Annotated in this window: 51 protein-coding genes (1 of these 51 running past the window's edge); 19 read left to right on the plus strand and 32 right to left on the minus strand. The window is 59.3% G+C overall.

What is annotated here, in order from left to right; all coding sequences use genetic code 11:
* The 6 genes from PMI03_RS07450 to PMI03_RS07475 all read left to right on the plus strand — a co-directional run.
* The coding region (locus tag PMI03_RS07450; RefSeq protein WP_007691521.1) for an ATP-binding cassette domain-containing protein at positions 1-837 on the plus strand (837 nt) is incomplete at its 5' end.
* Positions 838-877: 40 nt separating this feature from the next.
* Positions 878-2,230, plus strand: a complete 1,353-nt coding sequence (locus PMI03_RS07455; protein ID WP_007691523.1) for an aspartate aminotransferase family protein — start codon at positions 878-880, stop codon at positions 2,228-2,230.
* 16 nt (positions 2,231-2,246) lie between these two features.
* Positions 2,247-3,674, plus strand: a complete 1,428-nt coding sequence (locus PMI03_RS07460; protein ID WP_007691526.1) for an amidase — start codon at positions 2,247-2,249, stop codon at positions 3,672-3,674.
* Between the two features lie 114 nt (positions 3,675-3,788).
* On the plus strand, positions 3,789-4,865 hold the full coding sequence (locus PMI03_RS07465; RefSeq protein ID WP_007691527.1) for a phosphotransferase: 1,077 nt from the start codon (positions 3,789-3,791) through the stop codon (positions 4,863-4,865).
* Positions 4,862-6,211 carry an aspartate aminotransferase family protein gene (locus tag PMI03_RS07470; RefSeq protein ID WP_007691529.1) on the plus strand — a complete coding sequence of 450 codons (1,350 nt, stop codon included), beginning with the start codon at positions 4,862-4,864 and terminating at the stop codon, positions 6,209-6,211. Before PMI03_RS07465 ends, PMI03_RS07470 begins: the two co-directional genes overlap by 4 nt.
* 58 nt (positions 6,212-6,269) lie before the next feature.
* Positions 6,270-7,016, plus strand: coding sequence for a GntR family transcriptional regulator (locus tag PMI03_RS07475; RefSeq protein WP_007691532.1), 747 nt, complete (start codon positions 6,270-6,272; stop codon positions 7,014-7,016).
* Between the two features lie 39 nt (positions 7,017-7,055).
* On the opposite strand, the gene PMI03_RS07480 is transcribed toward PMI03_RS07475, so the two are convergent.
* From PMI03_RS07480 to PMI03_RS07490, 3 genes are all read right to left on the minus strand, one after another.
* Complete coding sequence (locus tag PMI03_RS07480) at positions 7,056-7,976, minus strand: ABC transporter permease (RefSeq protein ID WP_007691534.1); 921 nt, start codon at positions 7,974-7,976, stop codon at positions 7,056-7,058.
* A complete protein-coding gene (locus tag PMI03_RS07485; protein ID WP_007691539.1) occupies positions 7,969-8,979 on the minus strand; it encodes an ABC transporter permease in 1,011 nt (336 codons plus the stop codon). Before PMI03_RS07485 ends, PMI03_RS07480 begins: the two co-directional genes overlap by 8 nt.
* 74 nt (positions 8,980-9,053) lie before the next feature.
* Positions 9,054-10,760, minus strand: a complete 1,707-nt coding sequence (locus tag PMI03_RS07490) for a peptide ABC transporter substrate-binding protein (RefSeq protein WP_007691542.1) — start codon at positions 10,758-10,760, stop codon at positions 9,054-9,056.
* 647 nt (positions 10,761-11,407) lie between these two features.
* Here PMI03_RS07490 and PMI03_RS07495 point away from each other — a divergent pair.
* Positions 11,408-12,571, plus strand: a complete 1,164-nt coding sequence (locus PMI03_RS07495; protein ID WP_007691544.1) for a M20 aminoacylase family protein — start codon at positions 11,408-11,410, stop codon at positions 12,569-12,571.
* A gap of 45 nt (positions 12,572-12,616) precedes the next feature.
* Here PMI03_RS07495 and PMI03_RS07500 read toward each other — a convergent pair whose 3' ends face one another.
* The 10 genes from PMI03_RS07500 to PMI03_RS07545 form a co-directional block, all read right to left on the minus strand.
* Positions 12,617-12,988 (minus strand): VOC family protein, encoded by a 372-nt coding sequence (locus tag PMI03_RS07500; protein WP_007691546.1) that lies wholly within the window; start codon positions 12,986-12,988, stop codon positions 12,617-12,619.
* Positions 12,989-13,001: 13 nt separating this feature from the next.
* Positions 13,002-13,757, minus strand: coding sequence for an SDR family NAD(P)-dependent oxidoreductase (locus PMI03_RS07505; protein WP_007691548.1), 756 nt, complete (start codon positions 13,755-13,757; stop codon positions 13,002-13,004).
* A 30-nt stretch (positions 13,758-13,787) separates the two neighbouring features.
* Positions 13,788-14,306: a flavin reductase family protein gene (locus PMI03_RS07510; RefSeq protein WP_007691551.1), complete on the minus strand. Its 519-nt coding sequence runs from the start codon at positions 14,304-14,306 to the stop codon at positions 13,788-13,790.
* A gap of 2 nt (positions 14,307-14,308) precedes the next feature.
* Positions 14,309-15,025: an ABC transporter ATP-binding protein gene (locus PMI03_RS07515; protein ID WP_007691553.1), complete on the minus strand. Its 717-nt coding sequence runs from the start codon at positions 15,023-15,025 to the stop codon at positions 14,309-14,311.
* Entirely contained in the window at positions 15,022-15,837 is an 816-nt protein-coding gene (locus PMI03_RS07520) for an ABC transporter ATP-binding protein (protein WP_007691556.1), read from the minus strand. Before PMI03_RS07520 ends, PMI03_RS07515 begins: the two co-directional genes overlap by 4 nt.
* Positions 15,830-17,500, minus strand: coding sequence for a branched-chain amino acid ABC transporter permease (locus PMI03_RS07525; RefSeq protein ID WP_007691558.1), 1,671 nt, complete (start codon positions 17,498-17,500; stop codon positions 15,830-15,832). Before PMI03_RS07525 ends, PMI03_RS07520 begins: the two co-directional genes overlap by 8 nt.
* 3 nt (positions 17,501-17,503) lie before the next feature.
* Positions 17,504-18,601, minus strand: coding sequence for a branched-chain amino acid ABC transporter permease (locus PMI03_RS07530; RefSeq protein ID WP_007691559.1), 1,098 nt, complete (start codon positions 18,599-18,601; stop codon positions 17,504-17,506).
* Positions 18,598-19,839, minus strand: coding sequence for a branched-chain amino acid ABC transporter substrate-binding protein (locus tag PMI03_RS07535; RefSeq protein ID WP_007691561.1), 1,242 nt, complete (start codon positions 19,837-19,839; stop codon positions 18,598-18,600). Before PMI03_RS07535 ends, PMI03_RS07530 begins: the two co-directional genes overlap by 4 nt.
* Before the next feature lie 117 nt (positions 19,840-19,956).
* Positions 19,957-21,018 (minus strand): LLM class flavin-dependent oxidoreductase, encoded by a 1,062-nt coding sequence (locus PMI03_RS07540; protein ID WP_007691563.1) that lies wholly within the window; start codon positions 21,016-21,018, stop codon positions 19,957-19,959.
* 32 nt (positions 21,019-21,050) lie between these two features.
* Positions 21,051-21,782, minus strand: coding sequence for an SDR family NAD(P)-dependent oxidoreductase (locus PMI03_RS07545; protein ID WP_007691565.1), 732 nt, complete (start codon positions 21,780-21,782; stop codon positions 21,051-21,053).
* A gap of 276 nt (positions 21,783-22,058) precedes the next feature.
* Here PMI03_RS07545 and PMI03_RS07550 point away from each other — a divergent pair, with 276 nt between their 5' ends.
* Both PMI03_RS07550 and gcvA read left to right on the plus strand, forming a co-directional pair.
* Positions 22,059-23,132: an LLM class flavin-dependent oxidoreductase gene (locus tag PMI03_RS07550; protein WP_039973686.1), complete on the plus strand. Its 1,074-nt coding sequence runs from the start codon at positions 22,059-22,061 to the stop codon at positions 23,130-23,132.
* Complete coding sequence (gcvA, locus tag PMI03_RS07555; RefSeq protein ID WP_007691570.1) at positions 23,129-24,133, plus strand: transcriptional regulator GcvA; 1,005 nt, start codon at positions 23,129-23,131, stop codon at positions 24,131-24,133. Before PMI03_RS07550 ends, gcvA begins: the two co-directional genes overlap by 4 nt.
* Positions 24,134-24,155: 22 nt before the next feature.
* On the opposite strand, the gene PMI03_RS07560 is transcribed toward gcvA, so the two are convergent.
* The 4 genes from PMI03_RS07560 to PMI03_RS07575 all read right to left on the minus strand — a co-directional run bounded on the left by PMI03_RS07560 (position 24,156) and on the right by PMI03_RS07575 (position 27,832).
* Positions 24,156-24,737 (minus strand): TadE/TadG family type IV pilus assembly protein, encoded by a 582-nt coding sequence (locus PMI03_RS07560; protein WP_007691573.1) that lies wholly within the window; start codon positions 24,735-24,737, stop codon positions 24,156-24,158.
* Positions 24,737-25,267: a TadE/TadG family type IV pilus assembly protein gene (locus PMI03_RS07565; RefSeq protein WP_007691575.1), complete on the minus strand. Its 531-nt coding sequence runs from the start codon at positions 25,265-25,267 to the stop codon at positions 24,737-24,739. Before PMI03_RS07565 ends, PMI03_RS07560 begins: the two co-directional genes overlap by 1 nt.
* Positions 25,264-26,571 carry a TadE/TadG family type IV pilus assembly protein gene (locus PMI03_RS07570; RefSeq protein ID WP_174053636.1) on the minus strand — a complete coding sequence of 436 codons (1,308 nt, stop codon included), beginning with the start codon at positions 26,569-26,571 and terminating at the stop codon, positions 25,264-25,266. Before PMI03_RS07570 ends, PMI03_RS07565 begins: the two co-directional genes overlap by 4 nt.
* 283 nt (positions 26,572-26,854) lie before the next feature.
* Positions 26,855-27,832 (minus strand): hydrogen peroxide-inducible genes activator, encoded by a 978-nt coding sequence (locus tag PMI03_RS07575; protein ID WP_007691580.1) that lies wholly within the window; start codon positions 27,830-27,832, stop codon positions 26,855-26,857.
* 237 nt (positions 27,833-28,069) lie between these two features.
* Here PMI03_RS07575 and katG point away from each other — a divergent pair, with 237 nt between their 5' ends.
* The gene (gene katG / locus PMI03_RS07580) at positions 28,070-30,268 is read left to right on the plus strand and encodes a catalase/peroxidase HPI (RefSeq protein ID WP_007691582.1); all 2,199 of its coding nucleotides are present in this window, start codon (positions 28,070-28,072) and stop codon (positions 30,266-30,268) included.
* 67 nt (positions 30,269-30,335) lie between these two features.
* Here katG and PMI03_RS07585 read toward each other — a convergent pair whose 3' ends face one another.
* A complete protein-coding gene (locus PMI03_RS07585) occupies positions 30,336-31,412 on the minus strand; it encodes an alpha/beta hydrolase (RefSeq protein WP_374190986.1) in 1,077 nt (358 codons plus the stop codon).
* A gap of 370 nt (positions 31,413-31,782) precedes the next feature.
* Between PMI03_RS07585 and PMI03_RS07590 the strand changes: the two genes are divergently transcribed.
* Entirely contained in the window at positions 31,783-32,937 is a 1,155-nt protein-coding gene (locus PMI03_RS07590) for a glycosyltransferase (RefSeq protein WP_007691584.1), read from the plus strand.
* A 49-nt stretch (positions 32,938-32,986) separates the two neighbouring features.
* Here the strand turns inward: PMI03_RS07590 and PMI03_RS07595 are convergent, their stop codons facing one another.
* The 3 genes from PMI03_RS07595 to PMI03_RS07605 all read right to left on the minus strand — a co-directional run bounded on the left by PMI03_RS07595 (position 32,987) and on the right by PMI03_RS07605 (position 36,566).
* A complete protein-coding gene (locus PMI03_RS07595) occupies positions 32,987-33,919 on the minus strand; it encodes a family 16 glycosylhydrolase (protein ID WP_007691586.1) in 933 nt (310 codons plus the stop codon).
* A gap of 48 nt (positions 33,920-33,967) precedes the next feature.
* Positions 33,968-35,050 carry a glycosyltransferase family 4 protein gene (locus tag PMI03_RS07600; RefSeq protein WP_007691588.1) on the minus strand — a complete coding sequence of 361 codons (1,083 nt, stop codon included), beginning with the start codon at positions 35,048-35,050 and terminating at the stop codon, positions 33,968-33,970.
* Positions 35,051-35,225: 175 nt separating this feature from the next.
* Positions 35,226-36,566, minus strand: a complete 1,341-nt coding sequence (locus PMI03_RS07605; RefSeq protein ID WP_007691593.1) for an NAD(P)-binding protein — start codon at positions 36,564-36,566, stop codon at positions 35,226-35,228.
* Positions 36,567-36,877: 311 nt separating this feature from the next.
* On the opposite strand from PMI03_RS07605, the gene PMI03_RS07610 reads away from it, so the two are divergent.
* A complete protein-coding gene (locus tag PMI03_RS07610) occupies positions 36,878-38,845 on the plus strand; it encodes a hypothetical protein (protein WP_007691595.1) in 1,968 nt (655 codons plus the stop codon).
* 151 nt (positions 38,846-38,996) lie between these two features.
* Entirely contained in the window at positions 38,997-40,439 is a 1,443-nt protein-coding gene (locus PMI03_RS07615) for a lipopolysaccharide biosynthesis protein (RefSeq protein WP_007691598.1), read from the plus strand.
* Positions 40,440-40,473: 34 nt separating this feature from the next.
* Here PMI03_RS07615 and PMI03_RS07620 read toward each other — a convergent pair whose 3' ends face one another.
* The 6 genes from PMI03_RS07620 to PMI03_RS07645 form a co-directional block, all read right to left on the minus strand.
* On the minus strand, positions 40,474-41,475 hold the full coding sequence (locus PMI03_RS07620; RefSeq protein ID WP_007691600.1) for a glycosyltransferase: 1,002 nt from the start codon (positions 41,473-41,475) through the stop codon (positions 40,474-40,476).
* Between the two features lie 5 nt (positions 41,476-41,480).
* Complete coding sequence (locus PMI03_RS07625) at positions 41,481-43,217, minus strand: exopolysaccharide biosynthesis protein (protein WP_007691602.1); 1,737 nt, start codon at positions 43,215-43,217, stop codon at positions 41,481-41,483.
* Positions 43,214-45,253: a glycosyltransferase gene (locus PMI03_RS07630; RefSeq protein WP_007691603.1), complete on the minus strand. Its 2,040-nt coding sequence runs from the start codon at positions 45,251-45,253 to the stop codon at positions 43,214-43,216. The genes PMI03_RS07625 and PMI03_RS07630 overlap by 4 nt, the downstream gene beginning before the upstream one ends.
* Positions 45,250-46,650, minus strand: a complete 1,401-nt coding sequence (locus PMI03_RS07635; RefSeq protein ID WP_007691612.1) for a hypothetical protein — start codon at positions 46,648-46,650, stop codon at positions 45,250-45,252. Before PMI03_RS07635 ends, PMI03_RS07630 begins: the two co-directional genes overlap by 4 nt.
* A gap of 116 nt (positions 46,651-46,766) precedes the next feature.
* Complete coding sequence (locus PMI03_RS07640; protein WP_007691614.1) at positions 46,767-47,459, minus strand: bifunctional 2-polyprenyl-6-hydroxyphenol methylase/3-demethylubiquinol 3-O-methyltransferase UbiG; 693 nt, start codon at positions 47,457-47,459, stop codon at positions 46,767-46,769.
* Positions 47,460-47,626: 167 nt separating this feature from the next.
* Entirely contained in the window at positions 47,627-48,352 is a 726-nt protein-coding gene (locus PMI03_RS07645; RefSeq protein WP_007691616.1) for a sugar transferase, read from the minus strand.
* 290 nt (positions 48,353-48,642) lie between these two features.
* Here PMI03_RS07645 and PMI03_RS07650 point away from each other — a divergent pair, with 290 nt between their 5' ends.
* The 4 genes from PMI03_RS07650 (at position 48,643) to PMI03_RS07665 (ending at position 53,023) form a co-directional block, all read left to right on the plus strand.
* Positions 48,643-49,749, plus strand: coding sequence for an IS630 family transposase (locus PMI03_RS07650; RefSeq protein ID WP_007691619.1), 1,107 nt, complete (start codon positions 48,643-48,645; stop codon positions 49,747-49,749).
* 88 nt (positions 49,750-49,837) lie between these two features.
* Positions 49,838-50,947 (plus strand): glycosyltransferase, encoded by a 1,110-nt coding sequence (locus PMI03_RS07655; RefSeq protein ID WP_007691621.1) that lies wholly within the window; start codon positions 49,838-49,840, stop codon positions 50,945-50,947.
* Positions 50,948-50,983: 36 nt separating this feature from the next.
* Entirely contained in the window at positions 50,984-52,354 is a 1,371-nt protein-coding gene (locus PMI03_RS07660) for a polysaccharide biosynthesis/export family protein (RefSeq protein ID WP_007691624.1), read from the plus strand.
* A 288-nt stretch (positions 52,355-52,642) separates the two neighbouring features.
* Positions 52,643-53,023: a hypothetical protein gene (locus PMI03_RS07665; RefSeq protein ID WP_007691626.1), complete on the plus strand. Its 381-nt coding sequence runs from the start codon at positions 52,643-52,645 to the stop codon at positions 53,021-53,023.
* Positions 53,024-53,288: 265 nt separating this feature from the next.
* On the opposite strand, the gene PMI03_RS07670 is transcribed toward PMI03_RS07665, so the two are convergent.
* Positions 53,289-53,660, minus strand: coding sequence for a hypothetical protein (locus tag PMI03_RS07670; RefSeq protein ID WP_007691628.1), 372 nt, complete (start codon positions 53,658-53,660; stop codon positions 53,289-53,291).
* A gap of 322 nt (positions 53,661-53,982) precedes the next feature.
* Between PMI03_RS07670 and PMI03_RS07675 the strand changes: the two genes are divergently transcribed.
* Positions 53,983-54,321, plus strand: a complete 339-nt coding sequence (locus PMI03_RS07675) for a hypothetical protein (RefSeq protein ID WP_007691630.1) — start codon at positions 53,983-53,985, stop codon at positions 54,319-54,321.
* A gap of 47 nt (positions 54,322-54,368) precedes the next feature.
* Here PMI03_RS07675 and PMI03_RS07680 read toward each other — a convergent pair whose 3' ends face one another.
* Together PMI03_RS07680 and PMI03_RS07685 are read right to left on the minus strand one after the other, a co-directional pair.
* Complete coding sequence (locus PMI03_RS07680) at positions 54,369-54,563, minus strand: hypothetical protein (protein WP_007691632.1); 195 nt, start codon at positions 54,561-54,563, stop codon at positions 54,369-54,371.
* Between the two features lie 105 nt (positions 54,564-54,668).
* A complete protein-coding gene (locus tag PMI03_RS07685; RefSeq protein ID WP_007691635.1) occupies positions 54,669-55,208 on the minus strand; it encodes a hypothetical protein in 540 nt (179 codons plus the stop codon).
* 430 nt (positions 55,209-55,638) lie between these two features.
* Here PMI03_RS07685 and PMI03_RS07690 point away from each other — a divergent pair, with 430 nt between their 5' ends.
* Entirely contained in the window at positions 55,639-56,061 is a 423-nt protein-coding gene (locus tag PMI03_RS07690; protein ID WP_015917754.1) for a helix-turn-helix domain-containing protein, read from the plus strand.
* 83 nt (positions 56,062-56,144) lie between these two features.
* On the opposite strand, the gene PMI03_RS07695 is transcribed toward PMI03_RS07690, so the two are convergent.
* Positions 56,145-57,542 carry a HAMP domain-containing sensor histidine kinase gene (locus tag PMI03_RS07695; protein ID WP_007691639.1) on the minus strand — a complete coding sequence of 466 codons (1,398 nt, stop codon included), beginning with the start codon at positions 57,540-57,542 and terminating at the stop codon, positions 56,145-56,147.
* Positions 57,539-57,671 carry the end of a response regulator transcription factor gene (locus tag PMI03_RS07700; protein WP_007691641.1) on the minus strand. The gene runs 539 nt beyond the window's last position, so only the last 133 of its 672 coding nucleotides appear in the window; its start codon lies off the right edge, out of view — the gene reads right to left on this strand; it ends in the stop codon at positions 57,539-57,541. Before PMI03_RS07700 ends, PMI03_RS07695 begins: the two co-directional genes overlap by 4 nt.

Raw genomic sequence — 57,671 nt, forward strand, 5'->3', positions numbered from 1 at the left:
GGCGGCAGCGCCTCGCAGCCGCAACGCGAAACGGTGCTGTCGGTCGAAAATCTCACCAAGACCTATCGCATGGGTGGCGGGCTGTTTTCGAAACAGAAATCCGTCGATGCGGTCAAGGGCGTAACCTTCACGCTGGGACGGGGAGAGACGCTCGGCATTGTCGGGGAAAGCGGCTCCGGCAAGTCATCGGTCGGGCGCTGTCTCGTACGGCTTCAGGACCCGGACAGCGGCCGCGTTCTGCTCGGCGGCAAAGACATGGCGCATCTGAAGGGCGCGGAGCTTCGCGCCATGCGCCGGCGCATGCAGATGATCTTCCAGGATCCGTTCTCGTCACTCAATCCGCGCGAAAAAGTCGGGCGCATCATTGCCGATGGTCCGATCGCCTATGGCGAAAACGAGAAGAAGGCGTTGTCGCGCGCTGCCGAACTGATGGAGTTGGTCGGCCTCGATCCGAAGAGCGCCAACCGCTTTCCGCATGAGTTCTCGGGCGGTCAGCGTCAGCGTATCGGCATCGCGCGGGCCTTAGCGCTGGAGCCGGAGATCATCATCGCCGACGAGGCGGTGTCTGCGCTCGACGTCTCCATCCAGGCGCAGGTGCTGGAGCTGCTGGGTAAGCTCAAGAAGGAGCTCGACCTGTCGCTGGTCTTCATCACCCACGACTTGCGCGTCGCCGCGCAAATCTGCGACCGTGTGATGGTGATGCAGAAGGGTCAGGTGGTCGAGCTTGGCACCGGCGCGGACATCTTCACCGCACCAAAACACGCCTACACCCAGAGCCTGATCGAGGCGATCCCCGGCCGAGACCGGGAATCGCAGATGATGTCAAAACGTGCTTGAATTTGAACGGACAGCTGAAACGTCCAAGGAGCCACTGCACATGCGTATCATGTCCAATTCCATCGAAGGCCGGGACATCGCCTATCAGATGCATCCCAACGTAAACCTGCGCAAATATGAAAAAACCGGCGGTCTGGTGATCGAATCCGGTGACGGCATCTATGTCACCGATAATAACGGCAAACGCTACATCGAGGGTATGGCAGGGCTGTGGTCGGTGGCGCTCGGCTTCGGCGAGAAGCGCCTGGCAGACGTCGCCAAGGCCCAGATGGAGAAGCTGCCCTACTACCATACCTTCTCCTACAAGACGCATGGTCCCTCGATCGATCTTGCTGAACTGCTCATCAAGATCGCGCCGGTGCCGATGTCGAAGGTTCACTTCACCTCCTCCGGCTCCGAGGCCAATGATCTCGCCTGCAAGATGGTCTGGTATCGCTCCAACGCGCTTGGCAACAAGGACAAGAAGAAGATCATCGGCCGCATCAAGGGCTATCACGGCGTCACGATCGCTGCTGCCTCGATCACCGGCCTGCCGCGCAACCACGAAAGCTTCGACCTGCCGCTCGACCGGATGGTCCATACATCCTGCCCCTCCTATGTGCACTTCGGTAAGGACGGCGAGAGCGGAGCCGATTTCACAGCGCGGATCCTGAACGATCTGGAAGAATTGATCCTCAAGGAAGGCCCCGAGACCATCGCCGCCTTCTGGGGCGAACCCGTTATGGGTGCCGGCGGCGTTCTGGTTCCTCCGGCCGGCTATTGGGAAGGTGTTCAGGCGATCCTGAAGAAATACGATATCCTGTTGGTCGCCGACGAGGTGATCTGCGGCTTCGGCCGCACCGGCAAGATGTTTGCCTGTGAGACCTACAATATCAAGCCGGACGTGCTGATAGTCTCGAAACAGATCTCCTCCTCCTATATGCCGCTTTCGGCGATCATCATGAACGACGCCTTCTATCAGCCGATCGCCGACGAATCCGAGCGCATCGGCGTGTTCGGCCATGGCTTCACGGCTTCGGGGCATCCGGTTGCGACGGCGGTCGGTCTTGAAAACTTGAAGATCATTCAGGAGCGCGATCTCGTCGGCAATGCCGCGCGGCTTGAGGAGAAATTTCTCGGCCGGCTTGCGGAGCTTGCAAAACACCCATTGGCGCATTCGTCGCGTGGCGTCGGGCTGATCGGCGCGCTGGAGATCAAACCATGGGGCGACGCCAAGCCTGGCGATGCGGCCGCGGCCGTTTCGGCGGCCCTTGAGGAAGAGGGTGTGATCTCACGCAACATCGGCGAAGCGCTTTGCTTCTGCCCGCCACTGATCATTACCGCTGAGCAGATCGACGATATGTTCAATGCCGTCGGCCGCGCGCTCGACACGGTCGAAAAGACAAGAGCCTGATGGAGATTTGATAGTCATGGATACAGCGGTCAAAACAGATCTCGGCGAAATGAGCGCAGCGGAACTCTCCGCACTTTTCGCATCCGGACGGGCTTCCCCAGTGGAAGCAGCCAAGGCTTCGCTCGAACGTATCGAGCGCTTCAATCCGTCGGTCAATGCCTTTGCCTATGTCGTGCCGGAGATGGCTCTGGCGGCCGCCAGGGAATCGGAAGCTCGTTGGCAGAAAGGCGCGCCTCTCAGCCCCATTGATGGCGCTCCGACCACCATCAAGGAGCTGACACCCGTCAAGGGCATTCCATGGCGGCGCGGCTCGGCGCTCGGCTCGAAGGAACCTTCCGACAAGGAATTCCTGATCATGAAGCGCCTGCGCGGCGCCGGCGTCACCATTCTCGGCACCACCACCTCGCCGGAATTCGGCTGGAAGGGCGTCACCCACGGCCCGGCATTCGGCAATACGCTCAATCCATGGCGCACCGATCGTGCCTCTGGTGGATCATCGGGCGGTGCGGCAGTTGCAGCCGCGCTCAATATGGGCGTGCTGCATGAGGGCTCCGACGGTGCCGGATCGATCCGCATTCCCGCATCTTTCTGCGGCGTCTTCGGCATCAAGCCGACCTATGGCTGGATACCGTCCGATACGCCCTCGCCGCTGTTCGAGCTTGCCCATCGCGGCCCGCTGACGCGCACCGTCGAGGACGCCGCGCTGTTTCTCAACGCCAGCACCGGTCCGACAGCCGATGCCATGTATGGCTACTGCCCCACGCCCGTTCCGGACTGGCAGCAGGCCATAAAAGGCGCCGACCTCAAAGGGCTGAAGATCGGCTACAGCCGCAATCTTGGCTATGCCCAAGTCCAGCCGGATGTCGCCGCTGCGATCGAGCGGGCGGCATCCCGCCTGGCCGAGATGGGCGCCATTGTCGAGGAGATCGACCCCGGCTTCTCCAACCCGCAGAACGCGCTGCTGGCCCTCTGGTATGCGGCGGAAGCGCGGACGGTGGATCTTGCCAATCCGACCGAGGAACAGAAGAAGTTGATGGACCCCGGCCTTCTGCGCATTCACGCCATGGGCAGCGCCTTGACCGCGATCGACTATGTGATCGCGGAACAGGTGCGTGCTGATCTCAAAGTGAGAATGGCGCAATTCCACGAGACATATGACGCGCTGATGCTGCCCACCATGCCGACGACGGCGATCGAGGCCGGTGTCGATTTTCCTGGCGGCATCGAAGGCAAGGATTGGTCGGACTGGTCGCCCTTCACCTATCCCTTCAACATGACGGGACAGCCGGCCGTTTCGGTTCCCTGCGGCTTCGACGCGGGCGATCTGCCAATCGGGCTGCAGTTCGTCGGCCCGCGCTACCGTGACGATATCGTGCTGAAACTCGCCGCCGCCTATCAGGCGGCCTTTCCCGAAAAATTCCCTTCGGCACCCCGCGCGCTGTAGTGGTATTTCAGCAGACAAACTTCCCCTTCATGATCGTGGAGAGGAAGGCCGGTCAGGCGCGGATGTGGGGCATCCGCGCCTGACCCAGAACGCACAAGAAAACAGAGGAAACCCATGTTAAGCAGCTCCACCCGCGATGCCGGTATCGGTGCAGAACTGAAAACGGGCGCGGCGGCCGTGCCCGCCGATCAAGCCGAAGCCATCGCCCGTGACAAATACGGGCTGGACGGCCGTGTCGAATGGTTGTGGGGCGAAAAGGATTCAAACTATCGGCTGACGCTGGCGGACGGGCAGGAATATCTCTTCAAGGTTCTCAATCCCGCCGAAGATCCAGGCATGACCTCGATGCACAGCCAGGCGCTGCTGCATGTCGAGGCTGTCGATCCCGGTATCCCCGTGCAGCGCATCATCCGCACGCTGGATGGCGAGGCGGACTTCCGCATGACTGACGCGGACGGTGGCACACGCGGCGTGCGGATGGTGACCTTCCTGCCGGGCATCGCCCAGAAGGCTGCACCGCATTCTCCAAGACAGCGCCGCAATGTCGGTGGGCTGCTGGCGCGCATGCAGATAGCGCTTGCCAGCTTCACCCACCCGGCGGCCGGTCACCGCATCACATGGGATATGCAGCACGCCATCGGCATGCGCGATTTGCTGCCGGTCTTCTCCGATCCAGTGCAACGCCGCCGGCTGGAAGCGGCAATGGACAATTTCGAAAAACAGATCATGCCCGTTATGGCCTCGCTCCCCGCGCAGGTGGTGCATAATGATTTCAACATGGAAAACATCCTCGTCGATTCCAAAACACCCGAGATGGTCAGCGGCATCATCGATTTCGGCGACATGGTGCATGCGCCCAGGGTGTTCGACGTCGCTGTGGGGGCCGCCTACCAGATGGGCGACGCTGCGGATCCAATCGAGGCAATCTGCGATTTCCTCGTGGAATATTCGACACTTATCAGCCTGACCGAGCAGGAGATTGCGGTGCTCTATCCCGCCATCCTCACCCGCATGGTCATGCGCCTTGCCATTCCACAGTGGCGGGCCGGGCTTTTCCCCGAAAACCGGGATTTCTATGTCCGCAACACCCCGACGGTCTGGGCACAGCTCGCCCGCCTCGACGCCATTCCGACCGAAACCATCGTCGCGCGGCTTACCGCAGCCTGCCAGCAAGGAAACAGACAGCTATGACGTCCCCCGAAACCGCGAAGACCGCGCCCGTGATGATCAACGGTTTCGACGCATCGAAACTGGCCACCCTGCCCAAACGCGAACGCCGGATGGTGGAACGCCGCCAGGCATTGCTCGGGCCGTCCTACCGGCTGTTCTACGACAATCCGCTGCATGTGGTGCGCGCCGAGGGCGTGTGGCTCTATGACGCCGATGGCGAGGCGCATCTCGATGTCTACAACAACGTGCCCTCCGTCGGACATTGCCATCCACGCGTCGTGGAGGCGATCGCCAGGCAGGCGGCTGTCCTCAACACCCACACGCGGTATCTGGACGACACCATTCTCGACTATTCCGAGCGCTTGCTGGCCACCTTCCCGGATGAAATCGAGCGGGTAATGTACACCTGCACCGGCAGCGAGGCGGTCGATCTGGCCCTGCGCATTGCCCGCTACTATACCGGCGGAACGGGTATCATCATCACCGAGAACGCCTATCACGGCGTCACCGCCGCCGCCGTCGAGATTTCACCGTCGCTAGGCTCGGGCGTTCCCCTCGGTCCGCACGTCATCACGGTTCTCGCGCCGGATGCCTATCGCGCCGAAGGCCGGGATGTTGCGGACGCGCTTGCCGAGGACGTAAGCAAGGCAATCGCCTTCATGCGCCGCCACGGCATCCGCCCCGCCGCCTTCATCGCCGACAGTATTTTCTCGACGGACGGCATCCTGCCCGATCCGGCAGGCTTCCTGCAGAAGACGCTGGATGTGGTCCATGAGGCCGGTGCGCTTTATATCGCCGATGAGGTCCAGCCCGGCTTTGGCCGCACCGGCTCCCATATGTGGGGCTTCATGCGCCACGGGATCGTGCCGGACATTGTCGTGATGGGCAAGCCGATGGGCAATGGCATGCCGATTGCCGCCGCCGTGATGAAGGCTGAGATCCAGGAGCGGTTCGGCAAGGATGTTCGCTATTTCAACACCTTCGGCGCCAATCATGTCTCGATCGCCGCGGCCAGCGCCGTGCTGGACATCATCCGCGACGAGAAGCTGATGGAGAACGCCGCCACGACCGGCGAACATATGCTTGCCGGCATGCGGACGCTGCAAGGGAAGTTCGCCTGCATCGGCGATGTCCGAGGTGCGGGTCTGTTCCTCGGGCTGGAATTCGTCAAGGACCGCGACAGCCGCACGCCGGACGGCGCGCTGGCGCTTGCGGTCGTCAACGGACTTCGCGATCGCCGCGTACTGATCAGTGCTGCCGGAATCCATGGAAACGTCCTGAAAATCCGGCCGCCCTTGCCATTTTCGCGCAAACACGCCGATATCTTTCTGGAAACGCTGGAGAGCGTGCTTACAGACATTGTATGAAAGACCATACCGGGTTCCAGCCGGAGGATAAAATGCCAGGGAGAGGAGATCATTCCGGGTGAATGCGCGCATCAAGCGGCCTGAGTTACGGCCTGACGGCAACGGTCAGCCGAAAGCACAATGGGCCTACAACGTCATACGTGACGCCATCATCACCATGGCGCTCGAGCCTGGAACCATGCTGAGCGAAAAGGAGACCTGTGCGAAGCTCGGTATCTCCCGAACCCCCATGCGCGAGGCTGTGCTGCGGCTTGCTCAGGAGGGCCTCGTCAATGTCGTTCCGAGCGGCGGCACCTTCATCAGCAAGATCTCCGTTCGCGGCGTCATCGAAGGGCAGATCGTTCGCTCCAGCCTGGAGCTGCGAATGGTCCGCCTCGCCGCCAGGACCTATGATCCGGTCTTCGACAAGGATTTCGATCTCCTGATGTTTCTGCAGGGGGATGCTGCCAAGCGGCAGGACTACGACGAGGCCTTTTCCGTCGATAATGCCTTTCATCAGTTGGTCAGCAGGGCTGCGGGCTTTCCCAATGTCTGGCATACGATCCGCAACGCCACCGGCCAGCTCGACCGCGTCCGTCGCCGCGCCTATCCGAAGTCGGGTTATTTCGACGAGGTCGTGGAAGAGCACCGCGCTATCTACGAGGCCATCCGCGCACATAACGAGGACGAGGCATACAGGCTATTGCGTCAGCATCTCGACGATATCGAACAGGTCCTGGCTTTCGTCGTGGCGGAAGATCCGGGCATCGTCGTACAGGAAGAAAACGCCGGCATTCTCGACGCCCTGCTGACACCGAGGGGGTAGAGGCTGCTTCCACACAGCCTCTACAAGGTCTTCACCTCATCAGCTTTTCAGCATGCGCGGATCGAGCGCATCGCGGACTGCATCGCCGAGATAGTTGACGCTGAGGACCGTCAGCGAAATGGCAAGACCAGGCCACAGCACGCGGGACGGCGTGAGCTGCAGGAAGCTTGCACCATCAAAAAGCAGGCGTCCCCATGTCGGAAAGTCCGACGGGAAACCAAGCCCCAGAAAGCTCAGGGACGATTCGGTGATGACTGCCTCAGCAACGCCGAGTGTCGCCGACACCATGATGGAGCTCATGACGTTCGGCAGGATATGCTTCAGGATAATCCGGTATTCCCGCATGCCGCTGCTTTTGGCAGCCATGATGAATTCCTGCTTTTTCATGGTCAGGACGTCACCTCGTACGATGCGGGCGGTATGCATCCATTTCGTGACGCCAATCACGAAGACAATCAGGATGAAAATTCCGGTTTCCGGTCCGAAATAGGCACGGAGGGTGTCGCGGAACAGCATGATGATGACCAGCAGCAGAGGCAGGAGCGGCAACGCCAAAAACAGGTCCGTCAGGCGCATGAGCGGTCCGTCGAGGCGTCGAAAATAACCTGAGAGGACGCCGACCAAGGTTCCGAGCAGAAGCGCCAGCAGCATGGCGGTGATGCCGACCGCCAGCGAGATGCGCCCGCCCGCCATCACCTGCGCCAGCATGTCATGGCCGAGATTATCGGTGCCGAAGGGGTGAAGGAGGGAGGGTCCCTGGTTCTTGGCACGGATGTCGATCTTGTTCGGATCGACGCTGTGGATGAGCGGGCCGACATAGACGACCAGCAGAATGAATATGAAAACGATCAGGCCCGCAAAGCCACCCTTATGAGCCCGGAATTGCCGCCATGTGGCAGCCATGATCGAGCGTGGCGGCGCGGTCAAAGCCGTCGTCGGGATTGCTGTTATGTCAGTCATAACGGATCCTCGGGTCAAGAATGCCGTAGAGCACGTCGGCAATCAGATTGAAGAGAACGATCAGCACGGCGAAGATGAAGGTCAGGGTCTGAACCATCGGGATATCCCCGCCCTGCACGGCCACGATCAAAAGCTGGCCAAGGCCGTTCACCCGAAAGACCTGCTCGGTGATGATGGCGCCGGAGAAAATCGTCGGCACCCCAAGCGCGATGACGGTCACGACCGGTATCAGGCTGTTGCGCAGCACATGGACCAGAAGCACGGTCTTTTCCTTGACGCCTTTAGCGCGCGCGGTGCGGACATAGTCCTGATGCAGATTATCAAGCATGGAGGCGCGCACGAAGCGGCTGATATGCGAGACATTGTAGAGCGTCAGCACCATGACCGGCAAGAACATCTGCTTGACCTGTGCCACGAAGCTGGACCAGTCCGTCACGCGCAGATTGGTGTCGTAGACCGACGGGAACCAGTGCAGATAGGAGCTGAAGACGACGATCAGCAGCACGCCGGTGAAGAAGGTCGGTACGGAATAACCGACCATGGAGATGAAGGTGCCTATCTGGTCGAAGATTGAATACTGCTTGTAGGCGGAGAGAACGCCGATCGGGATCGCCAGCAACACGCCAAACAGGTAGGACAGGCCCACCACCCACAGCGTTTGCGGCATGCGCTGGACGACAAGATCGACCACCGGGCTGCGTGTTGCCCATGAGAGCACCCGCAATCTGTGGCCATCGCCGAACTGCCAGCCGGTGATCTGTTCGAGAATATTCAGCGGCTCGTTGATGAAGAATTGATGCAGCCATCTGAGATAACGGATCAGGAAGGGCTGATCGAGACCAAGCGCTGCGCGGATCTGTTCGCGGACCTCCGGCGGGATCGTCAATGGCAGGTCGCCGGTCGGATTATTGGGCGCGAGGTCGAGAAGAGCAAAAATGACAAAGCTGATAACAAGCAATGTCGGCACGGCAAAGAACAGCCGTCGCAGGGTAAAGTTAAACATCGGAAAGTCTCCAGACCTTCAGGCGACGCAAAACGCCGGCTCCGTCTGAAAACGGAGCCGGCGATCGCTGCATCTTACTTCTTGCGGGACCAGTCAGCGACGTTCCAAAGTTCGGAATCCCAGCCGTTGATCTTGACGCCATCCAGGGTCACGGAGCGCGCCGAGACCTGGCCGCGGTAGATGAGCGGGATATGAGCCCCCTCTTCCGTCAGCATGTCATTGGCTTTCTTGGCGATTTCCGCGCGCTTGGCGAGATCGGCCGTCTTCGACAATTCAGTGACGAGCTTGTCATATTCCGGATTGCAGTAACGCGGCATGTTCTGCCCCTGCCAACCATTCTCGGGAGCCGGGATCTTGTTGCACAGCCATTCCGCCAGATATTTTTCCGGGTCCGTGCCATCGAAGTTGTTGGTGTACATTTCCACGTCGGCATAGAATTTCTGGAACGTATCCGGGCTCGCCGGATCGCCGCCGAAGAAGACGGAGGCGCTGACATTGCGCAGTTCCGCAGCGACGCCGATCTGTGCCCACATGTCCTTGACGAGCGCCTGTGTGGCCTGACGCACCGAGTTGGTCGACGTCTGGTAGAGGAAGGAGAGCTTCACACCGTTCTTGGCGCGGATGCCGTCCGAACCCTTGACCCAGCCGGCCTCGTCCAGAAGCTTGTTGGCACCATCGACATCCGGCTTCAGGCACCAGTCGTTCGCCGTCGAGGCATAGACCTCGGGGCCGGGCACGATATTGCAGGTCGGCTTGCCGGCGGCGCCGTAACCGGTCTCGTTAATAACGTCGCGATCGATCGCCATCGACAATGCACGGCGAACGGCCGGGTCCGACAATGACGGATGCGGGCCGGCTTCCTTGGTCGAGCGCTTTTCGCCGAGCGACGGGTCGACGGCATAATGGTTGATGTTGATACGCTCGACCTGTGATCCGAAGGCCGTCACAAGCTCGCCCTTGCCGGCAGCCACCATGGTTGCGAGGATTTCCGGCTCGACCTGCATGTTCCAGGCATAGTCATATTCGCCGGTTTCAAGCACTGCGCGGGCCGCGGATACCGCATCGCCGCCGCCTTTGAGCGTTACCGTGGCGAAGGCAGGCTTGGCCGGATCACGGTAATTCTTGTTGGCCGTGAAGGTTATGACGTCGTTCGGCTTGAACTCCTTGACGACAAAGGGGCCGGTGCCGATCGGCCCGAAATTGGCGGATGTGCAGCCGGGTGCTGCGGCACCGACGCAATCCTTGAACTGCGCCTTCTGGATGATAGGCGACTGGCCGCCGACGAAAGCGCCATAGGGATAATATTTCGGCTCGGTGAAGGTCATCTTGACCGTGTGCGGATCCACAGCTTCCACCGACTTGATGCCTTCATACTGCGCCTTCTGCGCGCAACCGCCATCCGGCGCCGTGCAATATTTCCATGTGAACACCACGTCGTCGGCCGTGAAGTCGGTGCCATCAGACCATTTGAGGCCTGGCTTCAACTTCCAGACCATGCTCGTCATATCCGCCGAGATGCCGCCGTTTTCCAATGTGGGGATCTCCGTCACCAGTGTCGGAACGAGCTTGCCCGTTTCGTCGTAGCGGGCCAGCGGTTCGATGACCATGGACGAGCTGTAGACTTCCTTGGTGCCGCCAGAGAGATATGGATTGAGCGTCGAAACAGCCTGCCAGAACAGGATCTTCAGCTCACCATCGCTGCCGCGTTCCGCATGGGCGGCGGAGCCTGCCATGGCGAATGCCGCAACCACGCTGGCAAGAAGGATATTGCGTCTCTTCATCTTGATTTCCCCTATGTGATTTTTGTGTGTTGAATGATCGAGGCGGCATATCCGATATGCCGCCTCGCAAAGGCTCAGTTCCGAATGCGCCCATTCGCCGAAAGATGGCTCGTCGGGGCGCGAATTCGCGCAATCGAGAGCATGGCATCGGCCCGCCACTGGCCGACATCGCGCCGCTCACTGATTTCACTTGTCATGATGGAATGAGACGGAGAGGCTTTGGGCGACAGAGGCTGTCGGCAGCGCCGGAAGGCGACCTGGGCGATCGGTTTGGCGACCTGGGCGATCGGTTTGGCGACCCTACAGGGCTTTGCACCCCTTGGTCGTCCCGACCGATTCAGGCACAAGCCATCCGCGACCACCAGCGGATCTTCGCAAATCGACAGAATAATAACCTCCTGAAATTGCTCAGTTCTTTTCAATCAGAACTCAACCATTTATGCGTGCAGGAATTCTCTCCAGCCGCCGCCCGCTATTATTGTTCCCGTTTGTCGGCACTCGCGTCAAAGGCGATGCTCAAATTTTGAGCCATCTAAGCACAGGCCTATTTTTCGTTCAAGAATGAAAGTTGAAGCTTGCAAAATCAGATTTGCGAAGCGCAATATACCGCCATATCCCCCTAGACCCGGACGAGCGAGGACGAGAGAATGCCGATATTGAACCGTGCCGCCGAGATGCAGGAAGAAGTCGCCGGCTGGCGCCGCCATTTGCATGAGACGCCGGAGTTGCTCTACGATGTCTATGAGACATCGAGCTTCGTCGCGGAGAAGTTGAAAGCATTCGGCTGCGACGTCGTGGAAACCGGCCTCGGCAAGACCGGCGTGGTCGGCATCATCAAGGGCAGGCATGGTGACGGGCCGACGATCGGCTTCCGCGCCGACATGGACGCGCTGCCGATCACCGAAACCAGCGGCAAACCATGGGCGTCGAAAGTGCCCGGCAAGGCGCATTCCTGCGGCCATGACGGTCACACAGCCATGCTTCTGGGGGCTGCCCAATATCTAGCGGAGACCCGCAATTTCAAAGGCTCGGTCGCTGTGATCTTCCAGCCGGCCGAAGAAGGCGGCGCTGGTGCCCTGGCCATGCTCGATGACGGCATGATGGACAAGTTCAGCATCAGTGAAGTCTACGGCATGCACAATTCGCCCGGCATCCCGGTCGGCAGTTTTGCAATCCGCAAGGGGTCGCTTATGGCTGCTGCCGACAGTTTCGAAATCACGATCAACGGCAATGGCAGCCATGCCGCCGCGCCGCATCTCTCGATCGATCCGGTGCTGGCATCCGCCCATGTGGTGATTGCCCTGCAGTCGATTGTCTCGCGCGGAATGGATCCGCTGAAATCGCTGGTCATCTCGGTGACCACGACGCATGGCGGCACGGCCCATAACGTCATTCCGAGTTTTGTCACCCTGACGGGAACGGTGCGCACGCTTCTTCCCGAAACGCGCGACTTCGCCGAAAAGCGCCTCAAGGAAGTGGCGCAGGCAACCGCGATGGCGCATGGCGCGACGGCGGACGTCAACTACCATCGCGGCTATCCGGTCACCGTCAATCACGACAACGAAACGGAATTCGCAATCGGCGTCGCGGGCTCGGTTGCGGGCACCTCCGCCGTCGAGGCCAACACCGCGCCGCGCATGGGAGCGGAGGACTTCTCGTACATGCTGGAATCGCGCCCCGGCGCCTTCATCTTCATCGGCAATGGCGACACCGCCGGCCTTCACCATCCGGCTTACGATTTCAACGACGACGTGCTGCCCTATGGCATCAGCTATTGGGTGACGATGGCCGAAAAAGCCCTCGCGGCATGATGCTGTAGCACCAGCGACGAACACGCATCGGAAAGGCGAGCGCTATCAGACTTGCGGCGCTTTCTCGAACAGTTGAACGAGATGGCCGTCGGGATCGCGAAGGGTCAGTATGCGACCATGCGATCCCATATCGCGGAATTCCAGCACCTCCACGCCACTTGCGGCGAGCTTTTGCCTTCGGTCATCCATGTCATCGATCTCGAAGACCGGAATGGCACCTGATGGGCTGCCTTGTAGTCCAGCGGGATATTCCTCGATCGCCCCAATGGCAAAATTCGTGCCGCCGGCGGTAAACTGTACCCAGCGGCTACCGTCGGCGAATTTTACCTCCAGCCCCAATAGGTGCTCGTAGAAATCCCTGGTCGCCGCGACATCTCCTGCGACCAGCCATGTATTCTGCAGACGTTTTACAGGCATCGTCCCTCCCGCTTCAGTAGACTGTCCAGCCTGCATCGGCGACGATGCAGGCTCCGTTGATATAGGCGGCGTCTTCAGAGGCCAGAAACACGGCGATGGGCGCGATGTCGTCCCCCGTCGCCTGCGGCGGCCGGGTCGGCAACCCCTTCTTTCTCAGCTCCCATCCCGATGGAGACGGTTCGCTGCCTGATGCAATATTGGTTTTCACCGACCCCGGTGCAATGCCGTTGCAGCGTATGCCGCGATCGCCATAGGCCGCTGCCACCGAACGGGTAAGGCCAAGCACGCCGTGCTTCGTGGCCGTATAGGCAAACCCCGCCCTGCCCCCTTGGAAACTTGCGATGGAGCAAGTGTTGACGAAGATACCGGCGCCGCGTTGCAACATGCCAGACAGCGCGGCACGGGTGACCAGGAACGGGCCGGTAAGGTTGACATCAAGCACATGCTGCCAAAGAGCATCGTCAGTTTCGTCGACTGGCGCCATGCGATCGAGCACGCCGGCATTGTTGCAAACCACCTCGGGCGGACCGAAACGGGCTTCCACCGCCGCCAGCATGCCGGCAATCGGTTCCGGTTTGCTGACATCCGCAACGTGGGTTGCAAAGCTTTCCGGTGCGTCGATGATCGCCGCCGTCTCCTCCAGCCTTTCGGCGCTGAGATCGGCGGCGAAGACCCGGGCGCCAGCCGTCACGAAGGCCTGTGCCATTGCCCGGCCGATGCCGGACCCGGCTCCGGTGATGATTGCCACTTTCCCATCCAGACGCGTCATGAGGTCAAGTTCCCTATTCAATTTAATCGATCATGCGCCGTAAAAACTGCCGGCGCGATAGATCAGTCCGGGGCGGCCGGGCTGCACGCGCGCGGCAACCACCGAGCCGATGAAAATGGTGTGGCTACCCCAATCGAGAGTTCCGGCCGTGCGGCAATCGAAGACCGCAAGCGCATCGGCAAGCGCCGGCGCGCCGGTCCGCATGTTATGCCAATCGCCGAGATCGAAGCGTCTTTCGCCACGAATTCCGTCGCGTCCGGCAAAGCGGCTGGCGACCTCGCTTTGTTCGGCCGCCAGCACATTGACGCAGAAGAAGCCGCTCTCGCAGATCGCCTTGTACCCGTCGGAACTGCGATTGATGCAGGCAAGCAGCGTCGACGGTTCGGCGGAAAGCGAACAGACGGCGGTTGCCGTCAAACCACGCTTTCCGTCCTTCGAAAGCGTGGTGACGACGGTGACGCCGGCGGCGAATTCGCGCATGGCGGCACGAAAATCGTCCGCGGCCACGGGCGGGTCGATACAGCTATTTGCCGCCGATCCGAATGACATGTTCATTTCTCCTCTCCCAAATAGGCACTGCGCACGCGGGAATGGTTGAGCAGCTCCTCACCCGAACCCGAAAGCGTGACCTCGCCGGTCTCCAGCACGAAGGCATGATCGGCAATCTCGAGCGCACGGTAAGCATTCTGTTCCACCAGCAGCACCGTCACACCCTGGCGATTGATGCTCTGCACCGCGTCCAGAACGGTATCGACGATCTGCGGCGCAAGGCCCATCGTCGGCTCGTCCAGCAGCAGCACGCCGGGCTTGGTCATCATGGCGCGTCCCATCGCAACCATCTGCTGTTCCCCACCCGACAGCGTGCCGGCAATCTGACGCCGCCGCTCGGCGAGGCGCGGGAAGAGCTCGAGTATTTTGTCCAGATCCTGCTTGCGTCCCGTCTTGTCCTTGCGTGCGAAGCCGCCGATCTCAAGATTTTCAAACACCGTCATGCGCCCAAACAGGCGGCGCCCTTCTGGGACCTGCGCAAGACCTTCGCGCACCCGCAAATGCGGCGGGAGTGCCGTGATATCCTCCCCGTCGAGGAGCACGGCGCCGGATCGCACGTCCCGCAGGCCACAAAGCGCATTGAGGATCGTGGTCTTGCCGGCGCCGTTTGCGCCGACGATGGTGGCGATGGTGCCGGCCGCGACATGGAAGCTCGCGTCGCGCACGGCAGCGATCTCACCATAAGCGACAGTCAGGTTTCTGACTTCGAGGGATTTCATTCGACGGCCACCTTCCTGTCCGCTTGCGGCGCCCGGACGCGGCGACTGCCGAGATAGGCTGATATCACCCGCTCGTCGGCCTGGATTTCGGATGGCGTCCCTTCCGTCAGGACCGTGCCGCGATCGACGACGGTGATGCGCTCGGCAACCGCCATCACCACCTTCATGTGATGCTCGATCAGGATGACGGTAATACCGAGCCGGCTCCGGATTCGCTCGATAAGCTCCACGAGGGCCACACCTTCCGACGGGTTCATGCCCGCCGCCGGCTCATCGAGCATCAGAAGACGTGGACCGGCAACGATCGCCCGGGCAATTTCCAGCCGCCGCTGGTCGCCATAGGAGAGATGCCGGGCAAGCTCGTTCGCCCTGTTTTCAATGCCCGTGAAGGAGAGGATTTCGTGGGCCTTCTCTCTCGCCTCGCGTTCTTCCCTCCGATATCGCGGCGTGCCGACAACGGCCTGCCATATCGGGCAGGATAACCGGCGATGCAGCCCAACCAGAACATTGTCCACCGCCGTCATATCCGGAAACAACCGGACGTTCTGATAGGTACGGGCAATGCCGTATCGCGCCACGCGATGAGCAGGAAGACCGTCGATCCGCTCGCCGGCAAGATGGATGGTCCCGGCGGTGGGTTTGACGAAGGCGGTGATGCAGTTGAATAACGAAGTCTTGCCCGCGCCGTTTGGCCCGATGATGGCATGGATGCTGCCGGCGGCAATGCTCAGATGAACGTTGTTGACCGCGTGCAGGCCGCCGAAGCTTTTATAGAGGCCGTCGACTTCCAGAAGCTTATCCACGTCAGCCATGGGCGGCCCCCTTTCCGGCGGAAGCGACCTTAACCGGCCACAGCCCCTCGGCACGGACATGCATCATCACAACGAGCGCCAGACCATAGAAGAGATAGCGGAATTCGCCGAACTCGCGCAGAAGTTCCGGCAGGCCGATCAAGACGGCCGCGCCCACCAGAACGCCGGGCAGGCTGCCTAGCCCGCCGATGACGAGGATCGCCAGCACATTGATCGATACCAGGAGCTGGAACGAAGACGGGAAGACCGAACCGATCAGTACCGCGAAGACGGCGCCGGCTGCCCCTGCAAAAGCGGCCCCTACCGTATAGGCGACCAGTTTCGAAGCGACCGGATCGATCCCGAGTGCCTGCGCGACATCCTCATCCTCGCGTAGGGCGAGCCAGGCCCTGCCGATGCGCGAGCGCTGAAGCCGCCAGGAAATGAAGGCGACCACGGCGGCAAGCGCCAGCGCCAGGTAATAGAGTTCGGTGGGTTGGTTCAGCACGATGTCACCGAGCATGGGCCGCTTGATGCCGATCATGCCCTGCGAACCGCCAAGGATCGGCGCCAGAGCGTCCGAGAGAACGAGAACCCGGACGATTTCGCCAAGGCCGAGGGTGGCCATGGCCAGATAGTCGCCGCGCACGCGCAGCACCGGCAGACCGAATAGGAAGCCGGCCGTTGCGGCCAAGCCGATCGCAATCGGCATGGCCAGCCAGAAGGAGATGTCGGCGATCGCCAGCGGTCCGTCGGAGCAGAGCAGTGCGATCGTATAGGCACCGACCGCAAAGAAGGCGACGAAGCCAAGATCGACAAGGCCGGCAAGCCCGAGTTCGATGTTGAGCCCCATGCCCATCAGCATGTAAAGCGCGACCAGCATGGCGATCTGCGCCACGAAATCGCTGGTGATCATCGGCAGCAGCAGAACCGCGACCAGGAGTGCCGCAAGCCCAAGCCGCGATTGGCCGTTGCGCGGAGACGCTGGCCGCAAGGACCTCATGTAGGACATCAGCGCGGCAGCTACGATGAGGACGCCGCAGGCCAGCGGATTGAGCCCCATGGATCCGAATGCCGCGCGAGCAAGCGAGACGCCGCCCGGAAGATTTTGTATCGTCGCGACGAGAACGTCGCGAAACAGTCCAGCGATAAGCGCCGTTGCAAGGCCCGTCAGGATTGCGCGGCGCAGGTTTCTACCCAGTTGAGCTAGTCCTGCTCCGGCAAGGGCGAAGACCAGAGCGCCCGCCAGAATGGCGGCGAAGGACTGCCACGATGCCCTCGCGAAACCGAAGCTCATGGCATTCAACAGCATAGGACTAGCAGCCACCAGGATCGTGCGGATATTGGTCGTCGCGACCAGGGCCAGCATGAGAATGAGGCAAATGGCGGCGATGAGACCGGCGACTGCGCCCCAGGCAAATTTGGGCGTTTTGGATAGGCCGATTTCGTCCGCGGCCCTCGCGCCGCAATAGCCGGCGACGCATGCCGTGACCGCGAGCACGATCTGCGAGAGGGTGAGCGTGTCTTCGACGATGAAGCGCTTGTCCATGAGGACATAGGCGCCGATCAGCGCGAAAGCCACGGCCGAAAGACCGGCGAGCACGCCGATGCGCAAGGCTTCTCGCGCCGCGCTCCGGCGTTTGCGCACAAGCCTGTAGGATGAAGTGACGACGTTGAAGGACATGGCTCAGGCCCTCTTCGCGGCAAGCCGCTCGCCAAGCAGGCCCTGCGGCCTGAAGATGAGAATGAGCACCAGCATGCCGTAGCCGATCACATCCTTGAGCTGGTAAGGCGCGGGCAGGCCGTATCCTTCCAGCAGGAGCGCCGGCCCGAGCGCCTCGGCAAGCCCGAGAACCAGGCCGCCGAGCATGGCGCCGCCAAGATTGCCGATACCGCCGAGGATCGCGGCCGCAAAGCCCTTGATGCCGAGCGAAAAGCCGATGAAGACGGTGATCTGCTTGAAGACCAGCGCGTAGAGAACGCCGGCAACACCGGCCATCGCACCGCCGATCGCAAAAGTGAAGACGATGGTGCGGGAGACATCGATCCCGACCAGGGCCGCCGCGTCACGATCTTCGGAAACAGCGCGCATCGCCTTGCCGAGGGGAGTGAGGCGAACCACGGCGGCCAGGCCGGCGAGCGCGATCGCCGCAAAGACAAACGCAACGATCTGCGGAATGGGGATGACGAGGCCGGCAAGGTTGACCGTTCCCTCCATCCAGCCAAAGGACGGATAGGCGCGATTGCGGGTGCCGAACAATCCACGGGCACCATATTGCAGCACGAAGGACAGACCGATCGCGCAGATCAGCGGCGCGAGCGAGCGGACGTGCAGAAACGGCCGGTAGGCAATGCGCTCGATGGTCATGGACACCGCCGCCCCGGTTCCCATGGCGACCGCCAGCACGATGGGCAGCGCCAAAAGCGGCGCGGCGCTGGTCAGGCCGGCATCCGCCAGCGCCAGCGCCGCGAACAGACCGGCAAAGGAACCGATCATCATCACATCGCCATGCGCGAAGTTGATCATCCTCAGTATCCCGTAGACCATGGTGTAGCCAAGCGCGATCAGGGCATAGACACTACCGATCGTCAGCCCGAAGACCACGAAAGAGACGAAATTGGTGAGAGAGTAGGTGCCGGCGGTCACTCCGCCGGCAAGCCCCACCAGGACGACCACCGCCACGGCGATACGGATGGCGAGCATGAGATGATCGACCCAAATCGATCTGCGCAGCCATTCCGATATCCCGTCGCTGATCGTCACGGAGACGGCACGCGCGTTCATGGGTAGATCCGCTTGGGGTTTTCGCCGGGCGCGAAGGATGAGGCATCGTCGCTGACGAATTGCCACACGGCATAGGTTGCAGCGCTGCAATCGCCATAGGCGTTGCATGAGAGCATACCGGTCAGCCCAGGCACGTTCTTCGAGGCCATCATGGCGTCGTGCAGAGCCTTGCGGCCGATGTAGAGATTGCCCTCGGCATCGGTTTTCGCCGCCGTCTTGATCGCATCCAGCGTCAGCAGCGTGGCGTCATAACCATAGGCGCTGAAACCGCCGGTGGGCGCTTCGCCATACTCATCCTTGAACTTCTTCACGAAGACCGGAAACCGTTCCGAGAAGAGTTCGGTCGACGGTCCCACAAGACGAAAGCCGACAATATCCTTGCCCGCCGCCTCGATAACATTGGCGCTGAAGACACCTTCGCCGCCGATCACCGTCGTCTTGGCAAGATCCGGCACTTCCGGAAGCTGACGCAGAATGAAGCCGATGCTAGAGGTAAAGACTGGGGTGAAGATCAGGTCAGGCTTCTTGGTGGAGATGCGCGTCAGCACCGGACGCATGTCGGTATCGGTCGGGGAGATCGCTTCGCTGGCGACGACGATACCGCCCTTGGCGGTGAAATCCTTCTCGAAAGCCCTCACCAGCTGTTCGGTATAAGGGCTGCCGTCATGGATCGTGGCGACCGTCTTCAAACCGAGCTTCGAGACGGCGTAATCGACGGTGAAGGAGGCGCTCAGAAGGTCGTTCGGCACGACGCGCAGGAAACCCTTGAACTCGGCCGGGCGATCCGCCGCGGTCAATGCCGGAGCGGTCGCACCGATGCCGACGCTCGGGATCCCGGCATTGGCAAGGATTGGAAGGCCGGCTCGCGCGCCGCTCGAGCAGGTCGGGCCGACAACAGCGATGATCTGCTTGTTGCCGGCAAGCTTGGTGGCGGCGGTCTGCCCGCCCTCGGCGGTGCATTGGGCGTCTTCACCGAGAAGCTTCACCGGGAAATCCAGCACCTTGCCGCCCTGATCCGCGATGGCGATTTCCGCCCCACGCAACTCGTCGATACCCTGGTTGGTGTCACCGCCCGATTGCGAGGTGTAACCGCCGATCAGGATGGGATCTCCCTTGGCGATTTTCACGACGCCGATATCGTCGGTCACGGGTCCCAGCGTTTCGGCGGAAGATGAAGATACAATGGTCGTCATGAGCAGTGTCGTAAGCGACGCCGCTGCTGCGAATTCTTTCAACATGTCGTTTCCCTCTGGTTCGATTGTCCCCGTGAGCGTCGTTGCGTTCACGTCATCTGCTGAAATTCCCTGTCTGTCCTTCCGAGGCGTTTCCTTCCCTATGCGGTCTATAGTCGGCTTCTATCGGCCGATCCTGTCGAGCGGACCCAACTCCTTCTCGACAAGCGGCAGTACCTCTGCACCAAAGCGCTCGAGCGAGCGCCGCGCGCGGGCAACCGGCATGTCGCCGAACTGGAAGAAGCAATTGTAATGGCTGGGCCAGAGCGTCCTGATTTCGGCGATCAGCCTTTCAGCAACATAATGGGCGTCGCCGATCAGGAGATTGTCGCGGAAGACCTCAAGCGGCGGCTCGTCCGGAAAGGGAGCGGCAACCACATGCGAGCCGTCCAGCGTCAACACGTTGCTGCGCAATCCGTGCACCAGCCTCCCCACCCAGCGGGCGCGTTCGGCTGCCTCCAGCGCCTCTTCCTTGCTGTCGGTCACATGGACGTATTGTTGCAGGGCAACCGGCATCGATCTGCCATCCAGACCTCCGGCGACCCAGGCCTCCCGTACTTTCTCGGTAATACCGGGAAGCGCCTGCGATCCGCGCCAGCCGGCCGTGACGAACGGAATCCCGCCCCATCTCGCGAGCGCCTTCAAGATCGGCGGATGCGGCGAGGTGCAATAGACCGGCGGCATCGGTCTTTGCTGGGGCCGCACCGTGAAGACGGCTTCCGGCACATCGACATAGCGGCCCTTCAGCGCCGCGCGTCCTTCCGTCAGCGCCTGTTCGACGATGCTCCAGTATTCGAGGAAGATATCGGTCTTCTCCGCCACCGCAGCGCCATAGCGCTCGAATTCATAGGCCTGGTATCCGGTCCCGACACCGAGAACGGCCCGGCCGCCGCTCAACTGGTCGAGAAGTGCGATCTCCTGCGCCACGCGCATCGGGTGATAGAGCGGCAGCACGACGACGCCGGCGCCGAGCTTGATGCGGCTGGTGATGCCCGCCATATGCGCGGCAACCATCAGCGGTGAAACGCTGATCGAATAATTGGTGAAATGGTGCTCCGCGAACCAGGCAATCTCGAAGCCGATATCCTCGGCAAGCCGGACCATGGTGCGCGTATCCTCGATGATGCCGCCGATCCCGCCCGGATTGTCGCGAAGGCTCATGAGGTTGAAAATGCCGAAATGCATGTTGAGTGCCCTGCTTTGATTGGGGAAATGGATCAGGCGATGAAATAGCCACCGCTGATGGCGACGGTTTCGCCGACCATGTACCGGTTCTTCTCCGAGAGGAGGAACACGATGACATCGGCGACATCCTCTGGCTCGGCGGCGCGGCCGATGGCGGTCTGGGCCGCAAGCTCCGGCAGAAAGCCCGCCGCACGCGCCTTTTCCGTCGCGATGCCGGCGGGTGCCACGCCGTTGATGAGGATATTGTCCGGCGCGCAGGCCTCGCCGAGGCTTTTGGTCAGGCTGACCACCGCTGCCTTCATCGCCGCGTAGTGTGCATTCTTCGGATGGGACTTCAGAGCGTCGATGGAAGCGACATTGACGATACGGCCGCCGCCATTTTCCTTCATATGCGCGATGACGGCGACGGAGACGGCGTAGAGGCCGCGCACATTGACCGAGAAGCTGAAATCCCAGTCCTCGTCGCTGATGTCGAGGATCGGCCGTCTTGGGTAGACGCCGGCGCAGTTGCACAGGCCATGAACGCGGCCCGCTCTGGCGACGACATTACCGACGAGCGCGGCGGCACTCGCGCGGGTGGTGATATCGCCGATGATCGCGAATGCCGCACCGCCGGAAGATTCGATTTCGGCGACTACCGCGTCGGCGGCCTTCGGATCGATGTCGATGATCGCGACACGCACGCCTTCCGCCGCAAGTCCGAGCGAGACGGCCTTGCCGAGCCCGCTGCCACCGCCCGTTACAATCATGGTCTGGTTCTTCATGATACCCCGCTTGGCCGGCCTCACCTTGCCGGTTTCGAATGTCGATGGGGGACTGTCTCCGGTCTTTGGATAATCAGCAAACGATCTCTTCTCATGACCCGATAAGCGCAGACGCTATGACAAGGCTGACTGAAGCTGTACTGTCGTGCACATTAGATAAGCTAATTTGTGGGCCGACCGATCCATGCCTATCATTTAGGCTACCTGGCGAATGCCGGAGAAAATCAAATGCCGTCCGCGCCGAAACGCAGGCCGGGACTAGGGAAAGAGACAAATATGGTCAAGCTCGGCCTCTTTAACCTGATGGGGCTCTACGACAGGAACACGTCGCCGGCCTCCGTGCTGAAGACGACGGTCGACGCTGTGAAAATGGCCGAGGATTTCGGCTTCGATGTCGCATGGTTTGCGGAGCACCATTTCACCAATCATTCGATCTGCCCCTCCTCCATGCTCATGGTTGCCCATTGCGCCGCCGAGACCAAGCAGATCCGGCTGGCGCCCGCCGTGCTGGCGCTGCCGTTCTATGATCCGCTGCGCCTGGTGCAGGAGGCTGCCTTCACCGATCTCCTGACGCATGGGCGGCTCGTGCTCGGACTGGGTTGCGGCTACCAGCCGCACGAATTCGAGCGGTTTCGCGTGCAGCCGGAAGAACGGCATTCGATCATGCTCGAAGCCTGGACGATCCTCGAACAGGGGCTCACCGCCGGCGTCGTCGAATTCAGCGGCCGGCACTTCTCCATCCCTCGCACCGAACTCTCCATGCGTCCCTTCGGCCTCGCCATGCCAGACGTCTTCGTCGCCACCAGCCACCCCGATCCGATTGCGCGCATGGTCAGGGGCAATCACACACCCTTCATGAGCTTCGGCCATCGCGGCCTGAGCGCGGCGCGGAGTTTCAAAGACAGGATTGCCGCGAGCTGGGCCGACGCCGGCGGCAACCCGGACACGATGCCGCTTGCCGTACAGCGTTATGTCTACGTCACCGAGGACCGCGACGACGCGCGCCATGCGGCGCAGTGCGTACGCGACCTCGCCCGGGCGGCCGTGCCGCTTTCGACGGCCGACCCCACGCGGGACGGCCCGTTCCTTCGCCTGATGCCGCTTAACGACGAGCCGCCGCTTGACGATTTCCTCGACAACGCCGTCATCGGACCGGCAAGCTATTGCGCGGAAAAACTCGCCGGGGAAATCGAGGCGCTCAAGCCGACGCATCTTTCCTGCTTCATGGGTTTTGCCGGCATCGGGCGGCGGGAAACGCTCGCCTCCATCGAGCGTTTCGGCTGCGATGTCATCCCCCAGCTCGAGGGTCTGGTGGAACTGCGCAACACGACGTTAAGGGATGCCGCATGAACGAACGCCCCTTCGGAACCAAGTTGCTGGGAGAGGCGATCGAGATCGCCACGAATGAGGCGGTGCCGACTGCACCGCAGGACTGCCAGCCATCCGGAGGTTCGGGGCGCCGCATGAATCGACTGCCGCCGCTCAACCTGTTTCGCGTCTTCGAGGCGGCCGCGCGCCACGGCAGCTTCACCGCTGCCGCCGACGAGCTTTGCGTGACGCAATCGGCGGTCAGCCAGCAGATCCGCCAGATCGAGGATCTGTTGGATGTGCGGCTGTTTCGCCGCCTGCCGCGTCGGGTCGAGCTGACACGCGAGGGCACCCAGCTTGCAAGCGCCGTGCATGAATCGCTTGCCCTGCTCGCCCGCGCCTGCGAGCGCATCGTCGACCCCATGGCGCCGACGGTGCTATGCATCAACGCGCCGCCGGCAATTGCCTCGCGCTGGCTGGTGCCCCGACTGAAGCGTTTCATGCAGCTCAATCCGCAGATCAAGGTAACGCTGCTCGCCTCCAACGACACGGTGAATTTCGATCGCCAGGATATCGATGTCGCCATTCGCTGGGGGCGCGGCGACTGGCAGGGTGCAAGGGTGGAAAGGCTCGGCCCCGACAAGCTGTTCCCGGTCTGCAGCCCCTCCGTCCTGCGCGAAGGGCCTCCGATCGTCAGCCCCGGCGATCTTGCCCACCATACCCTGCTGCAGAACATGAATTCCAGCCTCTGGGCCACCTGGTTCGCAACCGCCGGCGTCGGCAGCGTCAATTTCGATGAGACGCTCTATTTCAACGATGCCGGCCTGTTGCTGGATGCCGCGGTACAGGGCCAGGGAATTGCGCTCGCCAACCACATGCTTGTCGAAAACGACCTCAAGACCGGACGATTGATCCGCCCTTTCAATATCGAGATACAAAGTGGAGAGAGCTACCACATCCTGACCAGCCCGGATTTTTCCGAAAAAGCCGCCGTCGCCGAATTCCGCCAATGGATCCGCGCCGAGGGTGCCGAAGCCGGTTGAAGCTACGACGAAAGACCTTTAGCTATTTATAGGTGATCGTGTTCCCGGCCCTCGGCCGATTGAAGAAGTGGCGGTCGAAACTGTAGCCATTCGTTCCGGTAAAGCTTGCAAACAGCGCCGAGACGGGTGTCGTCAATGTGTATTGCACGCGGGTCAGCACGACCTGTACGCCCGTTTCCTTGATCTGCGAGGGGACGTCGATCGGCGTTGCCGCCCCATAGGTCAAGGCAGACGTATTAAGCGCGGCTGACCAGTTGACCGTGGCGTTGCCGCTTTTGCTGATGTCATCCACCGCGACCGTGATCGTGAGACCTGTGGTGTCATAGGGTTGCAGGATGAAGCTTGCTCCGGAAAGAAGTTTGGCGACGTCGGATTTCGTCCAGGTGCCTTGCTGCGAAATCATGTCGCCCGTGGTGGAGGCGATCTCATCGATCTTCCGGCTAACCGTGAGCGCATGGCCGAGATCGACGGTTCCGACAAGCAGGAGCAGCAGGATCGGCAGGACGATTGCGAATTCCACACCCGAAGTGCCGGACCGGTCACGCGCCAGACGGCGAAGGCAGAATGCGGCAAACCGGTGGATGGGCAAGCTCCGTTTCATCATCAAAAAGGCTCGTTGCGAAACAGAACGGAGGAGCCGAGCAGATAGCGGCCGTCGGCCATCTTGTTGCTCGAAAACGTGAAGAAGTTGACGACGGCGTCCCAGGGCAAGAATGCCTGAACCAGAACGAAGTCGCTGCCCTTGCCGATATTATAGGTCTCGGTCACGGCAAGATTGCCGCTGGCATTGATGGGATTGGCACTGGTGGCCGACGACAGATCGGAGAGTATGTCGACCTTGACCAGGAGATTGCTGGAACAACTGAACGCCAGAAGCATATCGTCGCAGATTTTGGCTTTGAAAGCGGCCTGGCTGATCTTGGACGAAGCAACCTCTCCGGTGCGTATCATTCGAGAAATCTTTTGAACCGATGCGTCCATTGCTGAATTCACGAAAAACATCACCGATATCTCGATGATCGCGAAGATCAGCATGAACAGCGGCAGGGCCAGGAGCGCGAACTCGATCGCGGCCACGCCTTTCCGGTCAGCGAGGAGGCGGCGGAACGATGCAAAGGGCCTTGCTCGCATCATTGAGTCAGCCGAACGGAGGCGAGATATTGTGTGAAGAGTGCCGACAGGCCGTTCGTGATATCCGTGGCCGAGGACGCGGACATGAACAGACCCTTTGAGGATGCACAGTCGGACAGCGCATAGGGGATATAGTCGCGTCGCGAGATGCTGGTTGGCACGCCGCTCTCCATCGTGCCACCCCAGGTACTTTTCCAGTTGGCGCTCGCCATGGTCGATCCCACGGTTGCGTTGTAGCCCCAGTCCGTGGTGATCGGCAGATATTCGGTATAGAGAACCGCCATGGTGGCGGATTGTTTTTTGATATTGGCGCACCAGTCCGGATTGAACGGAGCGACCTTGTACCAGTATGGCCCGGATATCGGCTTGTTGTTTTTCCAGATCACGCCATCGGTCACCCATTCGCGCTGGGACTGGACCCCGTCCGTCAGCAGGAGAACCAATTTGAGCGGTGTCGCCGAGGAAGAGCCGTCTCCGCCCGTTCCGACTTTACTCTTCAGCGCTGCCAGGGCGACGTCAAAATAGGTATAGGTCGTCGAGGTTGCGCTGGTAAGGCCGGCTGTCGGATCGTCCAGACGTTTGCTCGCGGTTGTCGTGTCCAGAGTCGGTGCCAGAACCTCCGTGATCGTATCACCTAGGCTATAGAGTCCGACCCGGATCCGCTCATGATTCTTGTCATTGGTGTCGATCATGTCGATCACTTCATGAACGGCATCCACGGCAACATCCGCGCGCAACTTGATTTTCTTGTCCGTGCTATAGGCATAATTGTCGGGATAGGTCGTGGTGCCGATCGTGTGTGAATCGCCGGTATGGCAGGCGAACTGACATCCGATGCCCTTATACATCGCCTGCTGACCCGCAGTCGTCGCCGCCAGCAGCATCGATGGGGACTTGTCGATCACGATGTAGACGTTGAGGTAGGACGATGCCGGTCCCTTCACGGAGCTTGCGACGCTGACGGGGACGGTATTGATATTGGCGATCTTCATCAGCGTCGTGGGAACAGTGCCGCTCGCTGTTGCCGTTATGCTATGGCTGGTCGTATCGATTTCGATATCGCCAAGAGAGTAGCTGCTCTCCGTCTGCGCATGGAACCAGTCGGACACCTTTTGCTTGAGGGCATCCGTATCACCGGCGTCGACATTCTTGACCGCGGCGATCAGCGCCGCGTCGAGATCACTCTGCATGCTCTGGCGAACGTTGTAGGCGCGGATATAGTCAAAGCTGGCACCGACCGCGAGGAGCATCGGCACGAGGGTGAGAGCAACAACGATTGCTACGTTGCCGCCGCGGCTCCTTCCCATCGCGCGAAATATTGCGAAGAATCGGTTATTTAAAAAATCCAGCTTCAAGAACCACCATCACCTAAATCTACGAAAAAGTGATGGGTATCACGGCCATACGAAAGTTAATCTTTCATGGATTCTTACATCTACCGAACAAAATCACAGTCTTCGTCGATGTTTTCTGCGTAATCTGGATATTTATTCGCACTTCGTATCTTAGTAATGATGTATAGTTAGCATCCAATAGTAGAGTTAGTTATATCAAAAATATTATCCACGGCTGTCCCGCCAGCAAGACCACTCAATTCGCCGCCTCCTCCGCCACCTCTATGTTGCGACCGTCAACCCCAGGCTCCCGCGTCGACAATGTCGGATTATATCGCGCGCGCATTGCATCGGCAGACTGCCGGACGACTTCGGAAATCTGCAGGAATTGCTTGGCCAGAGGATTTGTCTTGCGCCAGATCATGCCGATCGTTCGCGACGGCTGGACATTCTGAAAACGAGCGACCGACACCGACGCCGACCGCGTCTCCACTCCAACGGCCATTTCCGGGATCAAGGTGACACCAATGCCGGCGCTGACCATCTGAACCAGTGTGGACAAAGAGCTGCCGTCCATCAGTTCCCGCGGCAGCGCCGACTGTATGTTGCAGAACGACAAGGCCTGATCGCGAAAGCAATGCCCCTCCTCAAGCAGAAGCAGCCTCATTTCACGGAGCGCTTCACGATTGGGCACCGGCTTTCCCTCATCCTCGCCCGGCCGGACCAGCACGAAGTTCTCCGAGAACAGCGAAACCTCGGTCAGCGAAGGCTCGGAGACCGGCAAGGCAACAATCGCGGTGTCGAGCCGCCCCTCCGCCAGCTCCTGCACCAGCTTCGAGGTCAGCGTCTCGCGCACATGAATCTCAAGTCCGTCATGCATGCGTGTGAGATTGCCGATGATGGCGGGTAGTAGGTAGGGCGCGACCGTCGGGATGATGCCTATCCGCAGCCGCCCCACCAGCCTGTCCTGCGAAGCCCTCGCCAGATCCCCCAGTTCGTCGACCGAACGCAGGATCTCGCGTACGCGCAGCGCAAACGCCTCTCCGAAGCTGGTGAGCCGGACCTGGCGCGCGCCTCTTTCGAAGAGCTCCGTACCCAGCGTTTCCTCCAGCTCCTTGATCTGCATCGACAGAGCGGGCTGCGAGATCGCACAGACATCGGCCGCGCGCCCGAAATGCCCCTGCCGTGCTAACGCCTCGAAATAGCGAAACTGCTTCAGTGTCAAATTTGTCATAAGTCTACCTTATCGCGACGATCAGAAAATCCAACTTAAATTAATGAAGGGGCTTGGCTATAGTACTCGAAGCAAAGATGAGATGCGTCACTGTCACATGCGGCCCGTAAGGTGGCTGCCGACCGTGCGTAGCTCACCGATGTCCGGACTATCCAGAACGCTGACGCCCAAGCACGTTCGCCTCAGGACTGTCTTTCTCAGACTAGCTCAATTCAAAGAATCTCAAGGGAGAGAATTATGGATACGAAAGTCGACAACGCGGGCAAATGTCCCGTCGTGCATACGCACACGGCCCATGGCGGCAGGTCGAACCGGGACTGGTGGCCGAACCAGCTCAACCTTAGGATTCTCCATCAGAACTCCTCCCTGTCCAACCCTCTTGGCACGGCGTTCAACTATGCCGAGGAATTCAAGAAGCTCGACCTGGAGGCCTTGAAGAAGGACCTCTTCGCGCTGATGACCGATTCGCAGGAGTGGTGGCCGGCCGACTTCGGTCACTACGGCCCGCTTTTCATCCGCATGGCCTGGCACAGCGCCGGCACCTACCGCACCGGCGATGGCCGCGGGGGTGCGGGAGCCGGTCAGCAGCGTTTCGCGCCGCTCAACAGCTGGCCTGATAACGTCAACCTCGACAAGGCACGTCGCCTGCTCTGGCCGATCAAGCAAAAATACGGCAACCAGATCTCCTGGGCCGACCTGCTCGTCCTTACGGGCAATGTCGCCCTGGAATCGATGGGCTTCAAGACCTTCGGCTTTGCCGGCGGCCGCGCCGATGTCTGGGAGCCGGCGGAAGACGTCTATTGGGGCTCAGAGGACACCTGGCTTGGCGACAAGCGTTACTCCGGCGACCGCGAGCTCGAAAAGCCGCTCTCCGCCGTTCAGATGGGCCTGATCTACGTCAACCCGGAAGGCCCGAACGGCAACCCGGATCCACTTGCCGCGGCCCGTGACATCCGCGAGACCTTCGCACGCATGGCTATGAACGACGAGGAAACCGTGGCCCTCATCGCCGGCGGTCATACCTTCGGCAAGACCCATGGCGCGGGCGACGCCGCACATGTCGGCGCCGATCCCGAGGCAGGCGATATCGAGGAGCAGGGCTTCGGCTGGAAGAGCAGCTATGGAACGGGCAAGGGCGGCGACACGATCAGCAGCGGCCTGGAAGTCATCTGGACCACGACGCCGACGAAGTGGAGCAACAACTTCTTCGAAAACCTGTTCGGCTTCGAGTGGGAACTGACCAAGAGCCCGGCCGGCGCCCATCAGTGGACACCGAAGAATGGCGCCGGCGCGGGTATCGTGCCGGACGCGCACGACCCGTCCAAGCGTCACGCACCGTCCATGCTGACCACGGACCTTTCCCTGCGCGTCGATCCTGCCTATGAGAAGATTTCGAGGCGTTTCTTCGAAAATCCGGATCAGTTCGCCGATGCCTTTGCTCGCGCCTGGTTCAAGCTGACCCACCGCGACATGGGACCGCGCGTACTCTATCTCGGCCCGGAAGTTCCCTCCGAAGAACTGATCTGGCAGGATCCCATCCCCGCCGTTGACCACGCGTTGATCGACGCCAAGGATATCGCCGATCTCAAGGAAAAGATCCTCGCATCGGGGCTGCCGATCTCGCAGCTGGTCTCGACCGCCTGGGCCTCGGCTGCCACTTTCCGCGGTTCTGACAAACGCGGCGGTGCGAACGGTGCACGTATCCGCCTTGCCCCGCAGAAGGATTGGGAAGTCAACCAGCCGACGCAGCTGGCGACCGTGCTCGCAACACTTGAAGGCATCCAGAAGGCATTCAACGACGCCCAGTTGAGTGGCAAGAAGGTGTCGCTTGCGGATCTGATCGTCCTTGCCGGCTCTGCCGCAGTCGAAAAGGCAGCCAAGAATGCCGGCCACGACATCGAGGTTCCGTTCGCGCCCGGTCGTACCGACGCGACGCAGGAACAGACCGATGTCGAGTCCTTTGCTGTTCTGGAGCCGATCGCCGACGGGTTCCGCAACTATCAGAAGGGCGAATACACCATTTCGCCCGAGGAATTGCTGATCGACAAGGCGCAACTGCTGACACTGACCGCGCCGGAATTGACGGTTCTGGTCGGTGGCCTGCGCGTGTTGAACGCCAATACCGGACAATCCCAGCATGGTGTCTTCACCAAGCGCCCTGAAACGCTCACCAACGATTTCTTCGTCAACCTGCTCGACATGGGCACGGCATGGAAAGCTTCCCCGGACTCGAAATATGTGTTCGAAGGACGCGACCGCGATACGGATGAAATCAAGTGGACCGGCACCCGTATCGACCTCGTCTTCGGCTCCAATTCGCAGCTGCGGGCGCTGGCCGAGGTCTATGGTCAGGGCGATACGCAGGAGAAGTTCGTACGTGACTTCGTGGCGGCCTGGACGAAGGTGATGAACGCCGATCGCTTCGATCTGGTCTGATCCGGACCGTAAACGCATTCGGGCGCGGCTGAATCCCAGCCGCGCCCGATTCCATATATTGGAAGCCTTACTGCGGATTGACCGCTCGGCTAGCCAGGCGGAAGGGGCTGGATATTGTTGCACCGATGGCATCGAAGACGAAGGCGCCGGCCTGTCCAACAGCGTTCGTTTTTCCATTCGTGCCGGCATCAAAATTCGGATTCATCGACGCCAGAGCGATGAAGCGATCATGATTGCCTGGATCGGAAGCTTTGAGCGCTGAAATGTCGATCAACCGGACACCGGCCTTGACCGCCGCTTCCCGGACAACTTCATCCCTGACATCAAGCGCACCGACGCGGGGCACACCGCTACCCAAAAATGTCGAAGCTTCCAGAGCCCGATCGTCCGGCGAAACGAGAACCGTCAGAGGAGGAGACATTTTGCCGATGACATTCAGCTGCGAGATAAACACATCCGCATCGATATCCGGAGCCGCCAGGACCACAGTAAGCTTGGCCAGCACATCCTCCCGGCCTTCCAGCTTCAATTGCCTGAGAGCTTCGGTGGTCAACCAGCCGCCCATGCTATGACCGAACACCATGACTTCGCCGCGCTTGCGATCCCTGGTGATATCTACGAGAAGCTGCGTCAAGTTATCCCGGGAAAATGTGGCTGAATCCTTGTCGGCTATATAGCCCGCCAGAGCGGCCTGCGACGGCCATGAAAACAAGATCGGCACCGCCGGGAGATTTGAATCGGCTCTCAACTGGGCAAGCCGAAACAGGGATTCCTGAAAGTTATAATTATAACCGTGGACGAAGACGACAACCCGGCGTTCTTCGCCCTTGTCGGGAAGTGTCTTCAAAAAACTCTCCCGGTTAAGGACGGCTTGCCCAGTGACCGCGAATGTCTTCTGCGGGTCAGGTTTCGGACGGGGCCATTCTATCTGGCCGCTCTTATGCGTCGGAGGAATGGAGATCGTGAAGCGGGCGTAGTTTGTTGAAATCGATCGCCCATTCGTGAAAATATTCTGCGCCGGATCTTTTCTTGGCCTGGTCGTTGCTGAGTAGACCGTGAAAGTATTCGTCGTTGCAGGCGCTTTGGAGACCGTTTCCAATACCTCAGGTCCTGGGCGGCCCGCACATGACGCAAGCATAGCCATTATCAGAAGCAGGCTAAATCTTTTCATTCTCTGGCCTTTGCGCCCGGTTGCCACGCAAGGGCATTAGCACGCGCAGAGGTGCCATTCAAATGATTCATTGACTCATGCGTCAACGAATTGAAAGCGGTCATCGAGAGATGCCCCCTCTACCTAAGCCCAGTACAAGGTACCGGCAAGGCGCCCATCATTTTCCAAGCCGCAGCAAAATCCATTTTATAGGCTATTCGGATAAGGGAGATACTTATCGAATTTCAGGTTGCGAATATTACTATTTCTTTTCTAAACAATACTGGAGACACTCGCCATTTGTTATTAATGCTGTACTCTGCATCGTGCTATGAAGACCTGTCAGCTCGAATAGGACGCGCGCATGCAAATGAACGCCGCATTGCCGGATGGGAAAGAACAAAGACCAACTCACGAGCGCATAAAAATCCTTTACATTCAACCCGGTACAAACTCATTCGCAGGCATCGAGCGCGTGGTCGATACGATATGCTCTGCCCTGTCCGAAAAATACGCAGCCGATTTCGAGATCGACGTCCTTTACACGTCTCACCACAAAAACCGGCCAGCCGGAAAGCAAAGCTATAATACGATCGACAGAATTGCCCGCAGCAGACGAGAGTTGATGTCTATCTTAAGAAGCGTGTTCAAGAGCAAGGACTACGGCCTTATCGTCGTCCCGCAGATTGAGCCAACGGTCATTTGCATGATGGCTTGCCTCGGAATCCGAAGGAATTTCGCCATGCATCTGCATGGCAATCCACGGCTGGAACCGAGCCATCTGAAGGCCAAGATCCTGTTCTTCCTGATGAGGATCTATTTCATCAAGCGCCTCTCCTATGTCTTCGGCACATCACCCAAGCAGCTTGAATCATTCAAGGCAATGTTTGCCAGCAAGACCCCGCAATATTGGCTGCCAAATCCCGTCAGAAAATTCGATGCTGGAAGAATAAAACCTCTTGAGGACGTAAACTGCGTTACCTTTGTGAATGTCGGCCGATTTTCCTATCAAAAGGGGCAGGACATCCTGCTGGACGCATTCGCGGAGCTCTGCAAGGTTCGCAAGAACGTCAGATTGAAGGTCGTGGGTTATGGCGCGGGAGAGGCCGAACTGCGCGATCAGATCAGTCGACTGGAACTTGAAGACGTGGTGAGCATCGAGCACCATCCGGACAATCCACAACCGGCCTTATCCACCAGTGACATCTACGTATCGACGTCGCGTTGGGAAGGCTGGTCGCTGGCAATCTGCGAGGCCCTGAGGTTCGGCCTGCCGGTCATCTCGACCGACTGTGAATTCGGTCCGAGCGACATTCTCGTCGACAGGCGTCTCGGACGCCTTGTTCCAGTGAGCGGCGGCGATGAACTGGTCAAGGCGATGATTTATTACTGCGACAACCTGCAGGATGAATTGTCCCATGCGGAATTCAGGCAGAGCTTCATAGACAGCTTCGATACCGAGCGGGTTGTCGATGTGCATGCGGATGCCTTGCGGGTCGCCGCGAAGGAAATTTCGTAAGCCATGGTGACTGGGCCGCTGCTCGCCTAACCCGGCAAATCGACGGGCATCACGCATAAACCTGCATATAGTCGACCCGCATATGGGTTAGCCGGTCTTCCGGCTTCAGCGGATTGGGGAACGGCACGTCCGACCGCAAGGCGAGCGTAAGCAGTGGCCAGAACACGTCGTTACCCGCATCCATCTCCGCCGCGCGCCCCAACGTCCAGTCGATAGGCTGCTGGGTTTTCGGGTCACGGATCTGTTTGCGCTCGAAGTAGAAGCGGCAGCGGGCGCCCTCGATGAGCAGGCCGTAGCGGAAGTAGCCCGTGGTGATGTCGACACCGGTCGGGACGCCGATGCCCTCATGATGCTCACCCGGCTTGCCCCATTCGTGCAGGTATGCGCCATAGAGATCGCGTTCCCACCCCTTCTGCTCGACGACATCAAGCTCGATGCTTGTCTTCGGGAAGAGAATGCTCCTGCCGTTCATCAGCCAGAAAGCAGGAAAGCTCAAGGGATGGGCGGGAAACCGCATCCGCGCCTCGAAATAGCCGTGCCGCCATCCTTTGAGGATCGTGCCGTCAGGCTTGGCCGTCTGGATATTGCCGGAAATCCATTGGTATTCAGGCTGGTTGTTGCCGTAATAGTTCGGCACATTCATCTGGCGTCCAATATACTGGGCCGAGATTTGAAGCGCCTTGCCGTTGCTCGCTGATGGGTCATCCACGATCGCATAGGGATTGAAGCCCTCTTCGCCATCGATCCGGCTGAAGGCGGATCGTCCGTAGAAGCCGGTATCGAAGGTGGTCGCCTTGGGGCCTGCATCCCATATCGCCGTGTCCAGCGTCGTAAATCCTTCGTCGAAGATAAGGCTGCGACCTTCGGTCGGATCGGGAGCCTCTTCAGCGGAGGGCCGTTTGTTCGTCAACAGCAGACCGCCGGCGGCGGCAAGCGAGGCAGCTCCTATCAGGACGTTGCGCCGAGAAGTTGCGATCGTCATTTCCTGTCCTCTGTTGGTCCATCGTGCGCTTCGATGTTACGTCGCCAGCTAGGCTGCGGCTTGTGCGGTTTTCGAACCCGTTTCAAGGGCGCCCGCATAGACATCCATGGTCTCGCGAGCGACACGGTCGATCGTCATGCGTTCGATCCGTATCTGGCTCCTGTCCTGCCATTCCCCGATACGGCTGGGGTCTTCGAGCAGGCCGCAGAGCGCTGCCGCCAGCGCCGGCGGGTCATGCGGCGGCACGAGAATTCCAGCCGCGCCATATTCCAGCAGTTGCGGAATGCCATCCACCTTTGTCCCGATGACGGCGCAGCGAGCCTCACGCGCCTCCGAGAGGACCAAGGGGGCCGGGTCGGCGTGGGACGGCAATACGAAAATGTCGGCGCCCACCATCCAGGGGAAGGGATCTTCCTTTGCGCCGAGGAATGTGACGGCCGCCGCGCAGTCCATTTGCGCGACCGCCTCCTGATAGTCGGCGTGGAACGGCCCCTCCCCGACAATATAGAGCCTCGCCGCAGGATGCTTCTCATGTGCGAGCCGGAAGGCTTCGAAAAGATCGGGAAGGCCCTTTCGAGGGTGCAGACCGCCGACAAAGAGGATGCTCGGAGACCCGAGAACGATGGGCAACGGACTGCGGTTTTCGATACGCGCCGAACCAATCGTGCCATTGAGGACGACACGAAGCTTCGATGTCGGGATTCCGCGCTTCAGCATCGACGCGCCGACAGCCTCGCTCACCGCGATCACGCGCGTTCCGAGCCCCATCAGGATCGCACTTTTCTCGAATTCATTGTGGACCGTGGTGACAAGAGGGATGCCGGCGACCTTGCAGATCGGCCACGCCAACACGGCGCTCGTCATCATATGGGCGTGAACGATCTCCGCCCGCCATGCGCGAACATGCCTGCGCAACGCATACGAGGATTTCAGCAGGTTGAACGGCTTTCTCTGATGATCGATCACCACGGTCGTAACACCATACCTGTGGAGCAGCTGATCGAAATCGCCGCCACCGCTCGCGACGCAGACATCGTGGCCAAGCTTGGCTTGCGCACAGGCAAGATCGACCGCCGCATGGACATGTCCATTCAGCCTGTTCGTGTGATTGAGAATATGCAAAATCCGCATGAAACCGCACCCAATACCATTGTCGACAAATACAAATTTTCGATGCCGGAATAATTCTATGTCACTTCTCAATATTCACGACTATATTCCGCAGAGACGTCAGCCATCATTGAGATTCCAAGCCTATCCGGCACATATATATTCTTCATTTCCCCACGGTCGCGCGGCAAATTATCTAGGCAATTTGCTTGTCGCGCAGTGCGGCCTCGGCCTCCACTGTGGAGGCGCGTGCGGTCGGTTGATAGTTGAATCCGCCCTGGCGGCCGAGAGATTCGAGGCCGAACGCCTGAAGTTGCCGGATGGCTTCGGCGGCGTGTTGAGCAGCGCCTCGGCTATAGATCGGATAGGCCTCTTCCAGGACATAGCTTCCTTCGAGCTTGAGGTCGCCCTGGAATAGTCCATTGGCGCGGACATGCTCCCTGAAGTCGTCCTCGGCCTGCTGTACCGAGCCGCCGGCGTGATTGCCGATGACCTCCGCCGTGAAATATTCGCGATCGTCGGCGCAACCATAAAAGTCGGAATACATCGTCAGGCGCTTCCACGCGCCCTCGTGGGAAAAATTATAGATGATCGACTGACGAAAACCGCGATCGCCGGAAAAGCTGAAATAAAGGCCGATGAGCGTGATCGTGTCGAGCTTTCGCCCGGAATCGAGCCCGCATAGCTCTTCCGCCCTGTGAATGGGAATGGTCGAGATGATGCGGTCGCATGCGACAAGTCTGTCTTTGAGCTGCAGGTGAAACTGGTCCTGAACCTTGTAGACGCTCAGCATTTCAGCAGCCAAGTGAAACGCGGCACCGTCCTTTTCCAGCCGATCGGAGGCCGCTTTGTAGAGAAAGCGAAATCCCTCCTTGGGGCGCGCCATTTGCCGATTGGTCGGGCCTTGCCGTTTCGGTTTCAAAACGCGGGAAATAAGGTTCTGAATGGAGGCATGCTCGCTGATCCAAAGCATCCGCTTACGGGCGAGTTCGATATCGATCCCATCCGTCGCAACTCCGTAGAAGCGCCTCATGTAGGATTCCAGGCCGGAGCGATGGAGCAGCCGTCCACCAATCCAATAGCGCGCAAACTCTCGCGCATTGCGCATTTTCCGCTGGAACAGGCGGGCATAGATCACCGAGGCAAAAATCCGCGCGCTTTCCAGCAGGCCCGCACCGAAAATGTCGTCCCGAACCGAGATCGGATAGGTGGTGATCATCCCTTGAGGGTTCAACCGCGCCCATTGCGGGGTGATCGGCACATATAAAGGCAGCAACTCGGGAAAGTGCTCAAGCAGCGGAGAATCGTCCTGGAAAATCAGGCTGCCGATGTCGAAGGTGTATCCCCCGGAGGACCAGTCGATGTGATTTCCGCCGATATGGTCATATTCGTCGACGATGAGAACCCGGGCACAGCCCTGCCGCAGCAGTACCGACGCGGAAACCAGTCCTGAAATACCGGCCCCAAGAACGACGGCATCAAACCGTTCCGCCTCGGTGACGGGGTCGATGATGGTCTGATGGCCTGCATCATTCATGGAGTCACCCTCACCTCCAGCCGTTTTACAAGCGTAGATTATCTTTTGAGATATTGGAAGTTGAATTCAAACATACAATCTAAATAATTCGGATATTACAGTGCATACTAATCCTCATCAGGAGATAAATGGAACATAAATTCAGGTGATTTCCTTTATATTTCCGAATAGTACTTGATATATTTTACTCTATGCTGCTAGTCTATGCTTCAAATCAATATCGAACCATTGTTATAAGCAATTCGATATTGGAAATCATATCTTGCTTGGAAAAATCGACTGAATTTCGGTGCACGCCGAGGGGGTGTTTAGTGCTACGGCGAAGCCTCGACGATTTCTATCAGCATGCCGACGAAATCGAGCTGATTTCTACCGACGTGTTCGACACGCTACTGTTGCGCCGTGGAAAGTCGCAGCGCTCCCGGATCGCTGCGGGTGAGACGCGTTTTGCGCATCTCCTGAGAGATCGAGGTCTGTCCATCGGCAAGAACGAACTTGTCAGGGCTCGTCTCCTTGCTCAGAAGTTTGCCTACCGCGCGCTCAATGCAGGTGATGGTGCGGGCGAAGTGCGGTTAGCCGATATTATCCGCAGCCAGCTGGCGTTGCTTGGTTTACCGGAAAGCCTGACAGAGGAGCGTCTCGCCATCGAACTGGCCGTTGAAAAGACGGCTCTCTCAGCAAACGCAGCACTCGCCACCTTACTGAGGCGATATCGACAGGCTGGCACCCGAATTGTCGCGGTGAGTGACACCGGACTTTCAACCGACCACCTTGCCGAATTGATCAACCATTTCCACGGTCCGGGGCTGATCGACAAGATCTATTCGAGCGCCGATGCCCAGGCGAGCAAGCGCTATGGCGGGCTATTTTCCGTCGTGCTTGAAACTGAGGCCGTTTCCCCGTCTCAGGTTCTGCATATTGGTGACGATGTGGTGGCCGACGTCCGGGTGCCCGACGCAATGGGGATCAAGACCGTTCACCTTCCAAGGAGCCGTTTTGATCGCTATGCTTCGCGCGCGGACGGCGCAGCCACCGAAGCGGTCAGACAGATCCGCCAGCGCCTGGCGCATCACGGCCAGGATATTCCCGCGCCACACGACAAGGTCTCCTTCGGCCGGGAGGTTTTCGGACCGATCGTCGCGGAGTTCTGTCTGTTCATCTGGCTATATGCCACGCAGGCAAAAGCTGATGGCGACACCGCGCTGTTGTTCTGCGCCAGGGGCGGCATCGGCATCAGGGAGGCTTTCGAGCGGGTTTTGCAGGCGCTCGGCCTGCCGCTTGACCTCAAGCGCGACAATATTCTGGTTTCAAGGCTTGTCGCCGCGCGTTCGGCGGTCATGACCAGGAGCCCGGCAGTCTTGGACGAACTCGGTCGCGAGTTCCAGCGGGGAAGCTTCGCGGACGTCGCCCGCGCCTTGGGTGGACAAAGCTACGAACTGCCGGAGCCCTGGCAACAGACTTTCGATCCAAAGCGATTTTTCGCGCTGCTCGATAGCAGTGTCGGCCAAGCGGTGCTGGACGATATTCGCAAGCAAAACGACCTGTTCATTCGCCATCTCGATCAGATTTCGAGTCAGGCGAAACGCATCGTTCTTTGCGATACGGGCCTCTACGGCAGCACCCAACGGCTGCTGGCCGCCGGCCTTCCCGATCGCCGGTTCGAGACCATCCAGTTTGCGCGCTGCAATTACAAGGGACTGAGCGAGGACCATTTTCCGATGGTCGCGGGCCTCGTCGTCGAGCAGAATCTGTACAATCCGTTCAAGGTGGAAACCGTGATCCTGCGCTATTGGCAGATCATCGAGAGCCTGTTCGAGCCTGCCTTGCCATCCGTTCGGCAGTTCAGCGAGGATGCCGGCGGCGCTGTCATCGCCAATTCCGGCGATATCCGATACGGTAAGCTGGAACCGGCGGCGGGAAATCCGCTTCTGTCCGGAGCCCTGCAATATATCGATCGGATCAGTAGCGGCGCGCAGGTCCTGCGTGACGCCGACTGTGCCTGGTTGCGCCTGAAGCAAGCCATCACTAATCCGAGCCGGATCGACATCATGGCCCTCGGCGTCGGCGCCCGCTCGGTCGACTTCGGCCGTTCCGATGTGGTGCATGTGCTCAATCGCCCGCAAAATACGGATCTTGCCAAGAAGCTGATGTCGGTCAAATCGCATCTGTGGCGCGAGGGTGCCATTGCGCGCGACTTCCCTCTGCTCAAACCGCCGCTGCTTGCCGCGCTTGAAATGGCGCATGTGCTGCGAGGGGTTTCGGCCCGCCTATATCGTTGAATTTTATGCCAAGGACATGTCCATGACTATTGTAACGCGTCTTAAGCATGGTTCCGTCGAAGCACAACCAGAAGAGCTTCCGCCCACCATGGAACGGCATGGAGCCAATGTCGGTTTACCATGGCGATGGGCGAGGTCTTAGAGGTTCAGGATGCTCGCGTTCAAAGCCTTCAAAGGAGCCGGCTGGCTCATCGTGTCACGCTTCCTCGGGCGCATCATCGACTTCTTCACGCTTCTGTTCCTCGCTCGCATCCTGACGCCGGCCGATTTCGGCCTGGCGGCGCTGGCCATGTCGCTTGTGGTCGTCGTCGATACCGTCCTCGAGGTGCCGGTCACGCAGGCGCTGGTCCGGCTGAACGTCATCAACAAGAGCCATCTGGACACCGGCTTCACGCTGAGCGTCATGAGGAGCGCATTGATCGCGCTCATCGTCATGACCGCCGCCTGGCCCTTTTCGATGTTCAATCACAACCCTCAACTGATCCCCCTGATTGCCATGCTGGCATTAGGCCCGATCGTGAAAGGGTTCTATAGTCCGGCGATGGTGCATTTCGCCCGAAATATGGGCTTCCAGCAGACCTTCATGATGGAGTTTTGCGGCAAGCTGTGCGCCTTCGTCGTCTCCATCATCGTCGTTTTTTCCGGAGGGGCTTATTGGGCCATCGCGGCCAACTTCGTCACCAATTCGATAGCGGCCGTGGCGATGTCCTATGTGCTTGCCCCATATCGGCCGGCGCTCTCGCTGGCGCGGCTATCAGATTTCGCCGGCTTCGTCGGCTGGTTCAGTTCCGCGCAACTGGTCTCGGCGCTGAACTGGCAATTCGATCGCTTTCTGATCGGCGCCGGCACCGACAGCACCACGCTCGGCCGCTATGCCGTGGCGAGCGACGTGTCTGTGGTTCCGACGCAAAGCCTGATCGGGCCGGCACTGCAGCCGGTGATGGCCGCTTTCTCGCAGATCAACTCGGATCCTCAGCGAATGAGACTGGCCTTTCTCAAGGCCGCTCGCTTCGCGATGCTGATTTCAGTACCCGCCTGCGTCGGGATATCGCTGACATCGGACCTTGTCACCGATCTCCTGCTCGGAGAAAAATGGAAGGATGCGGCTCCTCTGCTGAGCATGCTTTCACTGGCGGTGATACCGATCCCCTATTTTCAGACCCTGTATTCGGCCAGCCTCGCTCTCGACCGTCCTCATATTCTCTTCAGGCTGAATGCCATCGATCTCTGCTTCAGGATAGTTCTGATCTCGATCGGCTTCTATTTCTTTTCGACCGGCGGCGTCAGCGTCGCGAGGGTTCTCCTCTCGGCTATCATGTTCGCATTCTACCTGAACGACGCCCGGAGGCTGCTGGGGCTTGGTATCGGGGCGCAGCTGAAAAACATATGGAAGATCGGCCTTGCCGCGATCGTCATGGTCGTGTGGGTTCTCATGCTACGAGACGAGCTGGCGGGACGGTCCTGGAATCATGTCCTGGAGCTTGCCCTCGTCGTGGCGACGGGTGCCGCGGCCTATGTCGGGACGCTCTTTGCCCTCGGCGTGCGACTGATCGCCGGACGTGGACGGCTCGAACTGGCTGACCGTCGTCGGTGATCGCCTACCCGATCCGAGCTCGGGCTCATGGCCGTTATAGCAGCGACTGAATCATCCCGAGGGTCGAGCGCTTGCCTCCATTCAGCCGATAGGCAAGTCCACCGCGCGCCCGTCGGTTTGGGAGCACCATGGTCAACAACCAGAATGCCGCGACGGTCGCCTTGGTCTTCATGGGATAGGCTTCCCGCCAAAGCTGGCGAAGCAATTCAAGCAGACGTCGGATCGGTGGGCGCCGCCCTTCGGCTATCGCCAGATAGAAGCTGCGCTCGAGATAAAAATAGGCCCGCTCGGGCTGAACCAGCTCATCTGCCCGACCATACTGCGCCAGAATTCGGCGCAGGTGGCTCATCCGCTGGACAAAGCGGTTCAGTTCGCCGCGCAACGAAGCCGGGTCGACGGCACGCCCCAGCCCGGAAATGTTACGGCCGTGGACACGGTAGCGTCCCAGTTCATCAGACAGGCTCACGACATCGCCCATGAACGGCGCAGCAAACAGGATCACTCCATCCACAGCGCGGTCGTAAGTCATGTCCCGAAGGTGTTCGCACAGGTCGCGCCTGAACACGTTTCCGGATGTCGGTGGGGTGGTGTAGACGCCTGTGCGCAGCACGAGATCGGCAAGCGCTTCGCGCTCGCGGAACTCTTTCAGAGGTGTCGCGGCACTGGTAACCTCTCCCCGATCATTGATCCGGGTCAGCGAGAATTGAAGTTTGGCGACGTCGCTGTCCAGCCTCGAAATGATCGTTGCGAGCGAACCTGGAGCCAGCTCATCGTCCGCATCAAGAAACAGAACGAACGGCGCCTGTGTTCGCTCCAATCCGTAAAGGCCCGCCGCACGCTGCCCACCATTTTCAATGCGATAGGCGGTCACGCCCTCGCTCTGGATGATGTCCCAGGAGGAATCCGTCGAGCCGTCGTCGATCACGACAAGCTCGCAATCGTCCCGCCCCTGTGAAAGGACGCTGCGGATCGCAGTCGCCACATAGGTTTCATAATTCCAGCAGGTGATGATGACGGCGATTTTCGGAGATTCCATCCTTGTCATGCCTTTGCCCGGTTGATCACAGTACCAATCACATTGGCGCCGGAGCGTCGCAATTGCTGTAAAGTATCGTTGACTTGTTCTGTGGTCGTCCGTCCGGCGCTGGCGACGATCAGGACGGCGTCAGCGTGAATTGCCAGTGCCTGCGCATCCGTCGAGCCGCCGACTGACGGCAAGCCGAGAAGCACGTCACCCCTGGCACGGGCTGCTTCGACGATCCGCGCGACACGCCGGTCGCGGAAATCGACATAGAGATTTGTCAAGGCGTTTTCGGAATGTATGGGGAGCACGGCAATGCCGTCACCGTCTCCGCGTCCGTTCCCGAAGATCACCTGTTCCGGCCGCATGTCGGCAACGAGCGCATCGGCCAGCGACGTTGTCGGCAAAGCGTCGGGACCATCGTCGCTGAGGTCGATCTGCCCCATTTCCGCATTGAAGAGCGTCGTATACCGACCGCTCCGGCTGATGAATTGCGCCAGGCTCAAGCAAAGCGTCGACACTCCGGTGCCCGTCTCCCAGCCCGCGACCGCGATCACGATGCCTCGCTCGTTGCGAATTGCGGAGCAGGCGATCTCAATCGATGTCCTGAGATCGCGGATCGCCACGGCATAAGCACTGCCAGGCAGGTTGACGATCACGGAGCTTCTTCTGTTATGCGAGCCTCGCCTGAGGTCAACCCGGCTTGCCGCGTCCGGCAAGGTTCCGAGACATGGTATCCCCGTATCCCGCATCAGGTCCTTGGCGTTTCGAACCTTCCGATCGAGCGCAAGATTGAGCGCAATCATGGAGAAGCCGGCAAGCAGGCCGAGAACGCCTCCAAGCGCAGTGATCAACGATGGGCGCGGTGCCGATGGGCTTAGCGGCGGCAGCGCTGCGCCGATAATCCGCGCATCGCCGTCCGGCGTCGGAATGGCCGGCAGCTTGCCCTGCTTCATGGCATCCGTCGCGGCATCGACCTGCGAGGCCAAGGCATCGAGGCGCCATTGAAGCACCTCCGTCCCGGCCTGGGCCATTTCCGCCTTGAAAGAGACCGCTTGCAGGATATAGCCGGACACGGCCGCATTGGCGACACGCGCGGCAAGCACCGGGTCGGACGATGAGTAGCTGATTTCCATGACATAGGACTGGCCAACCCGGCGGACATCGAGGCGCCTCGCGAAGCTCTGAAATGCTGCCTGACGCGCATTAGTGGCGGGTGGCTCGATATTATTTGTCGCAACCGCCCCGTCAGATCGGGCTGTTTTGCCGGTTTCCGATGTTACGGCGCCGGTCCCTGTCCCCGGCTCGCTGAAGATACGACGTACATTGCTGACGACAAGATCGAGCATCCGGGGCGGCTGCGGGCCGAGCTCCGCGCTGGCCTCCAGATTCAAACTGTCGAAAACCGCCGAGAGCAGGCGCTCCGAACGGATAATCTGGAGCTCGCTATCGGCCCTGTTCAGGTCGAGATTCTGCGCGCCACTCCCGTCCTGACCCGAGGCCAAGGTCGGGCGGCGCGGTTCAAGCAACAGGGTTGCTGTCGCCGTATAGATCCGCGGCAGGGAATGGGCATGGAATGCCGCCAGGCCGATCCCGACGGCCGTGCATAGGATAAGTTTGGTTTTGTGCTGCAGGGCAAGCGCGCACATCGATCGCAGGAGGGCGACCGGTCCTTCATTGGGGTTGTCCGCAGGAGTGTCGTCTAACCGCCAAAGCCGGGACGAGCGTTCCAAAAGAGACGGATTGTTCTGCGTCATCTGGTCGTCACCTCCGACTTAAGTTGCCCCGTGCTATTCTTCGTCGTCAGCCTTGCCGCACGCTCGGGTTCCAGGCGGCCGCGAAGAAGATCGGCGATTGCAATCAGATTGCCTCTGGCCCGTCCGCGCCTGTCGACGAAGGGTTCGGGCCATGCCGCGCGCGTGAAGTTCATGGCCATGTTGCAAAAGATGTGGTTGGCGACTTTCGCGCCGGTCATCGTACCTTTTCGCAGCATGTAGATGGGATTGACGATCTGCGAATAGCCGAAGCGTTCGCCACTTATTCGACCGTTCTTGACTCCCATGTGCACGCCGAAGGCTTCTGCGCATTTGACGAAACGACCGCCGCGCTTGGAAAGCGCCGCGGCAAAATCGCGATCCTCCAGCCAGCCGTAGAGTACCAGACGTTCGTCGAAACGGGTCTCTCCGATGGCTTGGGCCCGAAATGCCATATTGCAGCCATAGGGACTGTAGGGCTCGATCCAGCTCCAGTCGCTTGGCGGAGCGGCCTCCACAAGACGCAGCGCCTCTTCGAAACCGATGCCCGGGCCGTTGACGCCATCGGCAAGCACCCGTCCGGTAAAGCCGACGATCTGGCTGTCGTCGCGAAACGATCTAGCGGCCGCGGCAAGCCAATTCCTGTCCGCAATGAAGTCGTCGTCGAAGAAGGCGACGATCTCGGTCTCTTCCGGCAGGCTTAGAAGCGCCGTATTGCGCTGCGTGGTCAGGCCCGGCAAACCGGTTACCACCGTCACCTCCGAGTGTCCGACCAGATCGCCCGCGTCCGCAAGATCAATGCACGAAACGATCACGGCCTCGGGCTTCAGCGTTTGCGTGGCAAGCAGGTGGCGGACCGTGGCGCTCACGACGCCAGGGCGTCCGCGCGTGGCGATGACGACGGCCGCGCGTGGAACGCTCGCAGTGACCGGCTTGTAGGTCTTCGGATGTGCTGCGGGCCGCTCAAGCAGTTCCATATAGCCCGCAGCCGTCTGCGACCAGGAAAAATGCCGCACCTGCTCATATCCCCTTTCGACGAGTTCACTGCGCAACGCCGGCGTCTCCTTGAGCGCGCGGATATGCCGGATCCAGGCGGCGGGATCGGAGGGTGAGGCGAGCAAAGCGGCATCACCGCAGACTTCCGGCATGCTCGCGGTGTAGGAAGCGATGACTGGGCAACCGCGTGCCATGGCCTCGACGATTGGAAGACCGAAACCTTCCGTCAGCGACGGAAAGGTGAGGCAGAGCGCCCTTTCGAGCAGATAAGCCAGATCGTGGTCCGACACGCGGCCGATCAGATGAACGTTGGATCGCTGTTTGAGTGCGCCGGGAACAAAGATCTCGGCACCTCCACCGGCGATCACGATATCCACGCCGATCTCGTCAAGCCCGGGAGCCGCATCGACAAGCAGCGCGAGGTTCTTGTGACGCGCCCTGGAACCCAGAGCCAGAATGAACCGGCGATCGCTCTGCCCGAAGGTTTCGGCAATGAAGCCCGGCGCCATTTGTGCGAGCGCCGGATCCCAGCTCAAGGCATGCTCATGGCCGTTTGGAAGCACGGCGATGTCCTCGATCCGGATTGGCAGATGCCGGGCGATCTGGCGTGCGGCGGCATGGGAAACCGTGGCGATCCGCGCGGATCGCCGCACGAGAAGCGGCTGCAGCGTCTGATAAACCATCCGGAAGGTGCGATTATAGCTCTCGGGAGCCGAAAATACGTTGGCATCATGGATGCAGACGATCTGATCGGCTTTGGAGGCCGGCGCGGTGTTGCAAAGGTTGAGGAGCCGACCAGGCCATTGTGCAGGCAAGGTGATCTGCTCCCAGGGATGCCCCGAAAGAGGTCCCGACTGGATCAGCGGCATATGACTGAAACCCGGGTTCGGCGTCCCGGATGGAGCGATGATCGCCGCTTGCGCATCGGCCGCAGCGAGCGCCTCATCCAGTGCGCGCACGACATTCGACGCATAACGTTGCACGCCCGTTGCGTTCTGCGTGAGGAAGCGGCCATTGACCGCAAAAAGGGCGGCAGCACTCATATGGTTGCTCCTATGGGGCGGCTGGCGCGCACGACCTGTGTACCGCGCTCCGGTTGGGCCGAGGCCATGGCGGCCAACATGCAGAAGAACAGGCCCTGGTCGATGACCGGGCTCACCAGCATGTCGCCGACTAGCAACCCCAAGCAGCCGTTGCGCGCTGCAAGGCGCGCGTCAGCCATGAAACTTCCCTGGACTCCACGCTTTTTGATCAATGCATCGAATGCGAAAGCCAAATAGAAGATCGTTCCGGGAATGCCGACATTCGCAAGCAGCGCCAGCAGGAAGCTGGACGTACGGGCCGTTCCGAGGCCGACCCCCAGCCCCAGACTGTCGAATACGTTCTGGATCGCGGCCATGTTCCAGGAGTTGCGTTCAATTCCGGAATTGGACGCGGATTTGCCGAGGGCCACGATGTCAATGTAATTGTAGATCAGCTTCGACATGTCCGGATCGATCGCGACCAAGAGGGCAACCGCCAATGACACCAACGGCACAAAGACGATCGCGACCGTGGCGGTGCGGCTGGTATTCTTCCGTCCACTGACCGACAAGGCAGTTGCAAAAAGGATCAGCAACATGACCGGCGCGCCGACGAGCCCGGTCGACGACGTCGACATTACAACCAACACCAGAGATATGGCGGCGATCGGACCGCTAATATAGGGCCGGCGACCGCAAAGCCAGAGCGTTCCGGTAAAGGCAAAGACGCCGAGCGTCGAGCGGGCAAAGGAGGATGCCTCGGTAAACGACCCGACGATGCGCTTCACACCGGCAATCTGGTCATCGGTATGAAGCGTGTATTGGGCATTCCGCATGAACGCGAGGATACCTTGCGAGCCTGTCGAATAAGTACCGATGTCGAGCAGTGCGAAGACAGTGTTGGCGACGCTATAGGCAAGCAGTCCGGCGAGAACGGCTTGGAAGCCACGATAGGTTGATGCGACCGCAACCGTCATTGCGAAGCAGATGAGGTTGCCAATCATGTAGACGCTTTGCGTGAAGTTGCTCGATACCGGCACCAGCGGTACGGTGGAACGCGTATCACCGAAGACCGTGGTTCCGAGCGGCACGATCTGCGTCACGCCCGTCAGGAGCCGCGGCGCGAAATAGGCGCTCATCACGCCATAGACAACCAGAAGCGCAAACCAAAATCCGGGTTCACCGAGACGCAGCGCATGAACGAATGCCCCCGCCGCCCGCTCGCGCGTGATGACGCCAAGCACGAGAAAGCCGAGAAGGACATGGCCCGGCTGGATGTTCGCCGAACCGATGAACATCGCTGCCGCCGATCCGAGTACAGCCGTTACCGCCAGTGTCACGACCGTCGCCCCGTTGCCGAGAAACAGGCAAAGCAGCCCGCCTAAGATGGCGACAATGCCGATCGGCTCGATACTCATGCTATCGCCTCCCCGCACTCTCGCCACGGTGGGGAACGGAAAGGCTCGCCGGGATGGATGTTCCGACCTATCATGCGTTGAGCTGCGGTATTCGTTCCGGGCAGCGGCATGGAGGTCTACTCTGCCAAAACGAGAAGCGAATAGCCGCCAAGCAGCCGCACGGCCAAATCCGGATTGATGGAAAAGAGCAGCTTCCGCGGCAGTCGCATCAACGCGCTGGTGAATGCCTGATTAGGCAGCTCCAGACGACTTGCCGTGTATTTATAGTCAATGACCGAGTATCCGCAGTCCTTGAGCGTGGCAATTGCCGTATCCTTGAAGAAGTAATGCAGATGTCCGACATTGGCGCGAAGCTTCGTAATCGGCCATGCACGCAGCACCGACTGTACTGAAAGATCGAGTGGAATGTGGAAGATCTTATAGCGGCCGCAGGGTCGCAGGTCTTTGATGAAAGAAATATAGTCTTCTACATGCTCTATTACATCTGCAATGACGACCACGTCATGGTGGCTGTCTTTTTCTTCGACGATGTTCGCTAGATGAAAGGAAACGTTGCTTTTCTCTTTCGTCTTGGCGCGCTGATAGGCATGGGGAGAAATCTCGTAGCCCGCAAACTGGGCCTTTGGAAAACTGCGGGACAAATTAAGAAGAATCTCGCCCGTGCCGCAGCCGACCTCGCAAAGAGTTTCGAAGCGCAGTCCGTTTTTTCTAATGATCTCCTCGATCTGGCGCGCCTTCCAAGGAGAATCCTCCTCGTGCCAGGTGGGGTTCAATTCAGCATATTGGTCGGAAACATAAATATCCTGCAAAACTGACTATCCTTATACTGAGATACTAAGTTCAGTTCTGGCAGGCCGTCACGGAAAGCAGCAACGCGGCCGCGAAAAGCCGCCGGTCACTTCCGCTCGTCAACGGCGTACCGTCTTAAGTCCCTACTGGATTATCCCGGCGTCGCGCATGAAACAGGCGCAACCGCTCAATAGCTGCCTCGTGAGGACAGGACCGCTGGAATAGTCCTGACCATAATCACCATATCGCCCCACAAACTCCGCTCGGCCACATAGCGAGCGTCAAGTTCGACACGCGCATTGTAGCTGGTGTCGCTGCGCCCGCTGACCTGCCAGAGACCGGTCAGGCCGGGGCGCACCTTCATGTAGTCGGCAAAATAGGCGCCATAGAGCTCAGCCTCGCTCGGAACAATCGGACGTGGGCCGACAAGGCTCATTTCCCCCCGAAGCACATTCAGGAGTTGAGGGACCTCATCGACGCTGTTCTTGCGCAAAAGCTTACCGAATGGCGTGACGCGAGGGTCATCCCTGAGCTTCCGCGTTGCATTCCATTCAGCCCTCGCAGCAGGATGAGCGTCGAGATGCTGCGCAAGCACCTCCTCGCTGTTTGTGACCATCGTTCTGAACTTGAGGCAAGAGAACAACACGCCATTCTTGCCGACACGTCGATGGGACAGGAAGATCGGCCGGCCCTGCGTTACCAGAAGGATTGCCGCTACCATCAGGATCAGCGGCAATAGTACGATCAGAGCGATCCCGGCCAAAATACCGTCTATACAATACTTGGCGGAATTCGACGCGACACGAGAGGTCGAGTTCCTGGAAGTCGCCAAACCCACCGATACACCGGCCCGTCGTCGCATTCGCAGACTATCCAGTGCGTCTAATTCGCTTCTCAGATCAATTTCCCTCATCTGCTTGCTCCATACTCGAAAGATATAAAGAAATACCGCCTGATATGCTCAGACATCGCCGATTTCGGAATGTAGAGTTACGTTAACAAATAATAAATAAATTGACAATGTCTTTATTGCGACGCAATATGTGTGTATCAAACGCCAACAACTGTCTTAATACAGGAAGAAAGTTGGTGTTATTAAGTCTAATTTTTAGATTTTCAGTTTTATATATTTGAATTTATTCATATTCAATTGGAACTTAAGTTCGTATCATTGTTCTGTACTTGATTTGGGGGACCCTAACGATGGCGGGCACGACTGGGCGGCCTACGGCGCCGTTGGTTCTGACTGAGGAAGAGCGGGCTTATTTGAAGCAGCAGGCGCGCCACGAAGAGGCGGCCGGTCGGTCAATGTCCGAGCGGTGCCAGATCATTCTGCGCTGCGCCGACGGCATAGCCAGCAAGGCGGTGGCCGCGGAACTGAATGTCCATGAAAACACCGTCGGCAAGTGGCGGCGGCGCTTCCTGCGAAATCGCATCGAGGGGCTCTTCGACGCCGACCGTTCAGGCCGTCCGCGCACGATCGACGACGATCAGATTGCAGCTGTCATCGAACGCACCCTGAAGTCGAAACCCGAGGATGGGAGCCAGTGGTCAATCCGTTCCATGGCGGCAGCAACAGGCTTTTCACACACGACGATCCGGCGGATCTGGGCCTCGTTCGGGCTTCAACCACATCATTCGCAAACATCTGAGCCGTCGAGCGTTCCACCGTTGATCGATAAGGTCTGCGATGTCGTCGGGCTCCATCTGGCACCACCCAACCGTGTGCTGGCGCTCAGTGTCGATAAGAAGAGCCATGGACGAGCACATAATCATGGGCAATCCGGCCCATCAATGATGCCGAACCAGGCTGAGCGGCACATGCATTCCCATGCTCAACCAGGCGTGCCCCCCTTGCTTGCTGCGCTTGACCTCATCTCCGGCTTCGTGATCGGCAACTACGACAAGCGGCACAGGGCGACAGAACTTCTCGATTTTCTCAGGCAGATCGATGCCAGCGTCCCCTTCGATCTCGATGTCCACATTGTCATGGATAACCATGCGACCCACAAAATTGCGGCTGTCCGATCCTGGCTCGCCCGCCATCCTCGCTATCATGTCCACTTCACCCCAACATCGGCTTCCTGGCTCAATCAAGTGGAGAGCTGGTTTGCCGAACTAAGCCGCAGGCAATTGCAGCGTGACGTCCGCACCTCAACCAACGAACTGGAAGCCAATATCCGCGCATTCGTCGAAAGCCACGCTGAAAGCTTCAAACCTTACAGTTGGACGAAGTCAGCCGATGAGACCCGTTCCTCGGTGAAAAGCTTTCGATTGAAGACAGCTCAATCGCAATACCGCCAACTTTAAATTGATACAGACAGACGAATAATACACAAATCCCCCAAGAGATCTGCGCGTAAACTTTGAATTTATTATTTTGTTTCCGGAGTACTTCATGCGCGTTGCAATCATACATTATTGGCTGGTTGGAATGCGTGGAGGAGAAAAAGTTCTGGAGGCCCTTTGCAGAATGTATCCATGCGCCGACATTTTCACGCATGTCTATGATGCATCAGTCGTTTCCGACGTCATCAAGCGGCACAGGATCCATACGACGTTCATCGACCGGCTTCCCGGCGCAAAGAAGCTCTACAAGAAATATCTGCCTCTAATGCCGATGGCCTTGGAGCAGATGGATCTCAATGAATACGATCTCGTCATCAGCAGCGAGTCCGGACCTGCCAAGGGTATAATACCAAGTCCGGCGGCGTTACATGTTTGTTACTGTCATTCGCCAATGCGATACATATGGAACATGTATAATAGATACTACGACAGTTCGGGCCTGATGACCCGGCTGATGATGCCGCCGCTCGCCCATTACTTGAGAACTTGGGACGTTGCCACGGCCAATCGAGTGGATCATTTTGCAGCAAATTCGGCGACGGTTGCTCAGCGGATCAAGAGTTACTACCGACGGGACTCCGAGATCATCCATCCCCCGGTGGATACCACTGCCTTTCACCCGATCCCCTCGTCTGAGGTCGGCGACCACTATCTGATGGTAGGCGAACTGGTGAGCTACAAGCGGCCCGATCTTGCGGTGGAGGCCTTCAATCTCATGAAAGCGAAGCTCGTCGTCATCGGCGGCGGGGAAATGCTCGACCGTATGCGCAGAATTGCTGGGCCTACCGTGACGATCATGGGTCCTCAGCCATTTGATGTCCTGAAAGAGCAGTATTCGCGCTGCAAGGCGCTTATCTTTCCTGGCGAGGAGGATTTTGGGATCGTGCCGGTGGAAGCCATGGCGAGCGGACGGCCCGTCATCGCATATGGCCGCGGCGGCGCAACCGAAACGGTGGTGGCGGACAAGACGGGCGTGTTCTTCGACATACAGACAACCGAAGCCATAATCGATGCTGTCGAGCGCCTGGAACGGATGGATTTAAATCCGGCCGATGCCGTTGCCCGCGCCGCCGAGTTCAGGACGGACGTCTTCATCCAGAAATTCAAGTCTTTCGTCGGCAAATCAATCGGTGAGCGCGCTAATGTCGGTCATTTGTAGAGGGTCGCGGCTCGCGCCGGACAGGAGTGGAACGTCATGCGATCAGATGTTGCTTTAACCCATCGGCAAACGAGCCGCGCGCCGGTCATCGCCCGTGTCAGGCCTCGCCGCCTTTCGGCTTGCCGGCTCTCCTTTCTGGCTGCGATCGCCCTGTTCGAAATACTGGGCATTTCCAGTGCCTGGGCAGATGATTATGTTCTCGGACCCCAGGACAAGCTGAAGATCCGGGTGTTCGAATGGCGACCGATGGCCGGGACAACGGTCGAATGGGCTCCGCTCACCGGGGAATTCGTCATCTCGACGGCGGGCAATCTGTCGATGCCCATCATCGGGACAGTGCCGGCCGCCGGCATGACCCTGGAGCAAGTCTCGGACTCCATCGGCGAGCGCCTGAAAACGCAAGTCGGTATGCAGAAGCGCCCCAACGCATCTGTCGAGGTCGCTGAATATCGTCCGTTCTTCCTCACCGGGCTGGTGACCCGGCCGGGAAAATATAGCTATAGCCCCGGCCTCACCGTCGTTCAGGCCCTGAGCATGGCGGGGGGGACCTTCGGGTTGATCGACCCAAATCTCGTCGGCCTGCAGCGCGACGCTCTGGTCGCTCGCGGCGACCTCAGGACCCTGGAGGCGGAGCGCCTCAGCCTTCTTGCCCGGCAGGCACGTCTGGATGCCGTCACACAGGACCAACCCTCGATCGTCTTTCCACCGGAGTTGACGACGCGAGCGGATGACGCGACCGTCGATCGCATGATGCGGGAAGAGCAGGATCTCTTCGACACACGCCAGCGGTCGATGAGCACCGAGATCGACGCCCTCAATCAGACCAAGCTGCTTGCAACCAACCAGATAGAGGCACTGAATTCCAAGGCCGTCTCGCTTGCCAAGCAGATCGAGCTTGCCAACAAGGATGTGGGGACGGTCAGCAAACTGATTTCCCAGGGGCTGACCGTGTCATCCCGGGAGCTCGGGGCCAACCAGAACCTGGCGCAACTTCAAAGCCAGAACCTCGACGTCGCGCTCGCCAACCTGAAAGCCCGGCAGGACATTGCAAAGGCAGACGGCGACATTGCCGATGCCAGCAACCGCTACCGTGTCCAGGCATTGACCGAAGCGACAGAGGTGCGCGACCGCCTCGCCTCCAACAAGGAGAAGACGATAACGACGCGGGGGCTGCTAGAGAATATTCAGGCTCGCGCGCCGGCGGCGGCGGCAAATATGGCCGCGGACGACACCCAGCGCACGCTTGTCACGACCATCGACCGCATCGTCAACGGCGCGTTGCGGACCATCGTCGTCGGCGATAATGATCTGGTCTCCCCGGGTGATGTCATTCGCGTGGAAGACCAAAAGACGGCGCCTTCCGAGCAGGCCACGAACAACAGCGTGAAGCCCGCCATTTCCCCCTGAACGCTGATTTTCTCGCTTGAAGATTGCACATATGCGGCAGCGGCCTGAGAGCAAAAAATCCATGCCGTCACGGCAACTCACGTCTATCGTGTGATCCGGCCAACACTCAGTTCGCCTCATGATAGCGAAGCATGCTTCAGGCTGTATTGTTATTGCAAGGAAGTCCAGTAACTTCCCCGAATTACTAGGCTTGGCAATGATTTCGGCTTGTTCTGCGAGCGGAGATAATTGATACTGCTAGCAATACCAATCTCGATTCTGGATTGGATGCTCGGAGTTGAACGTTTGATGGCATGGGGCCTCGTTCTTTCATTTGCGGTCGGTGCTTTGTGCGCTCTAAGAGTGCCGATCCTTCACTTCACCATTTTAGTATTGGCTATCATGGTGGGCTACGCGGTCATGAATATCGGCACGGCAAGTTCGGCGATCGAGGTTTTTTCATGGACTGCGCTTTTGGCGGTGATCCTTGAAGCCGGTTACGTTTTCCCGCACCTGCTGTTTTACGTCGTCTATGTGAAATTGCTCGGGCGTGATCGTCGGAGGTCTTCTGGTATAGGATCCGGTTTTTTTAACTATAGCCCGTTTCGCGGACACCAGGACAAGATGTTGTCATCGGCACCGGAACGTGTGAATGCCGAGACGAAATCCAGGCCGCGAATTCAAGATTGAAACCGTGAGCGTGCTCAGCCAATGAGAACAGCGCACCACCTGATATGAAATACACAATATCACGACCTATCGCGGATCGCCGCGACGGAGATTGTTGGCAATCCGCTTATTGCGTTATCACGTCCCCCTCCAATGCAAAGATTAAGCGCACCGGCCTAAGAGATATATCATTGTCCTACGGCATCCGGCGACCTGAACGCGGCGGTCCTGCCATTGCTGACAGAGGACGATCCGAGGACCGCCCTCTCCCTAAATGGGCCTATAGCTATTTGGCTACATGCCAAACCTTGCCAACGCCATCGCCGGTCGTGTCGCCGGACTTTTTATCGCCGGCAAAGGTGTAGAGTGGCTTGCCACCATAGGCCCACATTTGCTGACCAGCCGCATCCTTGACCAGAGACCACTCACCTTCTGCCTTGGCCTTGTCGGCCGCGCGAAAGGCGGGCCACTTCCTGAGGCAATTCTCATCGCAGTTTGATTTTCCCGGGGCATCCTTATCGAAGGTGTAGAGAGTCATGCCCTTTTCATTGGCCATGACCTTGCCCATTTTGGTGTCGACCATCTTGACGGGTTCGGCCGCCAGAGCCGGCAATGTTGTCGCGGCCAAGAGGCCGATCGCGATCAGCAGCGTTTTCATGTTTTCCTCCCATTCGGGAGTGCCGGCGAAATGCCGGTAGTGCCCGATATAGCCATATGGAAACGTCCGGTCGCGACCGTAGTTCCATTGAACGGCTGGGCAATCGACACGACGGAAATGCCGCACTATCGGTAAAGGGATGATGTTGCTTGCAGGGTCGGGGCCGTCACGAGTACGGGCACGGGATTCTTCTCACGGCCTTATCGATCCGTGTTATTGTCCGCTAACGTGCATATCAGCAGGCGCTGTCTTGACCGACGACGTCCATACCGGGGAAGGCTTTCGCACCGCGAGCCTCCGGCCCCCTTGGGGACATCAATCCATGACAATCGCGAGTGAGGAAATGTCCGCCTACCGTTGGTGCCCGCTCGAGCTGGCGCCGGAAAATGACTTCGTGGGATTTTCGGGTGACAGGATGATCGGCAGGGTTTTCCTCGAGCCGCGTCCGCGCTTCAACGGTCTCTGGCATTGGTCGAGCACGACCGGATCCGATCCCGGTCTCGAAGTCCTGCGCCAAGGCTATGCCGCATCGGCGCAATTGGCCATCGAAGCAGTTCAAGCCTCATACGAAAATGCAATATGCATCGGCCTGGCTTCTGCGCGAGACGACAGGGTCGACGAAAACCCTTTGGATCATAGCGGGATCATCTCAACGCCGTAATGCTTCACCGTCGTGTTCAATTTCGATCATCTGCCTTGCGCGCACATTCAGGGTTTCACGACCTCGGCAAGTTCACTTTGTGTAAGTCTTATCTCAGTCTCTCCCGGCGTTTCGTCCGGATGTGAAAACTCCATACCCTCCGTTTCAGGCATATCGAGTGCTTGCGTCGTGTTCATGATTCCGACCGCGACGCGCCTACCGCGCTTCTTGACGGTTGCTTCGACCATTCTCTTCTTGGACATCTGTTTATAGCTCCTTTGGCTAAATCTTAGTTATGCGCGATTACCCGTCCGCTGCACGCTTTCCAGGAGGGCTGGCAAAGATGCCTTCTTGGCGCGCTGCTCCAATCACGGATTGGCGCCGCCTTCGTTGTCCCACCGTGACAGTGATCCGGCACTGGGCGACCTGCCGTCATGAGGGCGCGCATCGAAATCAGCCCTTAGGGCCTCACTGGCGATCAACCCGGTGTCAGAGATCTCCATCACCCCGCGGTCCAGATCACGACGGTCTCTATCGATTTCTATGACCGTATAGAGTTTTTCGTTTCGGAAAGCGCTTGCTCCCATCGCCGCAATGCTCTCGCCTGGCATGGGTGGGACTTTCATGAAGTTGCCTTCAAAGGCAGCCGCCACCACACGCGCATCGCCTGTTGTCCGCGCCGCGACCAACATCTTGCCGCGCCAGGGTGCAATATCCCAATTGGGATCGTTGAAGGCTGCGATAGGCATAAGTTCGTAGACGCCGAGCATCTCGCCGCGTCCGACAAACGTCGATGACTCTCTAGCTGCGTCGCGCAATTGAGCCTGGCTTTCCACCGATTTCCCGACAGCGTTGCTACCGGTTCCTTTGAACGGTTCGTTTCCGCCCATCACGACGTTGTTCGACATTCGCATATTCCTTGTGCAGCATCGCCAATGGTTGCGATATCCAAGGAAACGAGTAGGTGGGTCGGATAGTTCCGCCGGGTCCAAAGCATGCGCTGGCGCAGCAGGTTCCTCGTGCATTGAGTAGGGCGTTGGCCGGAACGATACGTTCTCATGACGGCTGCAATGGCAAGTTTCGGCGGCCTTTTGGCGGGGCAATGTAGCACCCTCCATCTTCATCAATTAAAGGGCGAAATTTTAGATATTTTAAATTGTTATTCTTGAAGAAACGTATGTGATCGTGGTAGATTATACTTAATTTATTATTATCACACGAATATATAGTAACTTATGGCAATGAAATCCATTTAGACGACAGAATAATTACGGCTGTATCTATGAAGATGCTACTCGCCATCTGTGCGCGGAGAAGCGAAACTGATCGGGCGCCAACATGAGCAACATTGTCACGAGTAGAAAACCTTATAATGCATCGGCCAGTGGATCGGGGTGCCATCCCGTGGACACCTACGTTGGGCAGCAGATTCGCCTTGCGCGCAAGCAGCAGCGAATGTCCCAAGAGGCCCTCGCGAAATGCCTTGGAGTGACATTTCAACAAGTCCAGAAATACGAAATAGGCGCCAATCGCGTCAGTGCATCGAAGCTGTTCGAGATAGCGACGGCCCTGCAAAGGCCCGTTTCCTATTTCTTTGAAGGCTTTGCCAATGCGGCGGAAAGGGATCCGACGGACGTGGAAAGAGAAAGCGTCACGGTCATCCAGTATACCGCTGAGGGCCGGCGTCTGGCGAAGGCCTTCGTCGCGGCGATGCCAGACGTTCGCAAGGCGGTCGTAGGCCTGCTGGAATCGATGAAGTAGCGCTGGATCATTGAGCGTGTGCGAACTGCAAGAGGTGCTCTGCGAACACTATCTGGATAGCGGTTTGCATGCCGAGCGACCTCCTATGTCAACAAGCCGGCGGCTGCCTGCCGATCCTTGACCAATCGTGCCGGCAGGCTGACAGTGACCGACAATCCGCCAAGATCCGAACGAGTGAGGACGAGCTTGCCGTCGTAGGCTTCCACCAGATCCTTGGCGATCGCGAGACCAAAGCCGGTGCCCGTGATGCTTTCGTCAAGGCGCCTGCCGCGCCGAATGAACGCCTCTTTCACACCCTCCGGCAGACCGGGACCATCGTCATCGATGATCAACTCGACACCACCATGCTCTTCCAGCACGGACAGGCGAACCCTCACCTTCCCCCTCGCCCATTTCCGGGCATTGTCGATCAAGTTGCCGGTAATATCGGCAAAATCCGTTTCGTCTATCGCCAGCCACACCTCCGGCTGCTCGGAGAGTTCGAACTCGATCTCCCTGTCGACCGTCAGGCGTTGCATGACGGAAATGATCTTCTTCAGATCGGCGCTTGCATTCAGGACACCAACCGTATGAGCCGCCGCCAAGCTTGCCCGGGTTTGCGCCAGCGTGCGCTTGATCTGTGCTTCCATCCGGCCAATCTCGTTGCGGATCGCGGTCGCTCGCGCCGGCATACCCTCTTCCGCAAGCATGCGCGCCGTCGCTTCAAGCGCCGCCAGCGGGGTCTTGAGACCGTGCGCCAGGTCGCCGGCACGAGCTCGCGCTTGCGCCAATTGTGTCTCGCGAGACGTCAGCAGGCCATTGAGATCGTCGACGAGAGGCTGGACTTCGTGCGGGAACTGGCCGGTTATCTGCCGCGCGGATCGGTCCTGTACCGCCATCAACGCGATGCGCAGATCATGCAGCGGCCGCAATCCATACCGCAGAAACGCCACGACCGCGCCGATCAAGGCGACCGACAGCACCCCGAGAGAAGGCGCCATGGCATAGAAGAAGCGCCAGCGCGCCGGCGCAAGCTCACCGTTGTCGAGCGCCATCACGATATCGACCGTCTGATCGCCGGTTGCCGACGTAATCGAAACCGACCTTTCGACGGCCAGGAGCTGACTGCCGTTAGGCCCCGACATATCCGTAGCGCGACCCGCTTCTCGCGGGCGAGAGCGAACCCAGGGCAGATCCTGTTCCCACAGCGATTGAGAGCGCAGCTCCACTGTGCCGTTGCGGCCGACCTGCCAATAGAAGCCGCCATTGGGCACGCCAAAGCGCGGATCCGTTGGCATCTCGTCGAGAACCAACTGGTTGGAGGCGTTTATGTCGACCGCCGCCAGCAGGACTCGCAATTCCTCGTCAATTTCGGAAAGCGCCAGAGCCCGCACGGCCAACCCGGAAATGGCATTGATGCCGATGCCGGCAAGAAAGGTCGCCACGACGATCGCCACCGCCGAACCCAGCAACAACCGTCCTCGAAGCGAGAATGGCGTCATGCCGATGGCACCTCGCTCGGGATGAGATAGCCCTGGCCGCGGCGGGTCTCGATCACCGTTCCATCGAATTTGCGCCGAAGGCGTGCGACGACGACTTCAAGCGCGTTCGACAGAAGCTCCGTCTCCTCG

The organism is Rhizobium sp. AP16, assembly GCF_000281735.1.
In the GTDB taxonomy this organism is placed as follows: domain Bacteria; phylum Pseudomonadota; class Alphaproteobacteria; order Rhizobiales; family Rhizobiaceae; genus Rhizobium; species Rhizobium rhizogenes.

Excerpts from the sequence above, each read along its gene's own strand:
- PMI03_RS07455 (WP_007691523.1), top strand. The coding sequence starts at position 878 with ATGCGTATCATGTCCAATTCCATCGAAGGCCGGGACATCGCCTATCAG.
- PMI03_RS07460 (WP_007691526.1), top strand. The coding sequence starts at position 2,247 with ATGGATACAGCGGTCAAAACAGATCTCGGCGAAATGAGCGCAGCGGAA.
- PMI03_RS07465 (WP_007691527.1), top strand. The coding sequence starts at position 3,789 with ATGTTAAGCAGCTCCACCCGCGATGCCGGTATCGGTGCAGAACTGAAA.
- PMI03_RS07470 (WP_007691529.1), top strand. The coding sequence starts at position 4,862 with ATGACGTCCCCCGAAACCGCGAAGACCGCGCCCGTGATGATCAACGGT.
- PMI03_RS07480 (WP_007691534.1), bottom strand. The coding sequence starts at position 7,976 with ATGACTGACATAACAGCAATCCCGACGACGGCTTTGACCGCGCCGCCA.
- PMI03_RS07485 (WP_007691539.1), bottom strand. The coding sequence starts at position 8,979 with ATGTTTAACTTTACCCTGCGACGGCTGTTCTTTGCCGTGCCGACATTG.
- PMI03_RS07490 (WP_007691542.1), bottom strand. The coding sequence starts at position 10,760 with ATGAAGAGACGCAATATCCTTCTTGCCAGCGTGGTTGCGGCATTCGCC.
- PMI03_RS07495 (WP_007691544.1), top strand. The coding sequence starts at position 11,408 with ATGCCGATATTGAACCGTGCCGCCGAGATGCAGGAAGAAGTCGCCGGC.
- PMI03_RS07500 (WP_007691546.1), bottom strand. The coding sequence starts at position 12,988 with ATGCCTGTAAAACGTCTGCAGAATACATGGCTGGTCGCAGGAGATGTC.
- PMI03_RS07505 (WP_007691548.1), bottom strand. The coding sequence starts at position 13,757 with ATGACGCGTCTGGATGGGAAAGTGGCAATCATCACCGGAGCCGGGTCC.
- PMI03_RS07510 (WP_007691551.1), bottom strand. The coding sequence starts at position 14,306 with ATGTCATTCGGATCGGCGGCAAATAGCTGTATCGACCCGCCCGTGGCC.
- PMI03_RS07515 (WP_007691553.1), bottom strand. The coding sequence starts at position 15,025 with ATGAAATCCCTCGAAGTCAGAAACCTGACTGTCGCTTATGGTGAGATC.
- PMI03_RS07520 (WP_007691556.1), bottom strand. The coding sequence starts at position 15,837 with ATGGCTGACGTGGATAAGCTTCTGGAAGTCGACGGCCTCTATAAAAGC.
- PMI03_RS07525 (WP_007691558.1), bottom strand. The coding sequence starts at position 17,500 with ATGTCCTTCAACGTCGTCACTTCATCCTACAGGCTTGTGCGCAAACGC.
- PMI03_RS07530 (WP_007691559.1), bottom strand. The coding sequence starts at position 18,601 with ATGAACGCGCGTGCCGTCTCCGTGACGATCAGCGACGGGATATCGGAA.
- PMI03_RS07535 (WP_007691561.1), bottom strand. The coding sequence starts at position 19,839 with ATGTTGAAAGAATTCGCAGCAGCGGCGTCGCTTACGACACTGCTCATG.
- PMI03_RS07540 (WP_007691563.1), bottom strand. The coding sequence starts at position 21,018 with ATGCATTTCGGCATTTTCAACCTCATGAGCCTTCGCGACAATCCGGGC.
- PMI03_RS07545 (WP_007691565.1), bottom strand. The coding sequence starts at position 21,782 with ATGAAGAACCAGACCATGATTGTAACGGGCGGTGGCAGCGGGCTCGGC.
- PMI03_RS07550 (WP_039973686.1), top strand. The coding sequence starts at position 22,059 with ATGGTCAAGCTCGGCCTCTTTAACCTGATGGGGCTCTACGACAGGAAC.
- gcvA (WP_007691570.1), top strand. The coding sequence starts at position 23,129 with ATGAACGAACGCCCCTTCGGAACCAAGTTGCTGGGAGAGGCGATCGAG.
- PMI03_RS07560 (WP_007691573.1), bottom strand. The coding sequence starts at position 24,737 with ATGATGAAACGGAGCTTGCCCATCCACCGGTTTGCCGCATTCTGCCTT.
- PMI03_RS07565 (WP_007691575.1), bottom strand. The coding sequence starts at position 25,267 with ATGATGCGAGCAAGGCCCTTTGCATCGTTCCGCCGCCTCCTCGCTGAC.
- PMI03_RS07570 (WP_174053636.1), bottom strand. The coding sequence starts at position 26,571 with ATGGGAAGGAGCCGCGGCGGCAACGTAGCAATCGTTGTTGCTCTCACC.
- PMI03_RS07575 (WP_007691580.1), bottom strand. The coding sequence starts at position 27,832 with ATGACAAATTTGACACTGAAGCAGTTTCGCTATTTCGAGGCGTTAGCA.
- katG (WP_007691582.1), top strand. The coding sequence starts at position 28,070 with ATGGATACGAAAGTCGACAACGCGGGCAAATGTCCCGTCGTGCATACG.
- PMI03_RS07585 (WP_374190986.1), bottom strand. The coding sequence starts at position 31,412 with ATGGCTATGCTTGCGTCATGTGCGGGCCGCCCAGGACCTGAGGTATTG.
- PMI03_RS07590 (WP_007691584.1), top strand. The coding sequence starts at position 31,783 with ATGCAAATGAACGCCGCATTGCCGGATGGGAAAGAACAAAGACCAACT.
- PMI03_RS07595 (WP_007691586.1), bottom strand. The coding sequence starts at position 33,919 with ATGACGATCGCAACTTCTCGGCGCAACGTCCTGATAGGAGCTGCCTCG.
- PMI03_RS07600 (WP_007691588.1), bottom strand. The coding sequence starts at position 35,050 with ATGCGGATTTTGCATATTCTCAATCACACGAACAGGCTGAATGGACAT.
- PMI03_RS07605 (WP_007691593.1), bottom strand. The coding sequence starts at position 36,566 with ATGAATGATGCAGGCCATCAGACCATCATCGACCCCGTCACCGAGGCG.
- PMI03_RS07615 (WP_007691598.1), top strand. The coding sequence starts at position 38,997 with ATGCTCGCGTTCAAAGCCTTCAAAGGAGCCGGCTGGCTCATCGTGTCA.
- PMI03_RS07620 (WP_007691600.1), bottom strand. The coding sequence starts at position 41,475 with ATGGAATCTCCGAAAATCGCCGTCATCATCACCTGCTGGAATTATGAA.
- PMI03_RS07625 (WP_007691602.1), bottom strand. The coding sequence starts at position 43,217 with ATGACGCAGAACAATCCGTCTCTTTTGGAACGCTCGTCCCGGCTTTGG.
- PMI03_RS07630 (WP_007691603.1), bottom strand. The coding sequence starts at position 45,253 with ATGAGTGCTGCCGCCCTTTTTGCGGTCAATGGCCGCTTCCTCACGCAG.
- PMI03_RS07635 (WP_007691612.1), bottom strand. The coding sequence starts at position 46,650 with ATGAGTATCGAGCCGATCGGCATTGTCGCCATCTTAGGCGGGCTGCTT.
- PMI03_RS07645 (WP_007691616.1), bottom strand. The coding sequence starts at position 48,352 with ATGAGGGAAATTGATCTGAGAAGCGAATTAGACGCACTGGATAGTCTG.
- PMI03_RS07650 (WP_007691619.1), top strand. The coding sequence starts at position 48,643 with ATGGCGGGCACGACTGGGCGGCCTACGGCGCCGTTGGTTCTGACTGAG.
- PMI03_RS07655 (WP_007691621.1), top strand. The coding sequence starts at position 49,838 with ATGCGCGTTGCAATCATACATTATTGGCTGGTTGGAATGCGTGGAGGA.
- PMI03_RS07660 (WP_007691624.1), top strand. The coding sequence starts at position 50,984 with ATGCGATCAGATGTTGCTTTAACCCATCGGCAAACGAGCCGCGCGCCG.
- PMI03_RS07665 (WP_007691626.1), top strand. The coding sequence starts at position 52,643 with ATGGCATGGGGCCTCGTTCTTTCATTTGCGGTCGGTGCTTTGTGCGCT.
- PMI03_RS07670 (WP_007691628.1), bottom strand. The coding sequence starts at position 53,660 with ATGAAAACGCTGCTGATCGCGATCGGCCTCTTGGCCGCGACAACATTG.
- PMI03_RS07675 (WP_007691630.1), top strand. The coding sequence starts at position 53,983 with ATGACAATCGCGAGTGAGGAAATGTCCGCCTACCGTTGGTGCCCGCTC.
- PMI03_RS07680 (WP_007691632.1), bottom strand. The coding sequence starts at position 54,563 with ATGTCCAAGAAGAGAATGGTCGAAGCAACCGTCAAGAAGCGCGGTAGG.
- PMI03_RS07685 (WP_007691635.1), bottom strand. The coding sequence starts at position 55,208 with ATGTCGAACAACGTCGTGATGGGCGGAAACGAACCGTTCAAAGGAACC.
- PMI03_RS07690 (WP_015917754.1), top strand. The coding sequence starts at position 55,639 with ATGAGCAACATTGTCACGAGTAGAAAACCTTATAATGCATCGGCCAGT.
- PMI03_RS07695 (WP_007691639.1), bottom strand. The coding sequence starts at position 57,542 with ATGACGCCATTCTCGCTTCGAGGACGGTTGTTGCTGGGTTCGGCGGTG.